This is a genomic window from Acinetobacter cumulans, from assembly GCF_003024525.3.
Lineage (GTDB): Bacteria > Pseudomonadota > Gammaproteobacteria > Pseudomonadales > Moraxellaceae > Acinetobacter > Acinetobacter cumulans.
This window is the reverse complement of record NZ_CP035934.2, coordinates 1,728,146-1,785,816: the sequence shown is the minus strand read 5'-3', so window position 1 is coordinate 1,785,816 and position 57,671 is coordinate 1,728,146. Positions and strand designations below refer to the sequence as shown.

The following is a 57,671-nucleotide window of genomic DNA, read 5'->3' as shown; positions in this document are numbered from 1 at the left end:
GACCAAACTGCTTGAAGCACAGAACAACATCAAAATTCAGCAAGAATGGAAATTAGATATATCTGTGCCACTGATTCATAAAGTCATTGCAAAGTTTGCCGAAACAGAAATTCGAAAATTTCATGCAATTGAGGTTGGCATTATCCAAAAACAATTAAGCATTTGAAGATGGACAGAATACGCTCAAAAACTCAATGAATAAAAAGATTTAAAAAAATAAGCAATAACAATGTGCATCACTCAACGGAAAGAGAATAAGGAAATAAAATGATGAAAAACATGAATAAAACATCGCTCTCGATTGCAATCTTATGTGCGGGTATGTCGACAGTACATGCGGCTGCGCTGGATCGTGCAGGACAATCTATCAGTGCCTTTTTACAAGACGGAAACTATGCTGAAGCATCCCTTGCTGTACTGGATGCAGATGTTTCAGGAAAAATTCGCCCGATGTATGCCATTCCAGGGACAGATACGGATACAGGACAATTTACCAATTCAAGCACCTACTATAATGCGGCACTGAAATTACAGCTCACCCCGCAGTTTTCTTTTGGTCTGATTTATGATCAGCCTTTTGGGGCGGATATTGGATATCCGCAACGTACGAATGGCACATTTAGCGGGCCAAATGGCGACACTTCAGCAGAAGTTAAAACTCAGAATTTATCCTTCTTACTTGGTTATCAGCCCAATCAAAACTGGAATTTTTACGCTGCACCTGTTTACCAAACCATTAAGGGAAATGTTGAATTACACGGCAACGCATTTAGTACACTGCAAGGTTATAAGCAAAGCACCAGTGAAGACCATGCGATCGGTTGGTTAGCTGGTGCAGCTTATCGTATTCCTGAAATACATTTTTTAGCTTCACTGACTTACCGCTCTGAAATAAACCATAAGGCACAATCAGTTGAAGAATTTCCAGCGACTGTTCCTCTGGCACTAATTGCTTTGGTCGGTCAACAGCAAAGTGAAACCACCACGCCTCAATCGGTCAATTTAGATATTCGTACGGCCATTAATCCAAATACAGTCATTTATGCCAACACGCGTTGGGTCAATTGGAAAAAATTTGATATTCAGCCCTATCAATTTGGTGCGGTGACTGCGCTTGCAATGGGTCATGACTTGAAGTTGGTGCAATACGATAAAGACCAAATTTCTGTCGATGTCGGCCTTGCACGAAAATTTAATGATCAATGGTCAGGCGTTGTGAATGCTGCATGGGACAGCGGCGCAGGCAATCCTGCATCCCTGCTTGGACCAATTGAAGGATACAAAGCTGTGGGATTAGGACTGCAATTCAATCCAGCACCGAATTACTTTTTACAAGGTGGTGTGAAATATTTCTGGCTTGGTGATGCTGTTGGCCATTCATCTTCTTTCGTTATTCCAGGAATGGAAGAAATTGCCAAAGTTGCTGATTACTCCGATAACACCGCAATTGGCTATATGCTGAAAATGGGCTATCGCTTCTAAAGCATTCAAAATAAAGGATGTGCTTGTAATTTCACTGCAACACATCCTCTTTTATTTCCATCGTATTCAAAACGAAATTTAAAATGCCTGCACGGTTGCAATCAAAAAGATAAGGACATCCAATGTCAAAAATACCTGAACATAATTTGAATATTGACGTGCATCATCATGTGATCCCGCCTGCTTTTACTGCAGCTATGCAAAAACATGGCATCGATAAAGTCGCGGGTGCACCTTTACCGCCTTGGAATGCTAAACGTTCATTGGAGGCAATGAACTTGATTGGCACACAAACAGCGATCACCTCTTTGTCTGCACCTGGGGTGTATTTTGGCAATCTTGATGAAGCATGTGATCTTGCCCGTGCTTGTAATGAGTTTTCTGCAGAGCTAAAAGTAAAATACCCAAGCCGTTTTGGTTCATTTGCAACCTTGCCAATGCCTTTTACCGAGCAATCCTGCAAAGAAGCGGAGTATGCCTTAGATGTACTGAAAGCCGATGGTATTGTGCTTTTGGGCAGTACTGAAGGTATTTTTTTGGGAGATGCACAACTTGAAGAGTTGATGCATGTGCTGAATGAACGCAGTGCGACGGTATTTATTCACCCCAATATTCATGATTCGAGTAATCAAGTCAATTTGAATATTCCCGGTTTTATTTTAGAATTTTTATGCGATACCACACGTGCTTCGGTCAATCTGGTTGCTTCTGGCGTATTAGAACGCTTTCCAAAAATTAATTGGATCTTGGCACACGCTGGAGGTTTCCTACCTTATGTGGCTTGGCGCGTCTCACTTTGCAATATGATGCCGGAAATGGCGGAAAAGACCCCACAAGGCTTTTTACACTATATCCACCGTTTTTATTTTGATACGGCGCTGTCACCATCACCTTATGCTATGGCAGCACTGAGTGAGTTGGTCGACCCAAGTCATATTCTTTTTGGCAGTGATTTTCCTTTTGCACCTAAGCAATTGTCGATCATTCAAAAACAAAATTTTGATGAGCTGAAAGTATTTGATGCAGATATGAAACATCAAATACTGCGTAATAATGCACTGAGTTTATTTCCGCAATTTAGAATTGGGCAAGAACAAAATATTCCTGAATTAAAACAGTTTTCATCGGCTAATTTTGCCACCCGCTTTAAACACAGCATGATGAAACCTGTGCTTAAAATGGGTGAAAATATACGAAAAAAATAAAAATATGGATTTATTTCAATCACACATTGCGTTAAATGTTGTGGTCTATGACTCAATGTGTGATTTGCTGTTGTCGCTTAAGCGAGAAGTTTATTTATTTCTATGAACAGGTTGTGCTAATCATCCATAACATGCATCATCATATTAGCGATGTATAATTTGTCGACTAAAATGTCTGCGATATTCAACAGGTGTTAAACCTGTCTTTTTTCTAAATAATCGTCTAAATGAGCTGGCATCGCTGTAGCCGACGTGTTGCATTATTTGCTCTATAGAATGTTGTGTTTCCTCAAGGTATTTACGTGCAGCTTCTATCCGTAAAGCCAATAAGTACTGATGTGGAGAAAGCCCAAGTGCCGTATTAAAGTGACGAATCAAGGTACGGTTGGTCACATTAAACTTCATTGCAACGTCATCAAAGTTGAGTTCTTGCTTTAAGTGATCAGACAAATAAATTTGTACTTTTTTAACCAACTGATCTTGATGCGCTTTGGCAATATTGAGTAAAGAATAAGAAGTTTGCAAAGCGTCTCGATGGTAAACAAAAGCCTTTGCTGTCTGTATCGCTGTTTCTATTCCATAAAAACGCTCAGTTAAATGTAAGGCTAAATCAAACCAAGCTAAGCCCCCGCCTGCACAATAAATTTCACCATCTCGGCTAATAAGTAAGTTCCTATTTAAATGGACTAAAGGATAACGATGGCTAAAAAACTCAGCATAGCCCCAATGGGTGGTCGCAGTTTTCCCATCCAGTAAGCCTGCTTCTGCTAGAAAAAAATTGCCTGTGCAGTTGGCAGCAATACTTTTTTGAGGTGTTGGAATGTTTTTTAAATACGTTATGAGCGCCGTATTGGCTTCTAGGGTTTGGATAATTTCTCGGCCAATGGTTGGTACAATAAATACATCCGCATCCATCACATCGGCATAACTATGTTTAACCGCAATGTGCATACCATTAATGCAATCCAAGGGTTGCCCATTGGGGCTAGAAATTTTCACCTGAAATAAAGAATGTACAGGGATATTTTGTATTCTTTGCCAACTGACACCGACTAAGCTCAGCATATCAACAATGCCTGTAATGGCTGATGCCAAGGCGCCATTAAATCCTAATACGGCTATTTTGATCATATCTTGTCGTTTTTTCATCCATAGATGTCAATATTGACAATCCTCAAATTAAAATTCAACTGCTAATCTTTGTATATACAATACGATTCAGGATGATGCACATGGGGCCTTTAATTCAGCTTAAAGATTTGGACTTTCTTTTATATCAGGTATTTAATGCCGAGCAATTAACAGAATTTCCGCGCTATCAAGATCATGATAGAAGCTCTTTTAACAGTATATTAGATACAGCACATGGCATCGCCTTAGACTTTTTTGCACCGCATAATGCAAAAGCAGACCATCATGAACCCACATTTGATGGTAAAAAAGTTACTACCATTGATGAAGTTAAAATTGCATGGAAACAATTTGCCGATGCGGGCTTATTATGCGCACAACATGATTATGCTGATGGTGGTATGCAGTTACCTACGCTTTTAAACATGGCCTGTAATGCTTTTTTTATGTCAGCGAACCCTTCGACTGTGGCCTATTGCTTTTTAACTTCGGCGGCGGCCAATGTAATTCATGCCTTTGCAACAGAAGAACAAAAAGCAATGTTTTTACCCTCCATGCTGAATGGTCGTTTTTCAGGCACTATGGCGCTCACTGAGCCAGATGTAGGTTCTTCTTTAGGTGATTTAAGCACCAAGGCAATTCCACAGGAAGATGGTACCTTTAAAATTAAAGGTCAAAAAATGTTTATCTCTGGTGGAGATCAAGACATTACTGAAAATATAGTGCACCTCGTACTTGCACGTATTCAAGATGCACCTAGTGGGACCAAAGGCATTTCTCTATTTATTGTGCCAAAAATTCGCACACATGCCGATGGCACATTAGCCGAAGCCAATGATGTTAATTTAGCAGGCTTACTGCATAAAATGGGCTACCGTGGCACAACTTCAACCGTATTAAGTTTTGGTGAAAATGATGATTGTGTTGGCTATTTAATTGGTGAGGCTGGCCATGGCCTTAAGTACATGTTCAAAATGATGAATGAAGCCCGAGTCGGTGTTGCACTTGGCGCATCCATGATTGGTTATCGTGGTTATTTAGAATCTTTAACCTATGCTAAAAATCGACCGCAAGGACGCTTACCTACAGATAAAACTAGCCACTCAAAACCAGTTAATATTATTGAACATGCGGATGTAAAGCGTATGCTATTGGCCCAAAAGAGCTATGTTGAAGGCTCGCTTGCGCTGTGTTTATTTGCTGCACGTTTAATTGATGAACACCAAGCCAATGGCAATGAAGACAGTGCCATTTTATTAGACCTGATTACACCAGTAGTCAAATCGTTTCCTTCTGCATACGGGCCAAAAGCCAATGATTTAGCCATTCAAGTGCTGGGTGGTGCAGGCTATACTCGTGAATACCCTGTAGAGCAGTGCTATCGAGATAATCGTCTCAATCCGATTCATGAAGGCACTTTTGGTATACAGTCTTTAGATTTATTGGGCCGAAAACTTTGGCAACATCATCGTCTTGGCCTAGAGTTATTGCTTCAACGTATTCAGCAAACTTTGGAGGCATCTACCTCTGAAGAAGTTGCACTTTTGGCCAAAATATTCAAAGTGCATTTAAATACGCTACAACAAACAATTGCTGTTTTGGGGCAATCTTTACACGAAGGCAAAGTGAATGAAACATTGGCAAACTCAGCACTATTTTTAGAAATAATGGGCCGAGTGATTGTGGCATGGCTTTGGTTAGAAATGAGTAATAAGGCACTTATGACTTATGGACAATCTGAAAATCATGAAGATATTAGCTTCCTTAAGGGTAAGTTACAGGCTGCACAATATTATATACAGTGGGAATTACCAGAAATTGAGCATTATGCAAAATTACTCATACAGTTTGATATGACTTGTTCAAATATGCAGATTGATTGGTTCTAATGTAGATATTTGCAGTGGATTTTTGCCACTTCGTATATGTAAATGCATTGAGTTAAATGAAAAATAAGGATCATGAGATCCTTATTTTTATTTGAGATACGGCGTTTAAATACCAATACACATATATTTAATTTCTAAGTAGTCTTCAATGCCGTACTTAGAACCTTCACGGCCAGTCCCCGATTCTTTAATACCACCAAAAGGCGCAACTTCCGTAGAAATGAGGCCTTCATTAATTCCAACCATTCCATACTCTAGCGCTTCTGAAATATTCCACGCTCGGCTTAAGTTATTGGTATAAATATAAGAAGCTAAACCATATTCGGTATCATTTGCCATCTGAATCGCTTCTGCATCTGTACTAAATTTAAATACTGGAGCCAGTGGCGCAAAAGTTTCATCTTTGGCAACCAACATCGCTTGAGTCACACCAGATAAAATTGTAGGTTCAAAGAAGGTATGACCTAAAGCATGGCGCTGACCGCCAGTCACTACCGTTGCACCTTTTGCGACAGCATCGGCAATGTGTTGTTCAATTTTTTCCACTGATTTTTCATTAATCAATGGCCCTTGCTCTGCACCTGCTTCAAATGCTGGAGCAACTTTTAATTGATTTACAGCAGTAGTTAATTTGGCAAGAAAGGCATCATGAATGCTGTCTTGAACCAAAATACGGTTGGTACATACACAGGTTTGGCCTGAATTACGGAATTTAGACGCCATTGCACCTTGCACCGCCTTATCAAGATCAGCATCATCAAATACGATAAATGGTGCATTCCCCCCGAGTTCCATGCTCACTTTTTTCATGGTGGTTGCACATTGTGCCATTAATAACTTACCAACCGCTGTTGAACCAGTAAATGAAACTTTTTTGATGGCTGGATGTGAACTCAGCACGGCACCAATATCTCGTGAGCTACCTGTAACCACGTTCACTACACCTTTTGGAATTCCAGCACGTTCTGCGAGTGCAACCAAGGCCAATGCAGATAGTGGTGTTTCAGAGGCAGGTTTAATGACAACAGTACATCCTGCAGCCAATGCAGGACCGACTTTACGTGTGATCATGGCATTGGGAAAGTTCCAAGGGGTAATGGTTGCAACAACACCAATCGGTTGTTTAATAACAACCAAACGACGGCCTTGTTTGTCGTGTGGAATCACATCGCCGTAGGTGCGTTTTGCTTCTTCGGCAAACCATTCTATAAAACTTGCGCCATACGCAATTTCGCCACGACTTTCGCTCAGTGGTTTACCTTGTTCTGTACTTAAAATGACAGCCAAATCTTCTTGATGCGCCATCATTAAATCAAACCACTTGCGCAGTAAAGTGGAGCGTTCTTTGGCAGTCGTTTGTTTCCATGAAACTAAAGCTGTTTCTGCAGCTTCTACCGCTTGTTCTACTTGTTCAGTACTGGCACTTGGCACGCGTGCAATTTCTTCACCAGTGGCTGGATTGATCACAGCAAAATTTTGACCATCAGATGCATTGCACCATTCGCCATTAATATAAATTTGTGTTTTAAGCAGTTCAGAATTTTTAAGCTGCATCCATGTTCTCCTTAATTGACGCTAGGTGTCGCATTCATTGGAGATGAGACCCTATTCAAATTTGTTGTTCTTCAGATGAAATGAAGAAAGCAGATGGTAGTCTACACCCCATCTGCTCAATTCAATGTTTAATAATTTTATTTACATCGCACCAAATTGCTGATGAGACATATTTTAAATACTTAAATTAACGAAGTTAAAAGTTCACAGTCCACGATAACTGCGCTGTACGTGGTGTGCCTAAAAATAAGTAATCATCGCCAAAGTATGCTCCAGCATCACGCCAGTATTTTTTATTTAAAACGTTCTCTACATTTAAGCGTACCGAATGTGCATAGTCATTGGTTTTAAACTGATATATCGCGCCTAAATCAAATAAGGTATAGCTTGGCACAGATACATTGCCCAGCTTATTGGCATTTTTTCGACCGCTGTATTGCATGCCCGCCAAAAGCTTTAAACCTTCAACTTGCGCTACGCGATATGTCAAATGGTTAGCAAAGCGTAATTTAGGTACGTTCTGAGCTTGATGGCCTTCATTTTCTAAGGTATTCGTGCCTTTTAAACGTGCGCGGGTAATGGCTACACTGGATGCCAACTCTAAATTAGGTGAAACATTGCCTTGCAAGCCCAGCTCAAGCCCAAGATTATGTTGTTCACCCTGCGTGACAAAATCCAAAGCAGTATTGGTATATTGATGGTCTTGGGTTAAGTCAAACAGTGCAGCAGTGAAAAGTAATGTTTGCCATTGTTGCTTTAGACCTAACTCATATTGCGTGGAATAAATTGGGGCTAATGTTTCAAAATTATTGTTGGCAAACCATGGCGCTTGGCCACCATCACTTAAACCTTTAGCATAAGATGCATAAATATGTGTGCCTTGCCAAGGTTGATACATCAATGCCAGCTGAGGCAAGAATCGATTGATGTCTGTATCACGTAATTGGGTTTGTGTTGCATCAAATGCTTGTTCATTTAAATGAAGCAGTTTTCCGCCAGCAAGTACTGACCATTCTGCATTTAAATCAATGAGATCAGAAATATTTAACGAAGTTTGTTTGCTATCTAAAGATTTATAATGATTGCCTAAGCTAACGGTTGTAGGTGTAACATCCCCCACATTTTGATGAATATTTCCCGTACCAATCCATTCATTAACTGCATCATATTGTGCATGTCTTTTGTAGGTATGTGTCAGCTCTACATTTAACTGATGTTGCCAATCGCCCGTCGCAAATTGACCATTTAAGCCAGTCTTAAATTGATTACTTAAATAGCTATCGTTCGGGCTATGGTAATCATAAAGATCATAGTAACCATTTTGGTCAAAGGTATTGCCAAAGCCTGTACTTTGGCATATTGCATCATAACATCCCCATGGAAAAGCCGAATAATCATCCACTACAGTACGACTTTGTGATGCATTGGCATAAGCATTCCATAAATCATTAATTTGATGACTAAATTTTAAATTACTGTTTAAACTGGTATTGGTTACGGGATTAGTCCAGCTTTGATAACCCAATAAACGATCCCAACTCACATCACTAGGGACAGTCGCATTGTCCAAAAGCTGATATCCCGGTACGGAGCGTTGACGCTGACGTTGTGATTCGATATCGAACTCAAGTTTTGAGCGGTCAGAAACCTTCCAATCAAGAGCCAATGAACCAAACAGGCGTTGACCAATAGCATGTTCTACATTGGGATGCATTTGTTCTTTGGCAAGGTTTAAACGGTAACCAAACTGCTGTTCTGTACCAAAAAAATCTCCCATATCTGCTGCAATGCGGTGACCACCATAGCTATCTGCATCTAAAGTCAGTGCACGTATATGCTCAGGGCGTTTAGTTACATAATTAACCACACCGCCCGGTGTAGACATACCACTTTGTATTGCACTAATCCCTTTGAGTATTTCGACTTGCTGTTTATTTTCAAGTGCAATATTTTGCTCGCCACGCAGTAAATTGCCATTCATTAAATAGCTAGAGCCAAGATTAAGGTAAAAACCACGCATGACAAAATTGGCATAGTAACCAATGGGCGCATAACCCTCACCTACAGCAGCGTCATTTTTTACCACATCTGCCAGTGTTTTAGCTTGTTGATTTGCAATAGTTTCGGCACTAATACGACTTATGGATGCTGGGATGTCAATCAGATTTTCTTGATGAAATCCTGTTAAATTTATGCTTTCTTTAAGCACTGGATTAGTTGGTGCACTAATATGAATCGTGTCTAACTGTTGTGGCTGCTCTTCATTTGCATGTGTTAGTGTAGTACTCAGTCCTAGACTTGAAAGTGCGCCTACGGCCAATAATGCTTTTTGTAATTGAGATAATGAAAAAGGATACGCTTTCACAACTTGACCCGACCTTAAACTGTAGTGGTTTAATAAAGTTTTAAGACTGAAATTTAGGGCGTGAGTATTGACAATTTTATGGCGCATAACAAGTGCATTTTCGGTCAATTGGTCGAGTTTTTTAAATCTTCACTCAATCAATTTTGACATATTGAACATTGGCCTTGGTTATGTGCATCAATATACGCTTTATGAGCAAGAATCTAGCGCCTTGCTAATCGTTTAAACCGCTTTTGAAGTAAAAGGCATGTCTATTGCCTAATAACAGTGCAACCGAAATGTCAGTCAAACTATGCTTAGGCAAACAAACAGTTTTAAAGTCTTACAACTGTTTCAATTGATGCTGCCAATTGAGTTGTTCGCGTAAGTTGACAACTTCACCAATGATCGTAAGTGTGGGTGCTTGAATTTCATGCTCAAGCACTTTAGCGCTAATATCGGCTAATGTTCCGACCACTACCTTTTGCTCAGGTGTGGTGCCTTTTGAAATGAGCGCCACTGGCATATCAGCACGTTGACCATGCGCAATAAGTTTTTGGCAAATGGTTTCTAGCCCCATTAAACCCATATACAGTACCAGTGTTTGATTTTCATACACCAATTCAGACCACGGCAACTCGGGAGAGCCTTCTTTTAAATGTCCTGTTAAGAAGCGAACACTCTGTGCATAATCACGATGCGTTAAGGGAATACCTGCATAAGCAGAACAACCTGAGGCTGCGGTAATACCAGGTACCACTTGAAAGTGAATATTTGCCTCGCAAAGCTCTTGTAACTCTTCTCCACCACGACCAAAAATAAAGGGGTCGCCCCCCTTCAGCCGGCAAACACGTTTGCCTTCTAAAGCATATTTTACCAATAAAGCATTAATTCCTTCTTGCGGTACACTATGGTTAGAGCGCGCTTTCCCGACATAGATTTTTTCTGCATCGCGTCGGCATAGTTCTAATATGGGTGCAGAAACCAGCCGATCATAAATAATCACATCCGCTTGTTGCATTAAACGTAAGGCTTTGAGTGTTAATAGCTCTGGGTCACCTGGCCCAGCACCTACTAAATAGACTTCCCCTTTCGGTTTTTGCCAATGTTTTAAAGCTTCAGTAATCAGTTGATCTGCTTGAGCAATATTGCCACTAAAAACCTGTTCTCGTAGAGGACTAGCATACAAGTTTTCCCAAAAGATACGGCGTTCATCTGCGGTGTTTATTTTATCTTTTACAGCACTACGCCATTTTCCAGAAAATTCTGCTAAACGCCCAAGCTCATGCGGTATTGTTGATTCAAGTTGAGTGCGTATTTGTCGGGTGAGTACTGGGGAAGTCCCATTACTGGCCACTGCAATCATTAAAGGTGAGCGATCAATAATTGCAGGTAACATAAAGCGACAATGTGGAACGTCATCCACGCTGTTAACCAACACATTTTGGCATTCACTTAAGGCATATATTTCTGCATTTAATGCATGCAAGTTCGTGGCAGCAATCACCAACCGATATTCTGTAAGCGCAATATCGGCTTGAAATTCACGGGCAATATATTGACCTTTAGACGCGACTACTAATGCCAATAAATCATCATGTATCGTTGGTGCAATTACTGTAATAATTGCCCCTGCTTTCACCAAAAGTTGTGCCTTACGGTATGCAATGGCCCCGCCACCGACAATTAAACAAGGTTGATGTTGCAGTTTGAGTGAAATTGGTAAAAAGTCCATGTGTATCTGTCCAATTTTGAAATATTGATGTGTCTTAAGTTATTTTTCCGTGATCCATATACATCACCTGTGCATCCAAATAGCTGAGTTCTTCTAAATGGTGTGTGACATAAATTATTGGCAAGTTCGTTTGCGCTTTAATATTTTTTAAAAACGGTAAAATTTGGTCTTTTAATTTACGGTCTAAACCTGTTAAAGGCTCATCAAGCAAAAGTAAATCTGGTGAAGATAGTAGCGCTCGTCCGATTGAAATTCGCTGTGCTTCTCCGCCAGAGAGCTGATTGACACGACGCTTAAGGAGTGGCTTTATTTCGAGGAGTTCAACCACTTCATCAAAACTAAATTTGCATTCGGCAGTATTTTGAAAACGTAGTGAATATTGTAAATTTTGCATTACGTTAAGGTGCGGAAAGAGACACGCTTTTTGAAAAATTAACGCAATACGGCGTTGGTGCATGGGCACATGTAATTGGGTCTGTGCATCATCTAACAGATGTTCATTCAATTGAATAAAGCCCTCTTTGGGCTGTAATAATCCCACTATATTTTTTAAGAAAGTTGATTTTCCACTTCCCGACGGCCCCGAAATGCCCAGCAGTTGTGTTTGCATGTCTATTTGAGCGTGTAGATCAAAATTTGCATATTGAAAATGGAAGTCACATCGAAGCATGCTAGGCTCCTAACTTTCGTTGAAAGCGTTGTAAAATATAATAATTTGCAATTAAGGCAGACATGGCAATACAAACAGAAAGCACCACTAAACGCATGGCAGCTTGCTCACCATTGGGCTGTTGAATAAGTGAATAAATGGCAATTGGTATGGTGCGTGTTTCATCTGGAATATTGCCCACAAAGGTAATTGTTGCACCAAATTCACCTAAGCTACGGCTAAATCCTAAAATGCTACCCATCAAAATACCTGGTAAGGCCAAAGCCAAGCTAATGCTTTGAAAGACTTGTCTTGGATTTGCCCCTAAAGAACCTGCGACTTGCTCTAATTCTTGGTTGATCATTTGAAAAGACAAACGAATAGGTTGCACAATTAAAGGAAATGCAACAATCATGGAGGCCAAAACAGCACCCTTCCAGTTAAAGACCAACTGAATCCCCCAGTGCTGAAGCAGTTGCCCAACCCAGCCATTTGCACCAAATACAATCAGCAACATATAACCCAGCACCACAGGGGGTAAAACCATTGGTAACTGCAGTAAAGCTTCGACTAAAAATTTGCAATAAAAGTCATGCCGAGCAAGTACCCAAGCCAAGGCTATGGCAAAAGGCAGACAAAAAAGCGTTGCACACATAGCCACTTTGGCCGATAAATATAAGGCGCTCCACTCTTCAGGACTTAGCATTACATCACCCTAGCCTTTAGCGCTTAAAACCGTATTGTTTAAAAATGTGTTTTGCGGTTTCTTGTGTTTTTAAATAGTGATAAAACGCTACAGCATCTTTGTTTTGCATACCTTGTAGGGTTAAAGCGACAGGATACTCAATCGGATGGTGGCTATTCGCTGGAAACACACTGAGTATTTTCACTTTCTTGCTAATCATGGCATCTGTTCGATAGACAATACCCACGGTACATTCCCCACGCTCTACAAATGCCAATGCAGAACGTACATCATCTGTACCCACAATTCGGCCAGCCAAACTATTGAGCCAATTTAATTTAATTAAACTCTGTTTGGTATATTTGCCAACTGGCACAGATTCCATTTGACCTGTACATAGATGTCCCTGAAATGATTGTGCAAAGGCAAACTCTGGTACAGTTTTTATTTTGAGCGTACTTGTGCGGGGGCCAATTAAAACCAAATCATTAGATAAGAGCGTGTGAATGGAGTTTGCCTGTATTTTCTGTTTTTTGAGTAAATAACTCATCCAGTCTTGGTCTGCAGAAAAATAAATATCGCTGGGTGCACCTGCTTCAATTTGCTTGGCTAATGCAGAAGATGCCCCAAACACAGGAACAATTTTCACATCACTGTGCTTGGCTTGATACTGTGTTGCAATATCTGTAATTGCATTACTTAAACTTGCAGCAGCATATATTTTTACAGTTTCAGCGTGTGTGATATTCGACAGTACACACAACCCTATGATGAGAGTAGAAGGTAAACGCATTGGTAATTCCTATAGGATGAGTGAGCCCTTATACATAGCCATGATGTATTTAGAAATTAAATAAAAATGCCATTTAGACATTGCCCAATCTGTATGCTCTGGTTGGCAGGTACACGTACCAAACAATTGGCATACATTAGATTGCTTAACATATGTGATTGTTGCTTTGTTAAATTGCTTAAACGAAGGATGCCTTGTTCAAATTGAACAGACATACGTAAAAAACGTTCACGTGCATCAGGTTTTAGCGCATGGGTCATTTGCCCACTAAACCAGTTCGGTTGTTGTTGTTGATTTTGTAGCGCATTGAGTAAAGTGGATGCATAAATTTGCATGCCTACATAAACTGCAGCAGGGTTTCCAGGTAGACCGAGCAAGTAGCAATGATGCAAATTGCGCTCTGTATATTGCGCAAAAAACATGGGTTTGCCAGGTTTTTGCTTAATTTTCCAAAAGATTTGTTCAAAACCAACCTTTAGGGCCACAGGACGGACAAAGTCATAATCACCTACTGATACACCACCAGTCGTAATGATCAGGTCATATTGGTTTTTAAGTTGGTCGAATAAAGCTGAAACCGCGCCTTCATCGTCTGCTACATGAAATATGCTGACCTTTTGATTACGTGCTTTAAACCATGCTTGAATGAGCGGTGCATTGGCATCAAAGATTTTACCCGTAGCTAAATCGCTGGCCTCCATTGCAATTTCATCACCTGTAATCACCATTGCAACTTTCGGATAACGATAAACCTGTACATGCCTAACTCCCGCCATGCTTAAGGCTGCGATAGCACCGACGCTCAGCTGTTGACCGTGCTCTGCCAATCGCTGACCTTGTGCAATTTCTTCACCTATATCTCGAATATCGGTATGTGTGGCTAAATCATGGCTTAGCACAATTTTATCTGCATAGGCTTGTACAATTTCTTGCCGTGCAACAGTCGTTGTGTGCTGTGGAATTGCTGCACCCGTAAATATTCTTACAGCTTGACCTTCACGCAGGGAAATATTTGCCAATTGACCTGCGCGTAGTTCACCGACTAGTTCAAATTCTGTGTGTGCATGTACATCGCCTGTCGCACAAATTGCATAGCCATCGACAGCACTTTGTGAAAACATGGGTAAATTAAGACTTGAATATACAGCTTCCGCGAGAAAATGGTTTAAGGCATCAGAAAGAGCGACCGTTTCTGTACCTAGGCTTTGTACATTCTTAAAAATAAGTGCCAAGGCTTGATCAATTGAAATTAATCCAGCTTCCGCACCACAGGCTAAATGTCCGACCGATTGATTCATTGATATCCTCCTGCATGAGGGATATTTTTTTGCACATCAAATAAGTGAACCAAGGCGGGTAAAATGGCAATTAAAGATTCTTTAGCACCTTGACGGCTCCCTGGTAAGGTAATGACAAGGCTTTGATCAATATAGCCTGCAATACCTCGACTTAAAGCCGCATAAGGCGTCCGCTTTTGTCCAAAACTTCGCGAAGCCTCCATTAAGCCGGGAATTTCACGCTGTAACAGAGGCTGAAGTGTTTCTACAGTTAAATCTTTCGGACCTAAGCCTGTACCACCCACAGTTAAAATTAGCGGATATTGCGCTTTATGCTGTTCAACCAAAGCCAAAAGTTGTTCAGGACTATCTGATATAACTTGATAGCTGATGTTGCTAAAATTTGCTTCTTCTAAAATTTCTAAAACATTCTGCCCCGCCGTATCTGGCTTTTTACCTGCAGCAACAGTATCTGAAAGCACAATAATAGATGCGGACAAAGCTTCTTTAAGCACACGACTAAAGTGAGATTTTCCACCTTTTTTCTTCTGCAGCTTTACCTGATCCAAACATAAGTCTTCTGGTTCACAGTGCGGTTTGAGCATGTCATATAAAGTCAAACCTGCAAGGCTTACCGCAGTCAAGGCTTCCATTTCAACCCCAGTTGGGCCAATGGTTTCGACCACTGCACTAATTTCGACATGCGCTTCAAATAGTTGATATTCGACATCTGCACGGTAAATGGGCAATGGATGACACAACGGAATTAGTTCATCAGTACGTTTTGCCCCTAAAATACCTGCAATCCGTGCAGTTTTTAGCGCATCGCCTTTTTCGGTATTGCCATTTCTTAATAATTCAATGCAATGTGCCGGTGCATGAAGTATCCCTGTGGCAATTGCAGTGCGATAGCTTTCAGCTTTCATCCCGACATTTTTCATTGCATTTCCTCAATCTAGTTTTTTAAATATATTTAAAATTTTTATAAATTTATAAAGGCCATTGATAGAAAACAGGCACTTTGGCTGGTTCATCAATATCTTGGCTTAAATGGTGTTCATCATGCTGATGTGAGCAGTGTGTATGTGTCGCTGCGATTAAAGATCCTGTATGCGCGTTGGGGTCATGGTCTTTACGAATACAGCAACCTTCTACATATTGGCTACTGCCATCCATATAGAATTCTTCTTTCCACACGGGCACTTCATGCTTTACACGTTCTACTGCTTCTTCACAGGCTTGAAAAGCTTCACGACGATGCGCTGCATAGGCCATGGCAATAATTGCTGTATCGCCTATATTTAAAGCCCCAACTCGATGAACCACTCTGACATAAGACACGCCGTATTTTGTTTGAATGTCATGCTCAATTTGGCGAATCATTTTTTCGGCAACAGGTGCATAAGCGGTATATTTCAATGCTTTTACCGCTTTGCCCTCATGGTGATTACGTACAGTTCCAATAAATACTCCCACACCACCACATTCTGGAAAAGCATGGATTGTATCAAATAGCGCTTGGCTAAATAATTCACTTTGAATACGCGAAAAATCTTTGAGCATGAGTTTTAACCTCCTGCGACAGGTGACAACAACACAACAGTGCTATTTTTCGTTAAATGGTGTTGTCTAGAGATAATGTCTTCGCCGATTGCACAGGCACAGCGCTCTAGCATTGCTTCAACTTGCGGACAGGTCTGCACAATCATATTTAAGACCTCAGCAACTGTTGCATTCAAATCACACTCAAAAGTTAGCCCTTGAGGAAGTTGTTTTTCGATTGCACCAAAAGCTTCTATACAGATGTTTATGCTATGCATCGGCTTAGCCTCCAATCATGTGCATGCTAATTTTACGAAGACCGCTTGGCTGATTTTGTGCCATTAAGCTATGAAAGCCTTGTTCTTTTTGCCAAATATAAGAGGCCAATTTACTATTTAAAAGTGTGTCATTTTGCTGAGGGTAAAAACTTAATGACTCGATATCCTGCTTTAAATTCAACCCTTGCACTGAAAATAAACAATTATAAAATTCGCCTTGCGCATTTAGTCTCAAACGGTCACAGCGACCACAAAAGGAGTTTGTAATGGTGGAAATAATCCCCAAAGCTTGACCATTCACTAAGTATTGACGCGCAGGCTGTGCGCCTTGTCCTTCTAAAATCTGTACGTTAAATTGGCGGCTTAAGATTTCTAATATGTATTGTTCGGACACGACCTCTTGTTGAGTCCATTTTTTATCGCCATCTAAGGGCATAAACTCAATAAAACGTAATTCAACGTGTTGTTGCAAGGCCCATTGCACTAAAGGAATAATTTGATTGCTATTAAAACTCTGCATCAGCACAGTATTAATTTTGAGCTTCAATCCTACTTTTTTTGCTTCAGCAATGCCTTCTAGCACTGGAGTAATTTTTCTTTGCGTGAGCTGTGTAAATTGTGTTGCGTCTAAGCTATCTAAACTAATATTTAAGTCATCTAAGCCTGCTTGTTTTAAGGCCTGTGCATATTGCTTTAAATAATGACCATTAGTGGTCATAGAGATTCGTTTTAAACCCAAAGTTCTTAGTGCTTGTAGTTGTTGTACAAAATGAACAACTCCCTGACGCATGAGTGGTTCACCACCAGTAATACGAATTTGCTCAATACCGCGTTGTACCATAAATTTGCAAAATGCGTATAAAGCTTCAAAGCTGAGTAAATTATGTTTCTGCATCCATTCAGGGTGCTCAGGCATGCAATACACACATTTAAAATTACACCGATCTGTCACCGATATACGCAATTTACGCTTGTACCGCCCAAATTGATCTTGGAACGGAGTCGCTTGTAATTTTGTGATGCTATGCATACGTCTAATCCATTGCATTCAAATGCGCTGTAGATGAACAGCTCATTTGAGATGCCCTATTTTCTTGCAAGTTATTTAGCAAAAAGTGTTCCAACTTTGAGCGTTGTTTCTAAATTTTAAAAAATAAATTTTTATTGTTTAAAAACAGGGATATATTTTTGTAATTTTTGAAATGAGTACACTTCAAAACACTTTTGAAACAATGTCCCTTTTATTTTTAGCTACACACTATTCACATTAGTCATTACATGAGGGTGAGTACTTAAATATCGTAATTACAATCAAGCAGATTGCACAGAAAATGTGCGTAATTTAATCACGTGTATTTAATGTTTATAAAAAATTGAGCTGCTGATGTTGTTGTAACTCATCAAATGAATTAATGCTGTGAAAAAATAGTGCATGATTTTTAAAACGTGCCAATTGCATGTGCATTTCTGCAAAACAATGCTTTAAACTGCGCTGATTTTGTTCTAAATGCATGCATATTTTAGGCAAACTGCTACGTTTTAATAAGCAAAATGGAAATAATGCCTTGCCGTTAATTTCAACAACCGCAACTTCGCATAAAGGATGGCGTTGCATGGCCTGATGTAAGCGTGAAATGACTTTTTTAGGAATATAAGTCACATCACAGGGTACAAATAATACATAGTCAGCTTGTACGTATTGCCATGCACTTTTCATTCCCATCAAAGGCCCATGAAATCCAGCTTCATCATCTTTAAAAAACTGAATGGATGGAATTAAGCGCTCATAAATCGAATGATCGCGATGACTATTGACCCAAACTTGACCAACACGACTTTTTAAATGTTGATGAATTTTGATTAATTGAATTTCATCGTCAAATTTATGTAAGAGTTTATTAATCCCGTTCATGCGTCGGGCTTGACCTCCAGCCAAAATAACTAAGTCCGTTTGCGGGTATGTAACCTGTTTAAATATTTTCTTTTTCATTCTGCATACTCCATCTGACAGGCTTTAATGAGCCCTCGAATTTCTGCTAAACATGAACCACAGTTACCGCCTGCTTTTAAACAAGCTGTGACTTTTTTTTCATGACTAATGTTTTTTTCTTTGATGGTTTCGATAATGGTATTTTTGCCGACTTTGAAACAGCTGCACACCAAAGGCCCAGCACTGTTATTCATACTCATTGGCTGTCCTGCAAGTAAGGCCTTACGGTGCATGGCGCTTAAACGCTCACGTTTAAATAATCCCGCAACCCAATCACGATCAGGCAGCAATCCTTTAGGCGCAATATATAAACTTGCAATCAGATGACCGTCTTGCAGAACCACAGAATGGCTTAAATGTGCCGTTTGATCCTCTAAATTCAGCCATTCAAATGATTCGTCAGTAAATGGCAGCAAGTTTTTCAACTGCTGTGCCGTAGTACTGAATTTTTGACGGTCTGCAAGTTCATAGCGCGTTGCTTTTGCTGTGGTGACTTTAGTCCACCAAATTGTGTTTTGAATGGTAGATTGCACAATGTGTTCAAAGCCCTGACGCACGTACAGCACGCCTTGCCACTGTGTATAGAATGGCTGCACAAAAACAGGTGTATGTTTAAACTCAGGTTCGCCTGAAAGCGCATCAACCACTGGGTTAACCACTTTACCAATTCTCGCATCGGACGCTACCTGATCATTCCAATGAATAGGCGCAAAAACTTGCCCACGGCGTATATTGCTGCTGACTTGCGCACGTAAGATGCACAGCCCCCAATTGGATTTAACTTCAACCAATTCGCCATCTTTAACACCAAACTTCAAGGCATCTTGCGGATGAATTTCACAATATGGCTCTGCACGATGCGTACTTAGGTTTGCCGATAAACCTGTACGGCTCATGGTATGCCATTGGTCGCGAATACGGCCAGTGTTTAAAATTAAAGGATATTCGCCGCAAACTTGATATACAGGGTTAATTGCCGCTGTCGCCACAAATTTAGCTTTGGCATCCGCATGGCTGAATTGGCCTTGGGCAAACAAACGGCTAACAGCATCATCGGCTTGATCAGCTTGCCATACAGGCCACTGAGTCGGTACAAATTGGTTATAGTCTTCTAAGCTTAATTCAGTTAAACCGTGCAAGTTAAAATAACGGAATTGTTCTGCTGCATCTCTTTGCGACAAAGGCGCATTTTTATAAGCAGATAATTTCGCATGTTCTATAAAGATTTCATGAGCATTGTTAAAGTTAAACCCTGAAAAGCCCATTTTTTTCGCCACTTGCGCGACTGCCCACCAGTCTGCTTTTGCTTCCGCTGGCGCATCTAAAAAAGCCGATTGGCGTGAGATACGGCGTTCAGAATTGGTTACTGTGCCGTCTTTTTCACCCCAGCCCAATGCTGGCAGCAACACATCTGCATATTGTGTGGTATCTGTGTCTTTACAAATATCAGAGACAACTACAAATTCACATTGCTCAAGCGCGCGTTTGACTTGATCTGCATCTGGCAAACTCACGACAGGATTTGTCGCCATAATCCAAATGGCTTTGATTTTCCCGCTTTCGACAGCTTGAAATAAATCTACTGCTTTTAACCCAGCCTTGTTGGCAATAAATGGACTTTGCCAAAACTCTTGCACAAGTGTCTGATGCGCTGTGTTATCGACATCTAAGTGCGCAGCCAGCATATTGGCTAAGCCACCAACCTCGCGGCCGCCCATTGCATTGGGCTGACCTGTCATAGAAAATGGCGCTGCGCCTAATTTTCCGATTTTTCCAGTCAGCAAATGGCAATTAATAATACTGTTGGCTTTATCTACACCGCGCGAAGACTGATTCACCCCCATTGAAAATAGCGTCATAACTTTGTCAGTTTGAGCAAATTTTTCAAAAAACAGCTGTAATTTTTCTAAAGAAATACCTGTACGTTCTGCAACAGCTTCAATAGATGCTTCTGATTCACTTTGTTGCAAAGCCTGAGCTAAACCTTGTGTATGATTCGCTATAAACTCAAGATCACTATAATTATTTTTAACTAAGTACTGAAGTAAGCCGTTAAACAATGCAATGTCTTGACCAGGTAAAATTGGCAAGTGCAAATCTGCAGCTTCACATGTACTGGTAAAACGCGGATCAATCACGACAACAAATAAATCGCGTTCTTCTTTAGCTTTCATAATGCGTTGATACAGTACAGGATGGCACCAAGCAGTATTTGAACCCACCAAAACAACCATGTCAGTGTGTTCAAAGTCTTCATAGCTTGCAGGCACAAGATCTTCACCAAAAGCACGTTTATGTGCAGCAACTGCAGATGACATGCAAAGACGAGAATTGGTATCAATATTTGCTGTACCTAAATAGCCTTTTACAAACTTATTGACCGAATAATAATCTTCAGTCAGCAGCTGGCCAGACACATAAAATGCGATACTTTCGCGACCGTATTGATCAATGCATTGTTGGAATTTATTTGCAATTGCATCAATAGACTCATCCCATGTACTCACTTTACGCTCAGTTTTACGCCCCAGCATTGGGTAAAGCACACGAGTTTCTAAGCCGAGCGTATCTGCTAAGTTGCTACCCTTAATACACAGCTTGCCGTAATTTGACGGATGATTCGCATCACCTTTAGTAATTACTGTTTTACCTTGTGCTGTTTCATTTACTTCAGCAGTTATACCGCAGCCTACGCCGCAGTAAGGGCAAGTTGTTTGCGTTGTTTTAATTTTGTTTTCTGTGGAGCTTGGTAGTTCCACCATCGGGATACTATTCACTTCTGCTGGCTCCTTATTCACAAGTCTAACGAGGTGTTGCAATAATTTTTAATAATAGACTTCTTAATCATATCTATTTCAAATAAACACTTAATTCACAAAGGAAATTCCCTCTCCTTTTTAAGGATGAGGAACATAGTTCCGCAAGTGGGAGAGGATTTATATGAAAATCTCCCTCATCCTCTTAAGGAACATACAAAAATAGAGACGCATCACCCTGCTTTCTTTAATGCAAAATTCTTACCAAACAATAGTTTGTTTCGGATTGAACTAATTGGTGTTTCATCGGCAATCAATTCTGCATACCACGCACCGTCTTCTGTGTCACCAAAAAGAACTGCGCCAATGACTTTATCTTTTTGAATAATAATGCGTTTATAAATTTGACGCTTTTCATCATTCAAAATGATGTCTTCAAAATCATCCTGCGGTTCAAAGTTGCCAGCTGAAAATACGTCACATCCGCTTACTTTTAATTGTGTAGGCACTGTTGGCGCTTTAAAAGTTAAACTGCCATGTTCAGCCAAATGTGATGCACAAATGAAAGCCTGTCCCCAAAGCGGTTCAACCAGACCAAATGTTTGACTGCGGTGTTCAATACATTCCCCAACGGCATATATACTTGGGTCAAAGGTTTGCATGGTGTCATTCACCATTACACCGCGTCCGCAGCGAAGCCCTGCACTTTGTGCCAGTGCAATATTTGGGCGAATACCGACAGCAAATACTACGAGATCTGCATCTAATACCGTGCCATCCTGCAAACGTAATTGTGTCACATGACCATCTTGCCCTATTAACTCTTGGGTATTCGCTGCGGTCAAAATACGAATGCCTTTTTGCTCAATCGCTGATTTCAGCATCAGGCTGGCTTTTTCATCCAGCTGACGGTCCATAATACGATCCATCAAATGCAGTACCGTAACGTTCATGCCACGCTGTTTCAGACCATAAGCTGCTTCTAGCCCTAATAAACCGCCGCCAATCACCACTGCATTTTTCTTGGTTTTGCAGTAGTCCAGCATTTTGTTGACATCATAAATATCACGGAAGCTTAAAACGCCTTTTAAGTCAGTACCCGGTATTGGCGGAATAAACGGTTTAGAGCCTGTCGCTAAAATCAGACGGTCATAATCGATGACCAAGCCTTTTTCTGTGTAAACCTGCTTACGCGGACGGTCTATGCGTACCGCAGCATCACCTGCAACAAAACGGATGTTTTTACCTTCATACCATGCATGAGGATGCAGCATAATATCTTCAATCGTCTTATCGCCAGATAGCACTGGCGAAAGCATAATACGGTTGTAGTTCCCCCATGGTTCTTCACCAATGACCGTAATTTCATAACGATCAGGTGCCATGTCCAGCAAATCTTCTAAGCAGCGCATACCGGCTAAACCATTACCAACCAATACCAATTTCATCAGCTGGGACGATGGCGCATTGTTGGTAATATAAGTTTTTTGAGCAGTTGGGCTGATCAGTACACGGCCATTTTCAATTTTGCTTGGAAAAACCAGTAATTTTTGGTCTTTGTCTTCTAAGCAGCGGCCTGTAGCAAGGCTAAAATGCTGTTTATAAATAGGTGATGCAACAACACGTTCACCTTGCAAGTCACCAATGATACCGCGTGACATGACATAAGCTTGGCTAAACGGGTCTTGATTGCTCAGCGCATAAACCCGCTTTTCAGCACCTACTCGGAAAATCGCAATTTGCTGATCGCCAATTAAAGCACCTACACCTGTATTTGGCGTAATGTCATCCAAGGCACAAACATCAAACCATTCTAAATCATTCATTTCTTTTAAAATTGTCATATTCTTTATCCTTCCTGAACTTTTATTCCAAACCTTTAGAAATAGCTGTGAATGAAATAAAAGTTCCAATACCTAAATTTGTTATGCTTCTACTACTGGGATACGGTTTACATCACGCTCAGATTCTGTTTTTGGGCGAATCTGACCGCGTACAGAAGCAAACTGAATATGCGGGTCTTGCTGTGCTTCAGCCTTAGCATTAATGAAGGTTTTAAAGCGTTTACGTACCTCTGGGTCTTCCACTGCTGTACGCCATTCATCTTGGTAAGTACCAACCACATGGTTCATACGGCGCTCAAGTTCAGAAGCTAAGCCAAGTGAGTCATTCACAACGACATCTTTCAGATAGTCCAAGCCGCCTTCCATATTGTCACGCCATACCGAAGTACGCTGTAAACGGTCTGCAGTCTGAATGTAGAACATAAAGAAACGGTCGATATACTTAATCAAAGTTTGAGTATCTAAGTCTGAAGCCAACAATTCTGCATGACGCGGTTTCATACCGCCGTTACCGCAGACATATAAATTCCAGCCTTTTTCTGTCGCAATGACTCCGACATCTTTACTTTGCGCTTCAGCACATTCACGTGTGCAGCCTGATACTGCCATTTTCAATTTATGCGGTGAACGCAGGCCTTTGTAGCGGTTTTCTAGGAAGATCGCCAAACCTACTGAGTCGTCTACGCCATAGCGGCACCAAGTACTGCCGACACAAGATTTCACTGTACGCAATGATTTACCGTATGCATGACCAGACTCAAAACCAGCAGCAATCAATTTTTCCCAAATTTCAGGCAGCTGATGCACTTGTGCACCAAACATATCAACACGCTGACCGCCTGTCAGTTTGGTATATAGACCATATTCTTTCGCAATTTGACCAACAGCAATTAAACCATCAGGAGTAACTTCACCGCCCGCCATACGCGGCACGACTGAATAAGAGCCGTCTTTTTGTATGTTGCCTAGGTAGTAGTCATTACTGTCTTGCAAGCCTGCATGGCTTGGTTTAAGTACAAAGTCATTCCAGCAAGACGCTAAAATATTGGCAGCTGTCGGTTTGCAGATATCACAGCCCAAACCATGACCATGCTGCTGAATTAAATCATCAAAGGTTTTAATTTCATTCACACGTACCAAGTGATACAGCTCTTGGCGAGAGTAAGCAAAATGTTCACAAATATGGTTATTTACAGTCACACCTTGACGCTGCAGCTCAGACTTAAGCACTTGCGTCACCAATGGTGCACAGCCGCCACATGCAGTTGCAGCTTTCGTACATTTTTTAAGTGCGCCTAAAGAAGTCGAACCATCCGCAATTGCAGAACAGATATCCGCTTTAGATACGTTGTTGCATGAGCAAATCGTTGCGCTGTCTGGCAGCAGATCTACACCGCTGCCGCCCGCTTTACCTGAAGCTTCTGCAAAGCCCGGCATAATCAGGCTTTCTGGGCTTTCTGGTACATCCAGATCATTCAGCATCATTTGCAAAAGATCGTTATATTCTTTTGCACAGCCCACTAGAACCGCACCTAGCAGTTTAGTTTTTTCAGCATTCACCACAATCTTTTTATAGACTTGCGCCGCTTCGTCTGCATAAAAATAGCTTAAAGCATTTGGTGTCATTGCATGCGCATCACCAACTGATGCAACATCCACACCCATCAGTTTCAACTTGGTGCTCATGTCTGCACCAGCAAATGCGTTACAGCTTTCATCCATAACGTGCTTTGCAGCTATACGCGCCATGTCATAGCCCGGTGCAACTAAGCCATAAATTTTATTCTGCCAAAGCGCACATTCACCAATGGCATAAATGTCTGGGTTTGAGGTTTGGCAATGATCATTAATCACAATACCGCCACGCTCGCCTATGGCTAAACCGCTTTGACGCGCTAATTCATCACGTGGACGAATACCAGCAGAAAATAAAATGATGTCGGTTTCAAGTTCAGAACCATCACCAAACTTCATCACGTGTTTAGCTTCCGCGCCATCTTCAATACAAGATGTTGCTTTTTGGATATGTACTTTTACACCTAAATTTTCAATTTTAGTACGCAGTACTTTGCCGCCTAAATCATCAATTTGCACTGCCATTAAACGTGGTGCAAATTCCACAACATGCGTTTCTAAGTTTAAATCACGCAGCGCTTTCGCTGCTTCTAACCCCAACAAACCACCACCAATCACCACACCTGATTTTGCATTCAAGCTTGCAGCACGGATAGCATCTAGGTCGTCAATGGTACGGTACACAAAACAGTTTTCGCGTTCATTGCCTGGAATTGGCGGTACAAAAGCGTATGAACCTGTAGCCAGTACTAATTTGTCATAAGAAAGAATATCACCATGATTCGTCGTTACCGTTTTATTGCGCTGATCAATTTCAACTGCTTTGGTGCTTAGGCGTAAATCAATACCGTATGCATCAGCAAAGTCACTACGGCAAAGGGTTAAGTCTTTTACAGATTTTCCGCTGAAATATTCAGTTAAGTGCACACGGTCGTAAGCTAGACGCGGCTCTTCAGCTAAAATGGTTAATTCAACATCATCACCTGCGTGTTCCAGTACAGATTCAATAAACTTGTGGCCTACCATGCCATGACCAATCATGATGATTTTCATATTCTTTCTCCGCAATATTTTCTTTTGCGCAGCCTAAGCCTCTTTGCGCTTAGGCTGCCATTTGTATTAGTTTTGAGCTTCAGCTAGATTTCGTTCATTCACAGCTTGTTCAAACAGACGCTGTTCTTTTTCTTTATGCTCTACAGAGAAGCGGATCATCAGCACACAGCTTGCAGCAATAACCACTAGACCGCCCAACACCATAAGCGTGGTTTGAATATCCAACATGCCTTTAAGCAAGAATCCTGCAGCTACCGCACCAACGTTACCGCCTGCGCCGATAATGCCTGCCACGCCGCCTAAAGCATCACGGTCAATGAATGGCACCAAGGCATAGGTTGCGCCGCACGCCATATGGGTGAAGAGTGCGAATACTGTCATGGCAAGAATGGCGAATATTGGTGTGCTCATTTGCGAGAACAGAATTAAAAATAGGCCTTCAAGTAGAATCATGGCAAACAGAACTTTGGTACGTCCGTCTAAGCCTTTTTTAGTTGCTACCTTGTCTGAAACAATGCCACCGAGCGCACGGGCAAACAGTGCCAAAAGTCCGAAAATACCTGCAGCCATGCCTGCTTCTTTTAAACCAAATTGGAAGTTGTCGACGTAATACAGCGCAATAATGTTGTGAATAAAGATTTCGATGCCAAAGCAAGCGGCATAGGCGCCAAATAAAATCCATACGCGATAGTTACGTGCAGCGTGCATGAGAATGGCCACACCGCCTTTTTTATCTGAACCAACCGCTACACCTTGTTCACGTAGTTCTTTAAAGTCACCTTGTGGGCAGTCTTGGGTAAATTTCCAGTACATTGCACCCACGATCAGCATCATCACACCAGGTACAATCAGTGCAATACGCCAGCCCATCGCTTGCTCTACACCAAACATAACGAGTGCACCAAGCAGTAATGGCATTAAAGCTTGTGTTGCACCACCGCCTGCATTACCCCAGCCTGCGGTTGCCGCATTGGCTGTACCCACCACATTAGGCGCAAACATAATGCTTGTATGGTATTGCGTGATGACAAAGCTTGCGCCGATCGCACCGATCAGCAAGCGGAAAAATAGAAAGGATTCATAACTATTTGCAGAGGCCACGCCAAAGACAGGGATACTGCCGATGATTAATAATGCTGTATAAGTTTTACGTGGACCGTATTTATCACATAAAGGCCCAACGATCAGACGGACTAAAATCGTGATTGCAACTGCGGCAATATTGATATTGGCAATTTGATCTTTAGTCAGGTGAAATTCGCCAGCAATGACAGGCATCAAAGGTGCACAAGCAAACCAAGCAAAGAAACAAACAAAGAATGCGAGCCAACTCATGTGGAAGGCCCGCATTGCTGCTGAAGAGAAATTAAAAAGACTTATTTTTGTTGCTTTTTTAGCATTTAAATTTGAAGACATAGCTTCCAACTCCTGAACTGAACGTATACAAGTTGCTGATATGTAGTGACATAGCAGAAACGATCAGAACGGACATCGTTGGCCGTCTTACAAATTTTATTTAAGTCGTCTTTGACTTACTTGAGTATAAGCACTCATCATGCCAAGTTTGGCTTTGTAATTTTAAGTTACTGTTAAATATTAATTTATTTTTAACTATGTGTAAGTGTTTTGATAAAACTTAATTACAATATGTAATTTTGCATTTTCCCCAAAATTAACATTTGCTCAAATAGCTTAATCTTGATGCATCATTGCATTATAAAGGTGCAGGCATGTATAAGCTGTGGCATAAAAGCTTTGAAAATTCATATAATTTTCAGTTTGTTCTGACTTTTATCACTTGGCATTTAAATTGCTTGTCTTATTAAATTTCATTTCAGGACGGCCCTGAGTTTTTGCATGCCAAAACTAAAAATAGCACTCATCGATGATGATGTAGAACGTGCATCTTTTATTAAGTCCTCTTTAATCGAACATAGTTTCGAAGTTGTGGCTTGCCTGATGATTGATCATTTGAATACTACAGATCTACAGACCTTACATGCCGATGTCATTCTTTTAGATATGGATCACCCACAGCGTGACATTATTGAAAGTTGCGTAAGTCAGTTTGATTTACCCACTGTGCTTTTTACCAAAAATTCGCATAAGGACACCATTAAAAATGCCATTGAAGCTGGCGTAACTGCTTATATTGTAGATGGCATTGATCCAGTAAAATTAGACAGTATTTTAGAAATTTCAATTGAGCAATTTAAAAAGCATAAAAAACTACTCAAAGATTTAAATGAAACAAAATGCAAATTGGCTGACCGTAAAGACATTGAAAAAGCCAAAGTGATGCTGATGCAAATCCATCACATTGAAGAAGATAAAGCATTTGCTTTGCTCAGAAAAAATGCCATGAGCCAACGTATGACCATGGGTGAAATGGCACGTCGATTAATCGATGCACAGGCCTTACTTCAAACTCAATTTAAGGACTAAAGATCGATCATGAATGATTTAGAAAAAACAGATATTCAGCTCGGCTATATACCTTTACTGGATTGCACTGCAATACTTTGGGCACAGCATCAGGGCTATTTTAGCGAGCAAGGTCTCGAAGTAACTTTGGTTAAAGAAGCATCATGGGCCAGTCTACGTGATCGTATGGCATTTGGCTTATTGGATGTGACACATTGTTTGTCGGCCATGCTTCCTGCAGCTGCAACAGGAGATGATCATTTAGGTATTCCGCTACAAACTTCACTGGTGTTAAGTACAACACGTGCTTTTATTAGTTTAAGTCAGCAGTTGTGTTATGAGTTGAATATCGCATCTACAGACACACCTGCAGATTCTGCCAACAAAATTAGCCAAGCCATTCAGGACGGTAAAAAAATACAATTGGCACATGTATTTAAGCAGTCTATTCATCATTATTGCTTACGTGAATGGCTAGCTCTGGCCAATACTGAATTGGCCCAAAACTATCGCTTAGCGACTTTACCACCGCCGTATATGGTTGAAGCCATTGCCGCACAGTTAGTTGATGGTTTTTGCGTTGGCGAACCGTGGAATATTCAGGCACAGATTCAGGGCTATAGCCAAATTATTGCGGAAAGTCGCCAGATTATTCCCGAAGTTGCCGATAAGGTTCTTGCCACAACACAAGAATGGGCGTTGCAACATCCCAACACACTTATAGCTGTGAAGAAAGCAATACAGAAAGCACAGCACGATTTAACGCATTTAGATCGACTGGACGAGGTATGGAAAATGCTCGAAGCCAGTGAAATTATTCGTTTTAGTTGCTCTGATCATTTGCATGTTGAAAGTTTTTATAAGATTCAAAATATTATTCGTAGCTTTGGTGTGCAAAAAGCACCTCAAGTTGATAATTTTAAATGGATTGTGCAACAAATGTGCAAATGGGAACAATTAGAATTAAGTCTGTCAGACATAGAGCAGATTGCTCAGCAGTGCGTGGGTCTAACTAATGCGTAGAACTGTCAAATTCTCAATTCGCCTATGGTTTTTGTCATTATAGAATGCAAATTTCCAAAATTGCTTTCTCATTTTTAGAATTAAATTCGAATAAACCATTCAAAAAACTCAACATGGCACAAAAATCGCTTATGCATCATTAGCCCTGTACAGAGCGTATAGATGATCCTAAGCGATATGCCAAGTGCATGAATTTTGAGACTGATTTTTATGTCGATTACTTTTTCAAGGTTTTCTGAATATTTTATAGCTGTTGCGAAGTCTGGAAGCTTACGAAAAGCAGCAGAACAACTTTTTATCTCCGTTTCAGCAGTACATCGACAAATTGTATTGGCTGAAGAAGAACTAGGCGTCGCATTATTTGAAAGACTGCCACAGGGTTTAAAGCTTACGCTTGCAGGTGAACTACTCTATGCAGACCTACTTAAATGGCAAAAGGAATTTCAATTAACACGGATACGCTTTGATGAAATTCAAGGTTTGAATCGGGGTAATATTCATATTGGTTTTATTTCTGCGCTCAACGACAGTTTTGTCTTGGACAGTATCCAAGATTTAACTCAAATGTATCCATGGATTAACATGAACATTTGTATTCACAATAGTGAGGTTATTTCTAAAAAAATTATTGATGCTGAGCTCGATTTTGGCATTATTTTAAACCCACAAAGTCACCATCAATTAGAAATTCTCTCTTTTATTGAAATTCCACTGGGCTATACCCTTTCACCCTCGCACCCATTGGCCACAGCAGAAAAAATTTATTTATCTGATACGCTGAGCGAACGTCATATTATGCCCAGCGAGCCTTTAGTGATTAGTGAATATGTGCATACTTTGTATAAACATCATAAATTTACACCCATACAAAAAATTGAATGTAATGATATTCGTATGATGAGTGCTTTAATTAAGCAGAATTTAGGCATTGGCTTAATGTCTTATATGGATGCCTTACCTTTAATTAAAACAGGCGAATTAATCTTTAAACCCCTGCATGAAAAAGGGATTCACCGTTTAACGATTGCACTATGTGTAGCATCAAAGCGTCAAACCACTAAAATATCTAAAATTATGATTAATCAAATGATCGAACAAATCGAAATCATTAAAAATCAGCTTAAGATTCTGTAAAATAACGTTTTATTCAACTGGTGAACGAATTAAATCCACTTTATAAAAATTTAAAAAAATCATAAAACCAGTATCAAGTACTAGTTTTATGATGCATTTCGGTCAGACCATCAATCTAAAGGATTACCGACAATATTACTAATAATCCCTTTCATAATGTGCTCACCTTGCTCTTGTTTTAAGTCTTCATACCATTGACGGGTAATGGCTTCGTCTTTCATGTGGGTCACATCACAACGCTTACGTGCACGTAGTACCAATTCATTGGCACGTTCATTTCGTTTATTTTGATAGCGTCTTAAGGCATCTTGTAACCCCAAAGTATTAATTTGCAAGGCACGCGCTAAGTAAATCGCATCTTCCATGGCTTGGCAGCCACCTTGGCCAATGTCTGGCGTCGTACTGTGTGCTGCATCCCCCACAATGACCACACGGCCTTTATAAAAATCTGCAAAAGGTTCAATATCGTGAATTTCAACGCGGTTGGTTTTTTGCTCATCCACTGCCTCAATCAGCTTTTGTACGGGCTCACACCAACCTTTAAAATATTCTTTAAACAAGGTTTTATATTGGCTACGGTTATTTTCTAAACCCACTGGCAGTGGCACATCAAAAAAGAAATAGAAACGATTTTCTGCAACGGGCATCAGTGAAACACGTTTACCTTCACCGACAAAAGTTGTCCACTGATCTGCAGCTGCAAATTCTTCTGAAATATTGACCAAACCATTCCAATTAACATAACCGGCATAGCGACGATCAACCTGTGCACCTAATACATAAGCACGAGTAATGGAGTGTGTCCCGTCTGCCCCGACCAATAAATCGCAACTGGTTGTGCTTCCATCTGCAAACTGAATTTTGACGGTGTCGTTGTGCTCGGTAAAAGCCGTCATTTTTTTGGCCAAATGAATATCTTCGCGACCAAATTCATCCATCAGCATATTTTGTAAATCTGCGCGAGACACAGGATATGGACGCTGACCGACTTCTTCAATCAGTGGATACAAGCTGAACTGCGTCATGGTATCGCCACTGAGGCCATCAATATAAGCCAAATAGTCCATTTTACCGCCAAGCTTTTCTACTTGTTCCGTTAAGCCAAGGTAATTTAAACACTTTACACCATTTGACCATAGGGAAATTGCGGCACCAATTGGTAAGATCTGTTCAGCTTGTTCATAAATACTGACTTGATGCCCAAATTTTTTCAGTGCAATGCCTGTGGTTAACCCCGCCATACCTGCACCAATAATTGCAATTTCCATCTATAACTCCCGTATTTATTTCATCATCTGAGTCATAAAAAGCGAAAAGCGTGCCATTTTGCTCAAGTCGGATTGAAAAAAACAAAAGTTGGCACAGGCTGTGCTTCTAAACACCTTGTAAGGCTTGTTTTTATCGAATGTTCAAAATTCATCAAGATGATGCAAGTGTGATGTTTAAAACGATCAAACCTGAATGGATTTTTATAAATGGCAACATTATTCGCCCCTATTTTTGATATTCCTGCACAATTACAAACACTAACGAACTTAGCAGATGCCCGTATTGGTGCAAAAATCGTGGAATGTTCCGATGATTTTTTTGCAGAAGCTAAGCGTATGCTTCAATTTGAAGCACCCATATTTGTAGAAGATAAATTTGACGACAATGGCAAATGGATGGATGGTTGGGAAACACGCCGTAAGCGCCACAGTGGTTATGATTGGGCGATTGTGCAATTAGGCGTTGCCGGTCGTATTCAAGCCTTTGATATCGACACAACCTTTTTTACTGGTAATTATCCAGCTTCAGCTTCGGTCGAAGCCTGCTATGCACCAGATGGCGACCTCAGTCAGGCAGAATGGGTGAGCCTTTTAGATAACTCTGTTTTAGGGCCGAGTCAGCATCATATTTTACATGCTAAGTCACAGCAGCTATTTAGCCATGTACGTTTAAATATATTTCCAGATGGTGGCGTGGCACGTTTTAAAGCCTATGGCACAGTTGAAGTGCAGCTACAAGATGTAGAACAAACGATAGATTTGCTGGCGCTTGAAAATGGCGGTCGCGTCATCGCATATAGCGATGCGCATTTTGGGCACCCACGTAACTTAATCAATCCTGGTCGTGGCATTAATATGGGTGATGGTTGGGAAACAAAACGCCGCCGTGCACCAGGGTTTGACTGGTGCATATTAGCTTTAGGCCAAAGTGGTGCAATTCATAAAATTGAAATTGATACTGCACATTTTAAAGGAAATTATCCTGCGCAAGTTTCAATTCAAGCAGTGTATATCGAAGATGCAACAGATCCGCAGTTGATTCCGCAAAGTATGTTCTGGCCTTTCCTGCTGGAAGCGCAAGACATGCAGATGGATCATATCCACACTTTCCTTGCAGAAATTTTAGAGCATGAAAAAATCTCACATATCCGGGTGAATATGATTCCAGATGGTGGCATTAGTCGTATACGTCTTTGGGGCAAAATTGCGGGATAAAAAGTGATGAACATGACTTTCGATCTTCAAAAAATTCACATCGAACCACTCACAAAAGCCAACTTTGCCGCTTTTGGTGAAGTCATCCAATGTGCAGAGCAAGATTTCTTCCATATCAATAATGCACATACAGAGCGCTATCATGCAATTGCTGTGACCCAAACAGACCAAGCTCAATCGGGCATTAGTATTTTTCGTAATATCAAATCTACGGTATTACCTTGTACAATCTGCATGTTAGAGCGCCATCCCTTAGGGTCTCAGGCTTTTATTCCTATGCATGGACAGATTTTTTTAATTGTTGTGGCCCCTGCTTTAGATGCCAACCAACCAGATCTAAGTCAGTTGCGTGCGTTTATCAGTAATGGTGAGCAAGGGGTCAATTATCATGCAGGTACATGGCATCATCCTCTTCTGACGCTTGAAGCACCCAGTCAGTTTGTGGTGATTGACCGTATTGGTACAGGGCAGAATTGTGATGTGATTCAATTTACTACTCCAATTCAGCTCTGTACTACTTAAAGCATGCTGTTTTAAAATTTATTCGTCATCTAAAACAAGCACTTTAGTGCTTGTTTTTTTATCTCAATTATCAGTTTTTAAAATATCTGTCGTTCTACAGCTTCAACGTTACATATTCTAAAGTACCTACCCAATTTTAGACCTCATAAAAAGCCCACAAAATGTGGGCTGTATTAAAGTGTTCGTTATGAATCTAGCGCATGTACTTTAATGTGGTGTTTTCACCAATGTTTTAGACACATTCACAGTCGCTTTGGGTTTAAACAGACTGAGGTGGTTAAACACAATGTTCAGTAAAATTGCCATTACGCAAGTAGAGCTGATCCCTGAATGAAATAATGTTTGCACCCATTTTGGAAAATTTGCATAGAAAGAATGATCAATAATTGGAATCATCCCTGCTGCAATTGCGGTCGCGACAATAATCAAATTCTTTTGTTCATTGTAGTCAATTTTAGCTAAGGTACGAATACCGCTGGCCGCCACTGTGCCAAACAGCACTAGACCTGCACCGCCTAATACAGGGACAGGAATGGCTGCAATAAGGCGCCCCATAATAGGTAATATCCCAAGTACAACAAGAATTAGGCCTCCTGCTGCTACAACGAAACGGCTTTTTACTCCAGTAATAGCTACCAAGCCAACATTTTGTGCAAATGCGCTTTGCATAAATGACCCAAAGATTGGTGCGGCAGCACTCGACAACATATCTGCACGTAAACCATTGGTAATACGCTCTGCATCCACTTTTGTATCTACAATTTCCCCAACAGCAATAATGTCTGCAGTGGTTTCCGTCATAATCACCAAAGTGACAATCAGCATGGCAATAATCGCACTGAGTTCAAAGCTTGGCATGCCGAAAGCAAAGAAACTTGGGAACTGAATCCAACTGCCGCTTGCAACTTTAGAAAAGTCACCAAAACCAAAGGCATAAGCCAAAACTGTCCCTAAGATAATCGCCAGTAAAATAGATAAGCGACGAATAGTCGCATTACGCGTTAAATTCAGCGCAATTACGATCGCTAAAGTTAAAAACGCTAAGCTAATGTTTTCTGCACTTCCCCAGTCAGGCGCTTTGTTGTTGCCGCCCATCATCCAACGTACGGCAACGGGTAATAAAGACAGGCCAATGACGGTAATTACACAACCAGTCACAATAGGCGGGAAAAAACGGATAATTTTAGAAAAATACGGCGCTAAAAAGAAACCGATGAGTGAAGCGACAATCACTGCGCCATAAACTGCAGAAAGTCCACCACCTGTTGTGACAATCGCAATCATGGTGGCAACGCCCGCAAATGATACGCCTTGTACCAAAGGAAGCTGTGCGCCAATGTATTTCACGCCTATGGTTTGCAGTATGGTCGCCAAGCCGCCGACAAACAGCGCAGCTGCAATCAATAAGCCGATTTGTGCCGCTTCTAAGCCCGCCGCAGTACCAATAATCAATGGTGGCGCAATAATACCTCCATACATGGTCAGCACATGCTGTAAACCGTATGCCAGGCTTTTGCCTGCACCTAAATATTCATGTTCTGGTGAAATGCTTTTTTCGTGTTCTGTCATTGTTATATTCCCCTATATTTTTCAACATTTATTTTCAATTGAAGCGCTTAACTGCCACGGTAAGTTGAATACGCAAATGGGCTGATCAGCAAAGGAATATGAAAATGCTGTGAGGCATCTTGTACATCAAAATGAATGACCACTTTTGGAAAAAAGGTCTGCAGTCCTAAAGCTTGAAAATAGGTTGCTGTAGAAAACTCTAAGCTGTAAGTGCCGGCGCTGAATTCAGTCAGGCCAAAGTCGGTAACTCGTCCATCTGCATTGGTGAATGCAGCGCCTAAGAGCTGCCCATCAGCATTAAAAAGTTCAATTTTTACATTGGCTGCCGGCTTGCCCAAACAGGTATCTAAAATGTGGGAACTGATCATGCGTTAAGCTCCTGCGTTAATCTTAATAAGGCAATTTCAGTCAGCTGCTGATGCACAATGCGTTTCTCTGTATCTGGATCATTCAGCAGCCGATAACGCAGTGCCTGTAGCACATCTTCACTGTTTAGGCCCGAAGCTTTAATTAAAAAAATGTAGCCGTATTTTTTTTCGTAGGCGGTGTTGCCTGCCAAAAGTGCTTCCTGTGTTGCGTCATCACTGGTAATGCTAGCCTGCTCACGCTTAGAAAAATCCTGTTCTTGATCGCTTAAAGTGGACTGTGCCTGTTTTTCACCTATACGCGGATGATTGTCTAAAGCGCTCTTAATTTCAGACCACTGCCAAGTTTTTGTCTGTTGTTTTGCCTGTATCAACAGGTCTTCAACAGATGCATAAGGTCGCTGCGCTGTTAGTTCACTGACCCAGCTTTTAATTTGCACACAGTGCTTTAAAAAAGATTTTGCATCCGATTCAGATGCTTGATTAAATTCAGCAAGTTGCACTGTTAAATCGCCTAAAAATTGAATATTTGTTCAAATTTTTATTTTGCAATATCAATGCCAAATCAGTTAAAAAATGAAATTTTGCTTTTTTAAAGCAAAAAAATAGGAGCTAAACTCCTATTTTTTTTAAATACTTATGATTAATTTTGGCGATGCGTTTTCTGCCAATGCAAAGCAATATCCCCACGTTTGCAAATCCACACTTTTTCGTGAGACTGTACATAATCTAAGAACCGTTGCAGTGCCTTAAAGCGCCCAGGCCGCCCTAAAAGACGGCAATGCATTCCAATCGACATCATTTTTGGCGCAGTTTCACCTTCGGCATACAACACATCAAAACTGTCTTTTAAATATTGATAGAAATGCTCACCCGTATTGAAACCGCCCGCTGAGCTGAACTTCATATCATTGCATTCTAATGTATACGGTATGATCAAATGGGGGTGGCTTTGCCCTGCACTGTCCGTTAAGGTGCTCCAAAATGGCAAGTCATCGCCATAGTGGTCGCAATCATATTGAATTTGCGGAAACTCAGCCAGTAGCTGACGGGTATTTGGGCTGTCACGTCCGGTGTACCAGCCAATGGGCGCTTGACCAAACAGCGCTTCCAGCACACTTATCGCCTGATCCATGTGCTGACGCTCAATCTCAATCGGCAGGTTTTGATAGTGTAGCCAGCGCTGCCCATGCGACACCACATCATAATTGGCTTCCTTAATCGCTTGTACCACATGAGGATTACGCGCTAGCGCCATGCCAACACCAAAGATGGTCATGGGTAGCTGACGCTTTTGAAATTCTTCGTGAATACGCCAAAATCCAACTCTTGAACCATACTCATACATTGAATCCATCGACATGTGCTTCGCTGGAAAGCTTGCTGCACCAACAATTTCAGATAAAAACTGTTCTGAACCAGCATCTCCATGTTCGACGTGATTTTCGCCACCTTCTTCATAATTTAAAACAAACTGCACAGCAATGCGGGCTTGATCTGGCCACTGTGCAAGGGGTGGTTTTCCATGATAGCCAATTAAATCTCTGGAATAGTCCTGCTGCTGAATTTCATCAATGAGCGCTTGTCCGCGCAAATAAGGTACTGACACTGGTATTTCCTAATTATCTATATCAAACAGTAAAAAATATTTAACTGAGTGCTAGCAATTAGTGCGCCAAGAATTCAATTTGCGTGATATGAATGCATCTTCTTAATCAGCAGGCTCGAAATAAGTGCTTTCTATGCATCAGAAAATTTCATGCTTCAAAATAAATCAAAGCATCTGAATTACTAATGCATTTCAGCATCAAAGGTAGTGCTATAAAACTGTATTCAGCCTTTAGAAAAAACTGATCTGTTCTAAATTTTCTTCGACTATTTCCAGCCATGCCCGAACAGCTGGGGTCATCGGAACAGTTCTGTTCCATGCCATGCTTAAAGTCCAGTTAATATGTGGCTCTTGTAAAATACTATAATTAAACTTTTCAGCACTGAGCTGTTCGCAATACTTTTCTGGCAGTAATGCAATTCCGACATCGGAATCCACCAGTTTGCTGATAAAGTCCCATTGACTGCTTTTACACACGACTTTGGGTTCAAAGCCCACATCATTGGCCGCCTGCAAAATAATTTGATTCAGCCTAAACGTATCATTAAACAGTAAAAAAGATTCTTCTTTCAGTTCAATTAATGACACGGTTTTCCGTTTGCCCCAGCCGGACTGCTTACGCGAGAGCAGACACATCGGGGAATCTACAATTGGAATACCGCTTAATGCAGGTTTGAGATGGCCTAAAATAATCCCAACATCTACTTTTCTAGCCAAAATAGCCGTTTCAATACTGGTTGCGCCGACTTCAAAAAAACTCAGTTCGATATTGGGATACAGCTTATGAAATTTTGCAATTAATCTGCTAAACATAGATGAGCCTATCGGTGGCAAACCGATGCTTAATGAACCTTGTTTGAGTTGCTGGATGCTGGCGACAGATGCATACATTTGTCGCTGTTGCTCTAGCATCGACAACGCATGTTTATAGATTTGTTCACCAATGGCCGTTAAAGCGACATCACGTTTACGCCCAGCCTGCCCCTTGTGAAATAAAGATCCGCCGATTTCTTCTTCTAAGGCATCAATGATTTTACTGACCGTCGGCTGACTGACAAACGATTCATCGGCAGCTTTTGAGAAACTTTGCAGCTGCACAATATTCACAAAAACATTCAGGCTTTTCATGTCCATAATTAATTATTCAAAATATGCATAATTATTTTTCAATTATTCATAATTTGCCTATCTGGTCAATTTTAAAATAGCCCACAGTTGTTTAGTACAGTCTGATCTCTATGTTTAATTTAGCTAAAATTCAGCAAGCTTCTATTATTGCGCTGCAGCTGGGGCTGCTGACTGCGATTTGGTGGCTTGGCGCATGTATTCAGCACTGGCTGAATTTACCCGTCTCAGGCGGCGTGATTGGATTACTGCTGGTTTTGGTGGCATTACTGTCGGGTGTAATGAAGCTAGATTGGATTAAAGCAGGTTCTAGCTTTATTTTGGGCGAACTGGTGCTGCTGTTTATTCCCTGCGTTGTCGGCATTATGAAATATAAAGACTTATTTATCAGTCAAGGCTGGCAACTCGTTTTGAGTGTTGTCATTGGTACCATCATTGTGATGACCATTACTGCGCTCACTGTTGCATGGGGCTTTAAGATGGAAGCTGCTTGGACGAACAAGCGCAGCGCTTTAAAAACACAGCCTCAGCAAGGGAAATAAGGTTGATCACATGAATACTGTTTCAATTATTTGCCTTTTTGCCACCATTGCAGGCTATTTATTGGGTAAAAAGTTTTATAAAAAATACCCGCTGATTATTTTTGCACCCGGCATTTTTGTCCCTGCGGTCATTATCATTGTATTGGTGATGAGTGGTGTGAGTTATGAAACTTATATGCTGGATGCGAAATGGCTGATTTGGATGCTCGGGCCAGCAACGGTGGCCTTTGCGCTGCCCATTTATGAATACCGAAAGCTGATTCAAAAGCATGCCTTTGCGATTTGTTTAGGCATTATTGTGGGTATGCTGGCGGGCATTGTGAGTTCTTTTTATTTGGCCAAATTATTCCAATTTGATGCTGCCACATCTTATAGTTTAATGGCGCGCTCAATTTCAACGCCATTTGCGATGGAGCTGACCTCAAATATCGGCGGATCTGTTGAATTGGTCATCGTATTCACCATGATTACCGGCACTGCCGGTGTGATGCTGAGTGATATGATTTTGGCAGCGCTAAAACTGAAATCACACTTTGCGCAAGGCGCATCTTTAGGAAATTCTGCGCATGGCTTTGGCACCAGTCACGCCTTTTCCCGTCATGCTGAAGAAGGTGTAGCAGCTTGTTTAACCATGGTGCTCGCTGGGGTATTTATGGTGCTGGCAGGGCCATTTTTAATCCGCTGGACAGTAACTTTGCTCTAAGCAAAGATAATCAATTTTCACTTAAAAACTGTAGCATTTTATTTATATGTTGCAGTTTTTTTAGTGATTATTTTTTTCAATATGTCTGTCCTTAAGTTAATCCACATCTTCTAAGCGCTTATTAGCCCAGCCCTCTGCAATTCAGCGTATACTGTTTGATTAAATTTCATATTTTTTGCGCATAGCGCAGCCTTGAGCAAGCAATGTCTAAAAATCTAGCTACCCTCATCGGTTTTAGTGCCATTTTGCAATGGTCTTCGATTGTCGGTCTGTTAAAAACAGTTAGTTTCAGTATTGGCCCAGACCTTGCCGTCACGTTTATGTACACGTTCAGTACTGTCATTTTGCTTTTGCTATTTCGTATTCCAAAACTGAAAGACATTCCACGTGGTTATTTAATTTCTGCAACGTTGCTCTTTCTGATATATGAGCTGTGTTTTTCTTATGCGATTGCCTTAGCGCAAACAGCGCAACAAGCCATAGAAGTCAGTCTGGTCAATTATTTGTGGCCAAGTTTAACCATTGCCGCATTAATTGCCTTTAAAGAATTGAAATTCAATATTTTTGTAATGCTTGGCTTAGCAATTAGTCTCGGCGGTATTGTCGTTATGCAGGCGGGTGCTGGTGATTTTTCATGGGCTGCGGTTATTCAAAACGTGCAGACTAATCCTGCGAGTTATATTTTAGCGTTTATCGGTGCCAGCTTATGGTCTATTTATTGTGTTATTACCAAGAAATACAGCCAAGGTCATAATCCAATTGCGTTATTTTTCTTGGCTATTTCTATTGTGCTATGGCTAAAAATGTTCTTATTTCATGATTTTAAAGGAATTCCAGAGATTCATTTATCTACGGGTATTTGCATGTTACTGGTTTCAATTGTCACGGCATTGGGCTATGCCGCGTGGAATATCGGCATTATTAAAGGCAATATCACTTTATTGGTAACCCTTTCCTATTTTAGTCCGCTGTTTTCTTCCCTGCTGTCTATGCTGATTTTAGATACCGTGCTGTCCAACGAGTTTTGGCATGGTGCCATATTGGTCACAGCTGGGTCATTTGTCTGCTGGATTTCAACAAATTGGGCGGATTTGAAACGAAAACTCAACTTTAAATCTAAAGCATTTAAAATTTAAGACATAAAAAAACAGCCATGATTTCATGGCTATTTTTTTATGATTGTGCATAGCAAGTTATGCATCACAATTCAAAATTTTACTTAATAAGTCACGCGTTTGTATTCTCGATATTCTGGTGTCCAAAAATTTACTTCAATTTTTTCACGAATCGTTTCTTCACTAATCCGTGGCGCAACATCATCATCCATAGCGGCTAGTGCAACACGCAACGCGATTATTTTAGAAATTTCTTGCAACTGATCTAAGCTTGGCAGTAAGTCTGCGGTTGGGTCTTGTAACTTTGGTGAGCATTCAGCCAAAGCATTACTGGTTGCCATGAGCATATTATCTGTAACCCGCTTAGCACGTGAGGCAATCACGCCAAGACCAATACCAGGGAAAATATAGGAGTTATTACACTGAGAAATATTAAATATTTGATCATGATAATTCACTGGTGCAAATGGACTGCCTGTAGCAATCAATGCACGCCCTTCAGACCATTGAATCACATCGGATGGAACTGCTTCTACCTGAGAAGTTGGGTTTGAAAGCGGAAATACAATTGGATTTTCACAATTGGCTGCCATCGTTTCAATAATTTCTTTGGTAAACAAACCAGCTTGCCCAGACACCCCAATGAGCACAGTAGGTTTTGCATGCCGCACAACATCAAGCAAAGAAATCACATCGTCAGCTTGCGCCCAATGAGCAATGTGTTCAGGTTGCTGCGCCAATTTACGCTGGAAATTCAATAAATTTGGCTGATTTTCTGTAATAAGACCAAAACGGTCTACCATAAATACGCGCTGACGAGCTTCAGCATCACTCAAGCCCTCTGCACGCATTTGTGCAACAATTTGTTCTGCAATACCACAACCTGCCGAACCTGCACCTAAAAATGCGATGGTTTGATCTTTCAATTTTTTATTTGATGCATGTGATGCTGCAATTAAGCTTCCGACAGATACTGCTGCAGTGCCTTGAATATCATCATTAAAACAACAGATTTTATTTCGATATTTTTCCAATAAAGGCATCGCATTTTTTTGTGCAAAGTCTTCAAACTGAATTAATGCTTCAGGCCAACGCTGTTGAATCGCATGAATGACCTTATCTACAAATTCGTAATATTCATCACCACTAATGCGCGGATGACGTAGGCCCATATACAATGGATCATTCAGCAATTGTTCATTATTGGTGCCCACATCGAGCGTAATTGGTAAGGTATAAGCTGGGCTAATGCCACCACAAGCTGTATATAAAGACAACTTTCCAATAGGAATACCCATCCCACCAATGCCTTGATCGCCTAAGCCTAAAATGCGTTCACCATCTGTAATTACAATGACTTTTACATTTTTTCGATTTACGTTATGCAAAATTTGATCAACATGTTCACTGTCTGGATATGAAATAAAAACCCCGCGATGACGGCGGTAAATATCCGAGAAATGTTGGCAGGCATCGCCTACTGTTGGTGTATAAATGATCGGCATCATTTCTGTTAAATGATTTTCAATCAGATGATAAAACAGCGTTTCATTGGTATCTTGAATGTTACGCAAGTAAATGTGTTTATTGATTGGGTCGCTAAAAGAACTGTATTGTTGATATGAGCGTTGGCTTTGTTCTTCAATATTTTCAATTACATGTGGCATAAGGCCATGTAAGTTAAATGCTTCACGTTCTTGCTCTGAAAAAGCTGAACCTTTATTAAGAAGAGGTAACTCAAGCAAAGTATTTCCAGCGTATGGAATATATAAAGGACGTTTGTTTCGATCTACACTAGACATTAAAAAAGCTCTTTTGAATCAACTTTAACAACTGGGTCAAAGTATCGCGGTTTTATCGTTTATTTGTATAGGATAGCTTAAAATAAGCGAACTTAGTCATTCATTAAATAAATACCTATTTGTCATTAATTTAACCGTCGAATAACGGTAATATTTTATTCTTCTATACCATTTATATTGGCCAAAGGTCTTTCATATCCTTAAAATAATGGGTTTTATGCTTTTTTATGCATACGATTTATAGTTATGAAAAAAATAACAATATATACCTTATTGTTATGTTTTGAATATAAACAATACAGCAACATTTTTGTCATAAATGTAGAACTATCTGTTTTAGCTATTATTATTTCTTAATAACAAGTTGTTAACTCACTCAAATACCACTCCAAGCTCAATAGTATAAGTTAGTGTTTAAGCTCAATATTTTAAAATATGAATGCCTACATTCCGCTACAATGTGTATAAATTTTGCAGAAGCCTTACACATATATATGTGTAATATTCATATTTAATCCCACTTTATTTTAGAAAATTAGGACTGTACTAATTGCCCTAGCATATATTTACACTCTTCGATTGAAGGCTTTAAATTCTCTAGCTTGGGCAAATAGCCATCTTCAAGGAATGTATGAGGTTTTAATGATGATAAAAAAAATAGCCACTCTTCTTGGTTTATCTGCAATTTCAGCAATGACTTTGGCAGCCGATCCGCTCCATGGTACTAAATGGAAAACCATTGACGATCAAACCAAAAAGCCACTCTCTATTGTAGAGTTCCGCGAAGCACCAAATGGCGCACTTACAGCTAAAATTGTAGATGTGTTCACCCCAGGTGAGGCTGAAAGTTGTGCGAAATGTGTAGGGAAATTTCACAACAAACCCTTGAAAGGGGTTCAAATCGTTTCTGATTTAAAAAATACCGGTAAGAATAGCTATGATGGCGGTAAAATTACTGACCCTAAAAATGGTAAAACATATAGCTTTAATGCCAAACTTTCAAATGATGGCCAAACATTAAATGGCCGTGGTTATATTGGTGTTTCTGCGCTAGGGCGTAGCCAAACTTGGGTTCGTGCGAATTAATCCTTCAGCACATAAAAAAATGGCTCTGATGAGCCATTTTTTTATTTTTAAGCCTTATATTTGCTTAAGTACTACTCGCCTGAATTAGGCATTAGTTAATAAACATCACGTTTATAGCGTTGTTGTTGTTTTAACTGTGCTAAACCTTCTACACCTAGTACCTCAATTAATGCTTGTTCTACACCTTGCGCCATCCCATGTAAACTGCCACAAATATATAGCGTTGCACCCTGCTCGACCCAATTTTTGAGTTGTGTCGACTTTGCAATAATTACATCTTGTACATAAGATTGCGCTTGCCCGTCCCGAGAATAAACCCGATCAAGTTGTGGTAAATAACCTGCATCTTCTAAAGTACTCAATTCTGCATTGCAAATTGCATCATACTGTTGTTGTCGTTCACCCAAAATCAACCAATTTTGCTGATAACCCCACACTTGACGCTGTTGTAAATGTGCCATTAAACCTGCTAAGCCAGAACCATTCCCAATAAAAATGCATGGTGTATCTTGCATCTTCAAATGGAAACTTGGGTTGTGACGTATAGATGCTCTAAGCGTTTCATCAACTTGTAAATCTTGCGTTAATAAACCTGATCCCAGACCTAAACCTTGATTTCCTATCTCTTGGCGGACAATTAAATCTAATGTCCCATGTGTTGGAATATTGGCAATTGAGTATTCGCGAATGGGTAAATCTATAAGATGATTAATCCATGACTCGATACTTTGTTTTGTACTTTGCTCTGTCGTTTGCAAAACATAGTTAGGAGCATTTTTAAGATTTTTAAATCGTAAAGCTTCAAGATGTGTAGCATTTAAATGCGACTGTTCATTTACAAAGGATTTTAAGGCTTGATTGCTATTTGCACATTGAATTTCAATAATATCACCTGCATGCCATTCAACCTGCTGAGCGACTTGGAAGCTTAAAAAATATAATCCAGTGCCTTGACTGCCTGCATTGAGTAAAGATCGGGATTTAAGATGTATATCAATCCAGACTTTTTCCGTTGCCGTATGTTTTAGCTCGGTTTGTGTAAATTGACTTAACTGCGTATGCCATGCTGTTAAATCTGCATTTGCCAATTGATCCACACAAACTAAATTAAAAGCAGGCTGAGCTTGTTGCTGATTCAACCACGTTTGCACGCGTTGGCCAAAAGCACAAAAATTACGATAACGACGGTCACCAAAAGCCAGAATTGCAAAAGTTTGATGTGATAAATCTAAAGTCTGTTGGCTCAATTGATGCTGAAAGCGTTGAGCACTATCAGGAGCATCACCTTCGCCATACGTACTGACAAACCATAAAGTTTGCTGTGCTTGTTTCAGTTGATCAGCTGTTAAATCTTGAATATTAATACAAACACAATGTTCACCCGCTTGTTGTAGCTGTTCAGCAGTATGTTTTGCATAATTCTCAGCATGACCAGACTGGCTAGCATAGATGATTAAATAAGTATGATCATGAATCTGATCGGCTTTCGGCTGTGTAAGTCGGCTATAAATCAACACACAAATATAGACCAAACATAACAATAACAAGCAAGTCAAAATTGTTAGAAGCAGTGCTACTGCAGAAGTCATCACACTGTCCTTAAATTGCAGTCCATATTAATAAGATAAACAACGCCAAGCTACTCGTAGTTAATAGCAAGTGTGTGAGCAAACGCGTTTTAATACTTAAAAATAAAATAAAGCCGGCAATGGACAATAATAAAATAACAACCGAAGCAACATCGATAAACCAATGCCATGCTGTGCCTGCATTTTTACCGCGGTGTAAATCATTAATGAGAGATACAGTTGATGCAGGCTTTGAAGTGACTTCTACTTCGCCAGTGTCTAAGATTGCCCAAACATCCGTTTCGCCAGCAGGACTTTCGAGACGGATCATCACTTCACCATCCATCACTTCGCTACTTTTATAACGTCCGACGACAGTACTGTGTGCACGAACATAGTCCAATAGTGCGGTACTTGGGTTTTCTTGATCAAGCAATTGTTGGCTTACAGTATTAGGTAACTGTAATTTGACTGGTGCTTTTTCTGGTGCGGGTTTAAACCAATCTGGATTATTTAAAAATAAGCCAGTGAGAGCAAAAAAGAAAAGTGCAATAAATGCAAATGCAGAAAGCCAGCCATGCACATAGCGTGCATGGCGGTAAAAATCACGTTGTTGGTACACTGTTTAAAACCTTAAACTCAATCCGCGTTAATGCGCTTTTTGGAAACTCATTTTGACTGCGCCAATTTCGGTTTGAGCAGGCAAAGATTGTGTAGATGCTTTAGATTTTACATTCAAATCGAGTGTTTGATAACTATGGTCACCATGCTCACGTGAGGTTTCAATATGAACAATATAACTACCAGCAGCTACAGATTTTCCGTGGTCATCTTTACCATCCCAAGCCAGTTTGTAGTTACCTGGTTGACGTGAAGGTTTAGCAACCGCATCCAAATTTGTCATTTGACGACCATAACGGCGCCACCAAACGTAGTTTGAATTAATCCACTTCTCATCTTTGCCCCATACTGCAAGGGTACGGACTAATTTTTTATTTTCATCCGTCACCCACACAGATACGTAAGGCATACGATATTTTTCAACATTAATTTTTGGAATTGTTAAGTCAATTAAGGCTTGATAACCTGCTGGCCATTTTGCTGATGCGCCTGCAGCAACTGTCAGCATTTCAGGGCGAGTATCGGTTTGTAGTAAGTGATTCCAGCCTGCACTTTGATAAAACTGACCATTGCTCATGGTGAGTTTAGCTTCATAGCCAACAAGGCTTTCCACCAAAGCCATACCATCTTCAGGTGACATCGCAGTCAATGCGGTTGCCAACGCATCAGCGTCTGCAGCACATGTACCAACAACCACACATTGTTCAACATGTTGCAGTGCTAAACCAGTATTTGGGTCTAATAAATGGCTTTGACCAGCGACATCACGATAGCCCTTACCACTGAAGGCAACAGCATGATCACGTAGTTTTAAAACTTCTGATGGAACGGCTAAATCATGATGATTAAACGCATCTTGTACACCAATGCTCCAACCATCTTTTTGTGGCGCATTACCCCACACACGCATGTCACCACCAATATCAATCAAAAGACCTTCAATATTGGGCACTTTGCTACGTGCTGCCAGCATTGCACGGTCAATGATATAACCTTTTGCATAGGCATCTGGTGCAAATTTTACAGCGCGTTGAATAGCAACAGTCTGTTGTTCTTTATCTAATGTTACGCTGTCTGGTTTCATTAATTCGCTAGTAATGGCTACGCGAGTTGATTCATCAACTTTATGAATGCCTTGAGCTTTTTCCCACATTGCAATCAGTTCACCTAGTCGTGCATCAAATGCACCACAGCTTTTGGCACGCCATGCTTCACAAGCTGCAATCACTTCAAATAATTCAGGTGAAACTTGCGCCGATTTTTTTGCATTTAATGCAGATATTTCGCTGTCAGAACGCCATACAGAAAGTTTTTTATCTAACTGTGCAATTTCTGCTTCAATGGCATCTAAAGCTAATTTTGCATCTTGTTTATTCGTTCCTGTGACAACAACATCAAGTGATGTGCCCAGTACATAGTCACGATGAAAACGATGTGTTTGTGATACATCTGGCTGGTTCAGTTGGGGGCTTTGCACCAGATCTGTTGCGTTGGTCTGCAGTGGAGAAATCAGGGCCAGTGCCATAACCAGTGGAGTTAGATTAAACACTTTTTTATGCAGTTTTTTGTTCTCAGCGAATGGCATGCTGAATCTCCAAAATATTTTTATAGCATCTTATTGATATTGATAACGGTTATCAAGTAGATTAGCGCACATTGAAGATAAATAATTTTTAAACTGGAGAATTCGATGAATAATTGGTTAAAAATCGCTTTAGTTGCGTCTTTACCTGTACTTGCGAATGCACATACAGCAAGCCCGTTTTTACTTCCTGACACATTTGATACAACATCATCGAATGTAACTTTTCAAAGTGCAATTACCATCGAAAAATTCTTTGCGCCATCTATGAATTTTAAAACGACTTACGTTGTGACGAATCCAGATGGCAAAACAGTTGCGATTAATCCAGCAACAAGCTTAAAACGCTTCAGTATTGCGGAATTTGATTTACCATCTGAAGGTACATACCGTATTCGTACACAAGACGCGACTGGCAATAGCACAAAATATGCATTGATTGATGGTCGTTGGTTACGTGTCCGTCCAGTGCGTAATCCACAAAATGCACCTGCTCGCCCTGCGCCAGAAAAAGCGCCTGAACAAGCAAAAGCACCTGCAACTACACCAGCTCAACCACCTCGTATGATTGCCGCAGATCAAGTGCCAGAAAATGCACAAATTTTAGAAGCAACGAACACATTTATTGCTGAAAGCTTTGTGACTAAAGGGAAACCGACTGCAATTCCAGCTGTGACCAACAAAGGCTTTGAAGTTAAACTTATTACTCATCCAAATGAATTATTTTCAGGTGAATCCTTAAAAGCACAAGTGCTCTATAATGGTAAAGCTGTACCAGATTTAGAAGTTGATGTGTACAAAGGTGCAAGCACTTATGAGCCTAATGCAAAACGTGAATTGCCTCATGTGCTCACCAATAAAAAAGGCGAATTTGAAATTAAATTTGATAAAGCAGGTATTTATTTAATTTCAGCATCTTATCCTGAAGCAAATACAGATAACACCAAAAAACCAAATACTGAAAATTTCACTTATGGTTTAACTGTTGACGTTGCTGAATAATTTGTACATAGCACCTTAATTGCAAAATATAAAAAGCACATCTTTCGAGATGTGCTTTTTCTTTGCTTTTATAAAATAAGATTATTTACTTAGCGCTTTTAATTTCAAAATGTATGGCCTTTCTTAGCTCAAATAGCTTTTGACTAAGGACTTATCCACCATAACTATATGGAGCCAAATAAATAGACTTAGGCCCATATCACCATAATGGCAGCAATCACGACCAATAAAAGCCCCCAGTGATCTGTACGAGCAAGCTTTTCTTTAAAGAAAAAGGCGGAAATAAGTAAGCTAAATAGCACTTCAATTTGCCCAAGTGTTTTAACAATCGCCACTGACTGCATACTCATGGCCGTAAACCAACCTAGCGATGCCAAAAAGCTACACACACTAACTTTAAATGTCAGTCCAATTCGCTCATACATGGCCACTAGCGTTTTTCGACTAAACAAAACCAAATACAGCAACATAATTAAACACTGAAAACCGATCACACATAGCAAAACCCAAGAAGCGCGATGTAAAAATGGTAAGGCTGTCAGTTCTAAACTGGCTTCGCGGACTAACAATGATGTAATGGCAAAACATAAACCACTGCCAACACCAATCAGCAAAGTAGGTACAGATAAGCTTTTTAGCCCCTGACCTTTACTGAGTAAAAATACGGCAATACCGCCTATGAGTACGCCAATCCATGCAAAAAAACTCAGATATTCCTGTAAAAATATCACGCTAATCAGTGCTGCTAATATAGCTTCGCTTTTAGCCAGACCAACACCAATCGCATAATTTTTTTGCTTAAATAGCATGACCATTAAAATGGTGGCTAAAATTTGGCTGCAACCTGCAAAAAAGATATAGAGCCAAAATTTAGAGGTAAATTCCGCATGTACAGTGATGGGATGGGCTTGGTACAACCAAAAGATATACGCGCCAGCAAAAGGAAAACCAAATAAGAAACGTGCCAGTGTCACGCCATAAACATCTACAGTACTGCTGAGTTGTTTTTGAAATGCGTTACGCCAAGACTGCATAAATGCAGCCATTAAAGTAAAAAGGATCCAGCTGGAGAACATGAATATTCCAATGGCGGGAGTGTTTAAAGAGAGTCTTTAATCTACGCCTATTTACACCAATTTTCGAGTTGCAACGGCTATTTAACCTATTGAAGTTTTTTATTGATTGCTCAAAATATCGTTATTATTCATGCTTCATTTGAATAACTTAAAACTTAAACCTAAGGTTTCTATCGCCAGCTCATTATCGAAATGTATTATTTGGGGAAACGAATAACACTGTTATCTACATAGACTTCAATTTCAGTAATATTTCGCGTGTAGCACCCACCCATCATGTATTTTGAAATTTGGCCATAAGTATAAAGTTCAACGGGTTTGTTGTCAGGCAGTACCAGACATGCCCCCTTATTGATGACAACTTTATGAATCAATATAGGTTTTTCTGAGATAGATTGTACTTCTATCATAGAATTTGGGCTAAACGAATACTGTTTTTGAAGGTCATAGGCATGAACAATAATGGGGTCCTGTTTGGTTTTTGCTTTTGTTTTAGCAAAACTTGATGTACTGATACAGACAAAACAGCACATCATGATGAGTTGCGAAATAGTATTGAAGTAATTCATATTTTTATTCTTAATTTTAGTTATCTGAATATACATTGAATTGGAAAATCAATTCTTTATGCTTTTAACAGTAGGTTTAGATCTTACAATAAAATTTAAACTTTAAAAAAACTGCAAACTTCACCAAGCCCAATTCAATAATTTTCATGGTGAAATATTAATAAACCACAATGCCATACCAAGGGGTATAGCATTGTGGGCTTAGATTAAATGCATAATTTTGGCACTACTTAAGTACTTAGTAGCACTTTACCAAACTGCTCACGCAAATCTTTTTTCAGCATTTTTCCAGTACCACTTAGTGGAATGCTCTCTACAAAAATTACTTTATCTGGAATTTGCCATTTTGCTACCTTATCGGCATAAAAATCAAAAATCTCTGATTCATTTAAATCTACATCAGGCTTTTTAATTGCAATTAAAATAGGTCGTTCATCCCATTTTTCATGCTCTGCCGCAATCACAGCAGCCATCGCAATTTTAGGATGCCCCATGGCGAGATTTTCTAAATCAACAGATGAAATCCATTCACCACCAGATTTAATTAAATCTTTAGAGCGGTCACTAATTTTAAGGTAGCCATCTTCATTTAAGGTTGCAATATCACCCGTATCAAACCAACCATCACTTGTTAAAGCACTGTTTTCTTTAGCAAAGTAGTTTTTGATAATCCAATGACCTTTGATTTGTAAATTACCTGTGGTTTCACCATCACGGCTGACTTCATGGGTCCCATTTTCTTCATCGGTAATTCTTAAATCGACACCAAATGGTGGACGACCTTGAGAAAGACGAACCTGCAATTTTTCTTCGTCAGATAAGCCCATATGCTTGGCTTTAAATTGGTTGGCAGAACCTAAAGGACTGGTTTCCGTCATTCCCCAAGCATGGATGGTTTCACAGTTAAACTGATCTTTAAATGCTTTTAGCATCGCAGGTGGGCAAGCCGATCCCCCCACCACATTACGGCTTAAGCTTGTAAGCTGGCTACCTGATTGTTGCGCTGCATTAATGAGACCTTGCCAAATGGTTGGTACGCCTAAGGCAACACTCACTTTATAGCGATCAATTAAACCCACTAAGCTTGCACCGTCTAAGCCTGGCCCTGGCAGTACCAAGGTACAGCCTGCCATCGCGGCTGCATAAGGCGTTCCCCAAGCATTGACATGAAACATTGGCACAACTGGCATCATGACATCACGTGCAGAGATATTTAAGGAATCTGGCATGCTAATCGCGTAGCTATGTAATACAGTTGAGCGGTGGCTATACAGTACGCCTTTTGGATTACCTGTAGTGCCTGATGTGTAGCACAATGAGCTGGCGCTAAGTTCATCAATCACGGGCCATGTAAATTGTGCAGAATGACCTGCAATTAACTCATCGTAAAATAAAACATCTGGAATGGCTTCACGTACAGCATCATCAGGTGCATCTAAGCAAATATAATGTTCTACACTTTTTAGTAAGGGCTTAACGGCTTTAATCAGTGGTAAAAATGTTTTATCAAATAAAAGCACTTTATCAGCTGCATCATTAATAATAAATACCAATTGCTCTGGGAAAAGTCGTGGATTAATGGTGTGACAGACCAACCCACTCCCCGAAATGGCATACCACGATTCTAAATGTCGATGGTTATTCCATGCGATCGTAGCGACACGATCACCTAAAACAAAACCAAAGGATTGTAATACTTGGGCAAAGCGTTTGGAGTTATCGTGTATTTGTCCCCACGTCGTTTCAGTAATACTTAAATCGGTATTTTTTGAAATGACTAAACTGTCCGCATGATAACGTCCAGCATGTTCAATCATGCTACTAATCAGTAGTGGCTGAAACATCATATTTCCAAGCATGCCGTGCTCCTTATGCTATGTTGTTATTTCCATTTGCCCATCATTGGGTTTTATATTTCAGTGTTTTTTATAAAAGTTCGTCAGTCAAAATACGTCGCTATGCATTTTGCTCAGTTTTATATTTAACTTAGTTTATTCATTTTGACTAGCTTTTTTGCAAAAGTGTGCAAGTGCTTATTTGCGTAACTATTTTTAAATTAGAATAGAGCGTTTGAAAATGATCTTTTACACCAATTTAATGTCTGAAAATCTCATTGAGTAAAAAATTTAGCTAAAAATAGGCAACTAAAAAAAAGCTCAACACAATTGAGCTTTTGTAGCAGAATGAGAGCAAGTTAAAAATGATTATGCTGGCTTAATGGTTTTGTTTAGCCCATATTAATTTTGTCTGCATTCACAGCAATCGCAACACCAAGGCAAAATAAACCTGCATAAATCGCAAACCAAATAATCATATTTTTAAAAGCTTTGTCTGAAAGACTGCTATCCGCATACTGTGGTGCTTTATCTTGGGGCTTTTGATTCATAGACTCACCTGTAAACTCAATGAAGTGATAACTCATTATGAAAGCCAACAATCCCTTGGGCTAGATACAGAAATACATTAAAAAAATATAACAGTTAAGTTTAATTGGCATTAAATCCCTTTAAATATATTAAAAATAAGTTATTTTAGTTAAATTATAGATACAGATATTTAGGCTGTAGCATGTTTAAGTCTGAAAAATTAGCCCATAGCATTGAGCAATTTATTGAAAATGGTCAGTGGAAAACCCACGAGAAACTGCCTTCTTTACGTGAGCAAGCCCAACTTTCGGGTTATAGCCTTATTACTGTTTTAAATGCTTATCAAATACTTGAAGCTAAAGGCTTAATTTATGCCAAAGATAAGTCGGGATACTATGTTTCTCAGCCTAAATCTGTCATACACCCACCGCTTACTCAGATGCAACACAGCAAACAAATTCAGATCAACTCTACGGTTTTTCGTTATTTAAAAAGTATACAGCACAGCGATATATTGCCTTTTGGTTCAGCCTTTCCAAACCCTGAGCTTTTGTATAACCCTAAATTTATGCAACTTTTAGCACAGCATGCAAAACGTAAGCATAGCTATTTAAACAGTGACAATATGCCACCAGGCAATCATGCATTACGTCAAATCATTGCAAATCGCTATATTTTACAAGGTGTGCAATGCGAAACAGATGACATTGTCATTACATCAGGAGCTTTGAACGCCCTTAATTTGGCCTTAGAGGCTCTCACACAGCCTGGGGATTTTATTTTATTACAAGACACCGTGTTTTATGGTGCATGGCAAGCAGCTGAACGCTTAGGTCTAGAAGTGGTCACCATTCCTACAGATGCCGAACATGGTTTTGATCTTGTTGCCTTTGAGCAAGCGCTAAAACAGTACCCGATTAAAGTCTGCTGGCTCATGTTGAATGTACAAAACCCAGTGGGCTATACAGTGCCAAATTCGATTAAGCAAAAAATTGCAGATCTTTTACATCACTATCAAGTGTATTTGATTGAAGATGATGTCTATGCAGAATTAAGCTACGGCAAACATAAACCTTTACCCATGACTTATTTTGATCGCCATCAGCGTGTATTACATTGCTCTACTTTTTCCAAAACACTCGGTATGGGCACACGTGTAGGCTGGGTCCATGCTCGTCAATTTTCAGACGCAATTCAACATTTGCAACTTATGAGTACAGTTTCAGTGAGTCCCTTGGTGCAAAATGCCTTAGTCGACTTTTTGTCACACCATCATTATGAAAAACATTTACGTCATTTGCGTAGTCGTTTAGCTCAGTACAAACAAGTATTTTATGATTATTTAGCGCTACATTTACCTGTAGATTGCCAAATTCATTTTTTTGCCAGCGGTTATTTCCTCTGGATTGAACTAGCCCAACACTGTGACAGCTTTAAAATTTATGAAAATCTTTTAAAACAAAATATTGGCATAGCACCTAGTGTTTTGTTTCGGCTAGAAAAAAGCACACAAAATTATATCCGTCTGAACTGTTCCTTTGAATGGAACGATACGATGCAATATGCTATGCAACAATTATGTCTATCCATACATCAACATAGTGAATTGCGTTCCTAAATTTTGACTTAAAAACTAAAAAGCCTGCATCAATACAGGCTTTTTATATATTTAGATTTTTTATTGTAAAACTATAGGCTTAAGCTAAGCGATTAAATCGACTAGAAGTTATACATTGCGACAGCATTTACTCGATTGTCTGTGCCTGTTTGACTACCATTTGGTGCGGGAGCAAAGGCTTCTCTTTCACCATAAACATATTCTAGTCCTAAACTGATCGGTTTAATTGGGCTATAAAAAAGATTGGCCCAAGCTTGCCATAAGTCTTTATTGGCTTTGGTTTTATCCGTTAATGCATTGATATACGCATCATTTTGATCAGCCTTCATATAACCATAACCGAGTGTGCCTCGTAGTTGTGGACTAAATTGCTGTGTAATACCTAAAGTGATCGAGTCAAATTCATTCCTTGCAATGATGTCTTTATTGGCATTCGTAACAAAACCTTGGTTACTCCAAGACACAAAACTACTATCGCCCTTCACATGGTAATAGTCTGTCTTAATCATCGTTTTGTCGGTCACATCCCATTTTGCACCTAAACCAACACCCCATGCCATTTCAGCATCGGTATCGGTTTTTTTCTCTGTGCCCATTGCACGTGCACTGAGTTGTACGCGCTCATTCAATTGATGGTTTAAGCGTGCAGTTAAAGCAGGTAAACGCATATTTGAACTTTCATCCTTTGCATCTTCAGCCGCCAATACAACATTGGTGATTGGACTGAATTTGTGGCTATAACGGACTTGTGGAGTTCGTTTGACTGCACCACCAACATACCCTAAAGCATCTATTGTTTCAGGCATATAATCAGGTACGGCAAAGTTTGACCATGTTTGACCAATTAGCCAATTGCCATAATTCATATAGGCATGACGAATACGAAGTGCATCATTGGTACCTAAAAAGTCGACCTCAAGTTTAGCGTTAATATCTTTGCCAGATGTAGCCGTATTAAAGTCTAAGCCTAAACGTGTGGCAGCAAGCGAAGCTTTTAAGCGATCTGAACTTTCATTATTACCCGTTAATGGCACTGTATTTATTTGATTGTATAAACGCGCTGCGCTACTGCCTTCCGATTGGTATGACGCATCGGCTCGCACATTGCCATAAACGGTCAATTCTGCACCTGCTTTGGTTTTGAGGCGCATTCCTTCCACTTTTAATGCGGGTGTATTTTCAGTATTTATTTTAGTCGTGCTGGCTTGTATCTGTTGCAAGCTTTGTTGATTGCTCTGTTGTTGCTGCGCATATTGCTGCATTAATAGCTTTAAAGCTTTTACTTCGTCACGTAGCTGTTGGATTTCGGCATCGGTAGTTGAGGCTGCAAAGCTCATTATTGGGAAACTACACGCACATGCTATGACAAGTCGGTTTAATTTGAAACTTAACATTTTTTGATTCATCCTGAGTTTGGGTATAACCCCATTTTCCATTTCATTGACACATTAAACCCATGATTTTTACCTTTCAAATCAATGTATAAACTTAATGTGTCATGTCAGTGTGTATTTAAATTAATGTGCGGTACTTTTGACTGGCGTGGCTTTTTCTGATGAAGTATGCGTACTCGTTACACCATCTACAGATGCCTTTAAGTTCACACAAAATATGGCAATTGCAGCAATTGAACCTGGTATTGCAATCGCAAGAAAATTCATTTGATGTGGTAATTCTAAGGTGAGTAATGCCCCAGTCAGTACAGGCCCGACAATTGCACCAATACGACCAATACCTGATGCCCAACCCATACCCGTCGAACGGACTGCAGCTGGATAGAACTGTGCCACAAAGGTATAAAGTAAGATTTGCGAGCCAATAGTCGCTGCTCCTGCAACCGCAATGAGCAAATACAATACAAATTGAGGACTATTAAAACCAAGTAACACCAGCGCAATCGCACCAACGGTAAACATAATGCTTAATACAGGTTTTAAGTGGAATTTATCTGCCAATGTGCCGCCACCAATTGCGCCTACCATGCCACCGATGTTGAGTGCAAATAAGAACAGCATGCTTGCACCAAGTGAATAGCCTGCTTGAATCATGAGTTTAGGCAACCAACTACCAAGTGCGTACACCATGAGTAAGCACATGAAAAATGCAATCCAAAACATGATGGTACTAAAGGTGCGACCTTGCTGGAATAAGGCTTTAAATGGTGCTTCATTGCTATTGCTTTCATTTAATACAAACTGCGTTTGTGCTGTGACAGCTTGTTCGGGTGCAATTTTTTGCACAATTTCTGCAACTGCTGTTGTTTGGCCTTTTTGGGTCAAAAACATCAGCGATTCGGGTAGAAACTTCCAAATCAAGGGTAAAGCTAAAAATGGAATACATGCGATATAAAACATGATTTTCCAGCCATAATCGGCAATCAGCCAAGCCCCGAGTAATGCAGAAGCCATACCACCAATGGCATAACCACTAAACATGAGTGCAACTAAGGTACTGCGGATACGTTTAGGTGCATATTCAGTCATGAGTGCAACCACATTCGGCATTACACCACCAATGCCAAGGCCAGCTAAAAAGCGTAGTAGGCCAAACTCAATGGGATTAGAAGCAAATGCACCCAAAAAGGTAAAGCCACTAAACAGCCCAACGCAAATCATAATGGTTTTTTTGCGTCCTAATTTATCTGACAAAGTCCCAAATGACATGGCGCCAAACATCATGCCAAAGAGTGCTGTACTGGCCAATAACCCTGCTTGTACTGCACTGAGCGACCATTCTTGCATCAAAAGTGGTAAAGCGACGCCATAAATGACCAGATCATAACCGTCAAAAATAATAATCAGTAAGCACCAAATTAATACGCCCCAATGAAATGGGCTAAACTTGGCTTCATCTACAATCGAATTGATATTGAGTTGTTGTGTATTCACGCTAAGCCTCCTGCTTGTGAATTTTTTATTCACAAAAACAATGAAGCAAAGGTGTTTTTATGTCCAAAACTGATGAGCTCTATATTTATACCTTTAAAGTAAAGCCTAAATTTCTTTCTTTGAAACAAATAATTAAGTCACTAAAAGCCATAAAAAATAGCAAAAAAATATTTTTAATTCGAAGTGCTTTACTAAACTGATTCATAAAAAAAGCAAATCTAAAATCAATATTAGATTTGCCTTAAAATATATATTTCACGTAATTAAAAAGGTATTTACGGTTTATTTTTAATTATTTTAATATAAGCATTCTATACATTTTCTCAATGATTAAATGGTTGCTCTGTCGTAGCTAATCGCTTCTAAGTCATATACTTGATAAATACAATCAAATAAGGAGCGAATATCATCGCTTTCATCCATACTTCGAATAGCAAGAAAAATAGGACTCACCGCCGAATCATCAAGGATAGGTAAATAATGTAAATGCGGAAATTTAATGGTTTGTGCACTTTCAGGCACTACACAGCAACCTTCTCCTGCTGCCACCAACCCTAGCGCCAACTGAATTTCACGGACTTCCTTTAAATTTTTGGGGTCTAAACTATGTTCAGCAAACAAATGTCTGACTTGTGTGGAAAAGTTGGGTTTTGGATGGCTTGGATATAAAAACATATGTTCATCGACAATATCTGCCAAATACACGCCTTGTGCTTGCTCGGCTAAAGGATGGCTGGCATGTACGGCCAACATTAAAGGTTCTTCTCTTAATAAGACCCGACGCACAGCTGAATCTGAAATTCTTAACCGTCCAAATCCAACATCAATACGCCCCTCTTTTAAAGCCGAAATTTGGTCTTTGGTGCTCATTTCAATGAGCTCAATTTTCAAATTTGGATGTTGCTTGCGAAACAAATACACAATTTTGGGCAATAAACCATAAAGCAAAGAGCCTACAAAACCCATTGTCACTGTTTTTTCGACCAGTCCAATACGCTGTGCCATGGTTTTTATTTCTTCAGCATTAGACAAAAGTTTAACAGCATGCTGATAGAAAAATTGCCCTGCTTCCGTGGTCTTTAATGGGCGGCTTCCAC

General features: G+C 40.1%; 49 protein-coding genes (2 of these 49 running past the window's edge). 15 read left to right on the top strand and 34 right to left on the bottom strand.

Translation table 11 applies throughout. The annotated features are described in order from the left end of the window. The 3 genes from C9E88_RS08495 to C9E88_RS08485 all read left to right on the top strand — a co-directional run. Nucleotides 1-166, top strand: partial view of an SRPBCC family protein gene (locus C9E88_RS08495; protein WP_106984328.1) — the end only. The gene continues 320 nt to the left of window position 1, outside the view; the window shows 166 of its 486 coding nt (coding positions 321-486); its start codon lies off the left edge, out of view; the stop codon is at nt 164-166. A gap of 113 nt (nt 167-279) precedes the next feature. Then, complete coding sequence (locus C9E88_RS08490; RefSeq protein ID WP_425267156.1) at nt 280-1,482, top strand: OmpP1/FadL family transporter; 1,203 nt, start codon at nt 280-282, stop codon at nt 1,480-1,482. A 122-nt stretch (nt 1,483-1,604) separates the two neighbouring features. Beyond that, entirely contained in the window at nt 1,605-2,687 is a 1,083-nt protein-coding gene (locus C9E88_RS08485; protein ID WP_106984330.1) for an amidohydrolase family protein, read from the top strand. Nucleotides 2,688-2,831: 144 nt separating this feature from the next. Here the strand turns inward: C9E88_RS08485 and C9E88_RS08480 are convergent, their stop codons facing one another. Next, entirely contained in the window at nt 2,832-3,818 is a 987-nt protein-coding gene (locus C9E88_RS08480; protein ID WP_106984430.1) for a GlxA family transcriptional regulator, read from the bottom strand. A 101-nt stretch (nt 3,819-3,919) separates the two neighbouring features. Here C9E88_RS08480 and C9E88_RS08475 point away from each other — a divergent pair, with 101 nt between their 5' ends. Beyond that, the gene (locus tag C9E88_RS08475) at nt 3,920-5,707 is read left to right on the top strand and encodes an acyl-CoA dehydrogenase (RefSeq protein WP_106984331.1); all 1,788 of its coding nucleotides are present in this window, start codon (nt 3,920-3,922) and stop codon (nt 5,705-5,707) included. A gap of 105 nt (nt 5,708-5,812) precedes the next feature. On the opposite strand, the gene C9E88_RS08470 is transcribed toward C9E88_RS08475, so the two are convergent. From C9E88_RS08470 to C9E88_RS08395, 16 genes are all read right to left on the bottom strand, one after another. Continuing rightward, complete coding sequence (locus tag C9E88_RS08470; RefSeq protein WP_106984332.1) at nt 5,813-7,261, bottom strand: NAD-dependent succinate-semialdehyde dehydrogenase; 1,449 nt, start codon at nt 7,259-7,261, stop codon at nt 5,813-5,815. 196 nt (nt 7,262-7,457) lie between these two features. Further along, entirely contained in the window at nt 7,458-9,626 is a 2,169-nt protein-coding gene (locus tag C9E88_RS08465; protein WP_106984333.1) for a TonB-dependent receptor, read from the bottom strand. A 322-nt stretch (nt 9,627-9,948) separates the two neighbouring features. Next, nucleotides 9,949-11,340 (bottom strand): siroheme synthase CysG, encoded by a 1,392-nt coding sequence (gene cysG / locus C9E88_RS08460; RefSeq protein WP_106984334.1) that lies wholly within the window; start codon nt 11,338-11,340, stop codon nt 9,949-9,951. A gap of 34 nt (nt 11,341-11,374) precedes the next feature. Beyond that, nucleotides 11,375-12,010 (bottom strand): ATP-binding cassette domain-containing protein, encoded by a 636-nt coding sequence (locus C9E88_RS08455; protein WP_106984335.1) that lies wholly within the window; start codon nt 12,008-12,010, stop codon nt 11,375-11,377. A gap of 1 nt (nt 12,011) precedes the next feature. Then, the gene (modB, locus tag C9E88_RS08450; protein ID WP_106984336.1) at nt 12,012-12,695 is read right to left on the bottom strand and encodes a molybdate ABC transporter permease subunit; all 684 of its coding nucleotides are present in this window, start codon (nt 12,693-12,695) and stop codon (nt 12,012-12,014) included. Between the two features lie 16 nt (nt 12,696-12,711). Beyond that, complete coding sequence (gene modA / locus C9E88_RS08445) at nt 12,712-13,467, bottom strand: molybdate ABC transporter substrate-binding protein (RefSeq protein ID WP_106984337.1); 756 nt, start codon at nt 13,465-13,467, stop codon at nt 12,712-12,714. Between the two features lie 56 nt (nt 13,468-13,523). Beyond that, nucleotides 13,524-14,765 carry a molybdopterin molybdotransferase MoeA gene (locus tag C9E88_RS08440; protein ID WP_106984338.1) on the bottom strand — a complete coding sequence of 414 codons (1,242 nt, stop codon included), beginning with the start codon at nt 14,763-14,765 and terminating at the stop codon, nt 13,524-13,526. Then, nucleotides 14,762-15,685: a bifunctional molybdenum cofactor biosynthesis protein MoaC/MoaB gene (gene moaCB / locus C9E88_RS08435; RefSeq protein WP_106984339.1), complete on the bottom strand. Its 924-nt coding sequence runs from the start codon at nt 15,683-15,685 to the stop codon at nt 14,762-14,764. The genes C9E88_RS08440 and moaCB overlap by 4 nt, the downstream gene beginning before the upstream one ends. Before the next feature lie 49 nt (nt 15,686-15,734). Further along, on the bottom strand, nt 15,735-16,307 hold the full coding sequence (locus C9E88_RS08430; RefSeq protein ID WP_106984340.1) for a molybdenum cofactor biosynthesis protein MoaE: 573 nt from the start codon (nt 16,305-16,307) through the stop codon (nt 15,735-15,737). 5 nt (nt 16,308-16,312) lie between these two features. Further along, entirely contained in the window at nt 16,313-16,564 is a 252-nt protein-coding gene (locus C9E88_RS08425; protein ID WP_106984341.1) for a MoaD/ThiS family protein, read from the bottom strand. 4 nt (nt 16,565-16,568) lie between these two features. Beyond that, nucleotides 16,569-17,594, bottom strand: coding sequence for a GTP 3',8-cyclase MoaA (gene moaA / locus C9E88_RS08420; protein ID WP_106984342.1), 1,026 nt, complete (start codon nt 17,592-17,594; stop codon nt 16,569-16,571). Nucleotides 17,595-17,927: 333 nt separating this feature from the next. Continuing rightward, nucleotides 17,928-18,554, bottom strand: coding sequence for a molybdenum cofactor guanylyltransferase (gene mobA / locus C9E88_RS08415; protein ID WP_106984343.1), 627 nt, complete (start codon nt 18,552-18,554; stop codon nt 17,928-17,930). Further along, on the bottom strand, nt 18,551-21,331 hold the full coding sequence (locus C9E88_RS08410) for a nitrate reductase (RefSeq protein ID WP_106984431.1): 2,781 nt from the start codon (nt 21,329-21,331) through the stop codon (nt 18,551-18,553). The genes mobA and C9E88_RS08410 overlap by 4 nt, the downstream gene beginning before the upstream one ends. 212 nt (nt 21,332-21,543) lie before the next feature. After that, entirely contained in the window at nt 21,544-23,154 is a 1,611-nt protein-coding gene (nirD, locus tag C9E88_RS08405) for a nitrite reductase small subunit NirD (RefSeq protein ID WP_106984344.1), read from the bottom strand. A gap of 81 nt (nt 23,155-23,235) precedes the next feature. After that, nucleotides 23,236-25,782 carry a nitrite reductase large subunit NirB gene (nirB, locus tag C9E88_RS08400; protein WP_106984345.1) on the bottom strand — a complete coding sequence of 849 codons (2,547 nt, stop codon included), beginning with the start codon at nt 25,780-25,782 and terminating at the stop codon, nt 23,236-23,238. Nucleotides 25,783-25,848: 66 nt separating this feature from the next. Beyond that, nucleotides 25,849-27,198: an MFS transporter gene (locus C9E88_RS08395; protein ID WP_106984346.1), complete on the bottom strand. Its 1,350-nt coding sequence runs from the start codon at nt 27,196-27,198 to the stop codon at nt 25,849-25,851. 441 nt (nt 27,199-27,639) lie between these two features. Between C9E88_RS08395 and C9E88_RS08390 the strand changes: the two genes are divergently transcribed. From C9E88_RS08390 to C9E88_RS08380, 3 genes are all read left to right on the top strand, one after another. Further along, the gene (locus C9E88_RS08390; RefSeq protein ID WP_106984347.1) at nt 27,640-28,227 is read left to right on the top strand and encodes an ANTAR domain-containing response regulator; all 588 of its coding nucleotides are present in this window, start codon (nt 27,640-27,642) and stop codon (nt 28,225-28,227) included. 9 nt (nt 28,228-28,236) lie between these two features. After that, nucleotides 28,237-29,229, top strand: coding sequence for an ABC transporter substrate-binding protein (locus C9E88_RS08385; RefSeq protein WP_106984348.1), 993 nt, complete (start codon nt 28,237-28,239; stop codon nt 29,227-29,229). Nucleotides 29,230-29,439: 210 nt separating this feature from the next. Beyond that, nucleotides 29,440-30,363: a LysR family transcriptional regulator gene (locus C9E88_RS08380; protein ID WP_106984349.1), complete on the top strand. Its 924-nt coding sequence runs from the start codon at nt 29,440-29,442 to the stop codon at nt 30,361-30,363. A gap of 110 nt (nt 30,364-30,473) precedes the next feature. On the opposite strand, the gene hpxO is transcribed toward C9E88_RS08380, so the two are convergent. Next, on the bottom strand, nt 30,474-31,631 hold the full coding sequence (hpxO, locus tag C9E88_RS08375; RefSeq protein ID WP_106984350.1) for an FAD-dependent urate hydroxylase HpxO: 1,158 nt from the start codon (nt 31,629-31,631) through the stop codon (nt 30,474-30,476). Nucleotides 31,632-31,838: 207 nt separating this feature from the next. Between hpxO and alc the strand changes: the two genes are divergently transcribed. Both alc and C9E88_RS08365 read left to right on the top strand, forming a co-directional pair. Continuing rightward, nucleotides 31,839-32,846, top strand: coding sequence for an allantoicase (gene alc, locus C9E88_RS08370; RefSeq protein WP_106984351.1), 1,008 nt, complete (start codon nt 31,839-31,841; stop codon nt 32,844-32,846). Nucleotides 32,847-32,858: 12 nt separating this feature from the next. Continuing rightward, nucleotides 32,859-33,368: an ureidoglycolate lyase gene (locus C9E88_RS08365; protein ID WP_106984352.1), complete on the top strand. Its 510-nt coding sequence runs from the start codon at nt 32,859-32,861 to the stop codon at nt 33,366-33,368. Between the two features lie 207 nt (nt 33,369-33,575). On the opposite strand, the gene C9E88_RS08360 is transcribed toward C9E88_RS08365, so the two are convergent. The 5 genes from C9E88_RS08360 to C9E88_RS08340 form a co-directional block, all read right to left on the bottom strand. Continuing rightward, on the bottom strand, nt 33,576-34,937 hold the full coding sequence (locus C9E88_RS08360) for a nucleobase:cation symporter-2 family protein (protein ID WP_106984353.1): 1,362 nt from the start codon (nt 34,935-34,937) through the stop codon (nt 33,576-33,578). A gap of 47 nt (nt 34,938-34,984) precedes the next feature. After that, nucleotides 34,985-35,305 (bottom strand): hydroxyisourate hydrolase, encoded by a 321-nt coding sequence (gene uraH, locus C9E88_RS08355; protein WP_106984354.1) that lies wholly within the window; start codon nt 35,303-35,305, stop codon nt 34,985-34,987. Further along, nucleotides 35,302-35,805 carry a 2-oxo-4-hydroxy-4-carboxy-5-ureidoimidazoline decarboxylase gene (uraD, locus tag C9E88_RS08350; RefSeq protein ID WP_106984355.1) on the bottom strand — a complete coding sequence of 168 codons (504 nt, stop codon included), beginning with the start codon at nt 35,803-35,805 and terminating at the stop codon, nt 35,302-35,304. The genes uraH and uraD overlap by 4 nt, the downstream gene beginning before the upstream one ends. 140 nt (nt 35,806-35,945) lie before the next feature. Continuing rightward, entirely contained in the window at nt 35,946-36,911 is a 966-nt protein-coding gene (gene puuE / locus C9E88_RS08345; protein WP_106984356.1) for an allantoinase PuuE, read from the bottom strand. 231 nt (nt 36,912-37,142) lie between these two features. Further along, entirely contained in the window at nt 37,143-38,045 is a 903-nt protein-coding gene (locus C9E88_RS08340; RefSeq protein ID WP_106984357.1) for a LysR family transcriptional regulator, read from the bottom strand. Nucleotides 38,046-38,149: 104 nt separating this feature from the next. Here C9E88_RS08340 and C9E88_RS08335 point away from each other — a divergent pair, with 104 nt between their 5' ends. From C9E88_RS08335 to yddG, 3 genes are all read left to right on the top strand, one after another. Then, nucleotides 38,150-38,578 carry a CidA/LrgA family protein gene (locus C9E88_RS08335; RefSeq protein WP_106984358.1) on the top strand — a complete coding sequence of 143 codons (429 nt, stop codon included), beginning with the start codon at nt 38,150-38,152 and terminating at the stop codon, nt 38,576-38,578. Between the two features lie 10 nt (nt 38,579-38,588). After that, nucleotides 38,589-39,281: an LrgB family protein gene (locus C9E88_RS08330; protein ID WP_106984359.1), complete on the top strand. Its 693-nt coding sequence runs from the start codon at nt 38,589-38,591 to the stop codon at nt 39,279-39,281. Nucleotides 39,282-39,484: 203 nt separating this feature from the next. Continuing rightward, nucleotides 39,485-40,417 carry an aromatic amino acid DMT transporter YddG gene (yddG, locus tag C9E88_RS08325; protein WP_106984360.1) on the top strand — a complete coding sequence of 311 codons (933 nt, stop codon included), beginning with the start codon at nt 39,485-39,487 and terminating at the stop codon, nt 40,415-40,417. Between the two features lie 83 nt (nt 40,418-40,500). Here the strand turns inward: yddG and C9E88_RS08320 are convergent, their stop codons facing one another. After that, nucleotides 40,501-42,198, bottom strand: coding sequence for an NAD-dependent malic enzyme (locus tag C9E88_RS08320; RefSeq protein ID WP_106984361.1), 1,698 nt, complete (start codon nt 42,196-42,198; stop codon nt 40,501-40,503). Between the two features lie 648 nt (nt 42,199-42,846). On the opposite strand from C9E88_RS08320, the gene C9E88_RS08315 reads away from it, so the two are divergent. Further along, nucleotides 42,847-43,284 carry a DUF2147 domain-containing protein gene (locus C9E88_RS08315; protein ID WP_106984432.1) on the top strand — a complete coding sequence of 146 codons (438 nt, stop codon included), beginning with the start codon at nt 42,847-42,849 and terminating at the stop codon, nt 43,282-43,284. A gap of 95 nt (nt 43,285-43,379) precedes the next feature. Here C9E88_RS08315 and C9E88_RS08310 read toward each other — a convergent pair whose 3' ends face one another. Genes C9E88_RS08310 through C9E88_RS08300 form a run of 3 tightly spaced genes read right to left on the bottom strand, consistent with a single transcriptional unit; the run spans nt 43,380 to nt 47,058 of the window. Further along, nucleotides 43,380-44,873: an NADPH cytochrome P450 oxidoreductase family protein gene (locus C9E88_RS08310; RefSeq protein ID WP_106984362.1), complete on the bottom strand. Its 1,494-nt coding sequence runs from the start codon at nt 44,871-44,873 to the stop codon at nt 43,380-43,382. Between the two features lie 10 nt (nt 44,874-44,883). Next, entirely contained in the window at nt 44,884-45,474 is a 591-nt protein-coding gene (locus tag C9E88_RS08305; protein WP_106984363.1) for a PepSY-associated TM helix domain-containing protein, read from the bottom strand. 27 nt (nt 45,475-45,501) lie between these two features. Continuing rightward, nucleotides 45,502-47,058, bottom strand: coding sequence for a DUF2271 domain-containing protein (locus tag C9E88_RS08300; RefSeq protein ID WP_106984364.1), 1,557 nt, complete (start codon nt 47,056-47,058; stop codon nt 45,502-45,504). Between the two features lie 105 nt (nt 47,059-47,163). Here C9E88_RS08300 and C9E88_RS08295 point away from each other — a divergent pair, with 105 nt between their 5' ends. After that, the gene (locus tag C9E88_RS08295) at nt 47,164-48,057 is read left to right on the top strand and encodes a DUF4198 domain-containing protein (RefSeq protein WP_106984365.1); all 894 of its coding nucleotides are present in this window, start codon (nt 47,164-47,166) and stop codon (nt 48,055-48,057) included. 188 nt (nt 48,058-48,245) lie between these two features. Here C9E88_RS08295 and C9E88_RS08290 read toward each other — a convergent pair whose 3' ends face one another. The 4 genes from C9E88_RS08290 to C9E88_RS17540 all read right to left on the bottom strand — a co-directional run bounded on the left by C9E88_RS08290 (nt 48,246) and on the right by C9E88_RS17540 (nt 52,124). Next, nucleotides 48,246-49,133 carry a DMT family transporter gene (locus C9E88_RS08290; RefSeq protein ID WP_106984366.1) on the bottom strand — a complete coding sequence of 296 codons (888 nt, stop codon included), beginning with the start codon at nt 49,131-49,133 and terminating at the stop codon, nt 48,246-48,248. A 197-nt stretch (nt 49,134-49,330) separates the two neighbouring features. Further along, the gene (locus tag C9E88_RS08285) at nt 49,331-49,702 is read right to left on the bottom strand and encodes a hypothetical protein (protein ID WP_137287928.1); all 372 of its coding nucleotides are present in this window, start codon (nt 49,700-49,702) and stop codon (nt 49,331-49,333) included. Nucleotides 49,703-49,932: 230 nt separating this feature from the next. Continuing rightward, on the bottom strand, nt 49,933-51,561 hold the full coding sequence (locus tag C9E88_RS08280) for a long-chain-fatty-acid--CoA ligase (protein ID WP_106984368.1): 1,629 nt from the start codon (nt 51,559-51,561) through the stop codon (nt 49,933-49,935). A gap of 368 nt (nt 51,562-51,929) precedes the next feature. Further along, the gene (locus tag C9E88_RS17540; protein ID WP_106984369.1) at nt 51,930-52,124 is read right to left on the bottom strand and encodes a hypothetical protein; all 195 of its coding nucleotides are present in this window, start codon (nt 52,122-52,124) and stop codon (nt 51,930-51,932) included. Nucleotides 52,125-52,270: 146 nt separating this feature from the next. Between C9E88_RS17540 and C9E88_RS08275 the strand changes: the two genes are divergently transcribed. Further along, complete coding sequence (locus C9E88_RS08275) at nt 52,271-53,686, top strand: aminotransferase-like domain-containing protein (RefSeq protein WP_106984370.1); 1,416 nt, start codon at nt 52,271-52,273, stop codon at nt 53,684-53,686. A 101-nt stretch (nt 53,687-53,787) separates the two neighbouring features. Here the strand turns inward: C9E88_RS08275 and C9E88_RS08270 are convergent, their stop codons facing one another. The 3 genes from C9E88_RS08270 to C9E88_RS08260 all read right to left on the bottom strand — a co-directional run. Next, nucleotides 53,788-55,080, bottom strand: coding sequence for a DcaP family trimeric outer membrane transporter (locus tag C9E88_RS08270; RefSeq protein WP_171501784.1), 1,293 nt, complete (start codon nt 55,078-55,080; stop codon nt 53,788-53,790). Between the two features lie 123 nt (nt 55,081-55,203). Further along, entirely contained in the window at nt 55,204-56,574 is a 1,371-nt protein-coding gene (locus tag C9E88_RS08265; protein ID WP_106984372.1) for an MFS transporter, read from the bottom strand. A gap of 330 nt (nt 56,575-56,904) precedes the next feature. Continuing rightward, on the bottom strand, nt 56,905-57,671 hold the 3' portion of the coding sequence (locus tag C9E88_RS08260) for a LysR family transcriptional regulator (RefSeq protein WP_106984373.1). The gene runs 148 nt beyond the window's last position; 767 of the gene's 915 nt are visible here — the last part of the coding sequence; its start codon lies off the right edge, out of view; the stop codon is at nt 56,905-56,907.

Excerpts from the sequence above, each read along its gene's own strand:
- C9E88_RS08490 (WP_425267156.1), top strand. The coding sequence starts at position 280 with ATGAATAAAACATCGCTCTCGATTGCAATCTTATGTGCGGGTATGTCG.
- C9E88_RS08485 (WP_106984330.1), top strand. The coding sequence starts at position 1,605 with ATGTCAAAAATACCTGAACATAATTTGAATATTGACGTGCATCATCAT.
- C9E88_RS08480 (WP_106984430.1), bottom strand. The coding sequence starts at position 3,818 with ATGATCAAAATAGCCGTATTAGGATTTAATGGCGCCTTGGCATCAGCC.
- C9E88_RS08475 (WP_106984331.1), top strand. The coding sequence starts at position 3,920 with ATGGGGCCTTTAATTCAGCTTAAAGATTTGGACTTTCTTTTATATCAG.
- C9E88_RS08470 (WP_106984332.1), bottom strand. The coding sequence starts at position 7,261 with ATGCAGCTTAAAAATTCTGAACTGCTTAAAACACAAATTTATATTAAT.
- cysG (WP_106984334.1), bottom strand. The coding sequence starts at position 11,340 with ATGGACTTTTTACCAATTTCACTCAAACTGCAACATCAACCTTGTTTA.
- C9E88_RS08455 (WP_106984335.1), bottom strand. The coding sequence starts at position 12,010 with ATGCTTCGATGTGACTTCCATTTTCAATATGCAAATTTTGATCTACAC.
- modB (WP_106984336.1), bottom strand. The coding sequence starts at position 12,695 with ATGCTAAGTCCTGAAGAGTGGAGCGCCTTATATTTATCGGCCAAAGTG.
- modA (WP_106984337.1), bottom strand. The coding sequence starts at position 13,467 with ATGCGTTTACCTTCTACTCTCATCATAGGGTTGTGTGTACTGTCGAAT.
- C9E88_RS08440 (WP_106984338.1), bottom strand. The coding sequence starts at position 14,765 with ATGAATCAATCGGTCGGACATTTAGCCTGTGGTGCGGAAGCTGGATTA.
- moaCB (WP_106984339.1), bottom strand. The coding sequence starts at position 15,685 with ATGAAAAATGTCGGGATGAAAGCTGAAAGCTATCGCACTGCAATTGCC.
- C9E88_RS08430 (WP_106984340.1), bottom strand. The coding sequence starts at position 16,307 with ATGCTCAAAGATTTTTCGCGTATTCAAAGTGAATTATTTAGCCAAGCG.
- C9E88_RS08425 (WP_106984341.1), bottom strand. The coding sequence starts at position 16,564 with ATGCATAGCATAAACATCTGTATAGAAGCTTTTGGTGCAATCGAAAAA.
- moaA (WP_106984342.1), bottom strand. The coding sequence starts at position 17,594 with ATGCATAGCATCACAAAATTACAAGCGACTCCGTTCCAAGATCAATTT.
- mobA (WP_106984343.1), bottom strand. The coding sequence starts at position 18,554 with ATGAAAAAGAAAATATTTAAACAGGTTACATACCCGCAAACGGACTTA.
- nirD (WP_106984344.1), bottom strand. The coding sequence starts at position 23,154 with ATGACAATTTTAAAAGAAATGAATGATTTAGAATGGTTTGATGTTTGT.
- nirB (WP_106984345.1), bottom strand. The coding sequence starts at position 25,782 with ATGAAAATCATCATGATTGGTCATGGCATGGTAGGCCACAAGTTTATT.
- C9E88_RS08395 (WP_106984346.1), bottom strand. The coding sequence starts at position 27,198 with ATGTCTTCAAATTTAAATGCTAAAAAAGCAACAAAAATAAGTCTTTTT.
- C9E88_RS08390 (WP_106984347.1), top strand. The coding sequence starts at position 27,640 with ATGCCAAAACTAAAAATAGCACTCATCGATGATGATGTAGAACGTGCA.
- C9E88_RS08385 (WP_106984348.1), top strand. The coding sequence starts at position 28,237 with ATGAATGATTTAGAAAAAACAGATATTCAGCTCGGCTATATACCTTTA.
- C9E88_RS08380 (WP_106984349.1), top strand. The coding sequence starts at position 29,440 with ATGTCGATTACTTTTTCAAGGTTTTCTGAATATTTTATAGCTGTTGCG.
- hpxO (WP_106984350.1), bottom strand. The coding sequence starts at position 31,631 with ATGGAAATTGCAATTATTGGTGCAGGTATGGCGGGGTTAACCACAGGC.
- alc (WP_106984351.1), top strand. The coding sequence starts at position 31,839 with ATGGCAACATTATTCGCCCCTATTTTTGATATTCCTGCACAATTACAA.
- C9E88_RS08365 (WP_106984352.1), top strand. The coding sequence starts at position 32,859 with ATGACTTTCGATCTTCAAAAAATTCACATCGAACCACTCACAAAAGCC.
- C9E88_RS08360 (WP_106984353.1), bottom strand. The coding sequence starts at position 34,937 with ATGACAGAACACGAAAAAAGCATTTCACCAGAACATGAATATTTAGGT.
- uraH (WP_106984354.1), bottom strand. The coding sequence starts at position 35,305 with ATGATCAGTTCCCACATTTTAGATACCTGTTTGGGCAAGCCGGCAGCC.
- C9E88_RS08340 (WP_106984357.1), bottom strand. The coding sequence starts at position 38,045 with ATGGACATGAAAAGCCTGAATGTTTTTGTGAATATTGTGCAGCTGCAA.
- C9E88_RS08335 (WP_106984358.1), top strand. The coding sequence starts at position 38,150 with ATGTTTAATTTAGCTAAAATTCAGCAAGCTTCTATTATTGCGCTGCAG.
- C9E88_RS08330 (WP_106984359.1), top strand. The coding sequence starts at position 38,589 with ATGAATACTGTTTCAATTATTTGCCTTTTTGCCACCATTGCAGGCTAT.
- yddG (WP_106984360.1), top strand. The coding sequence starts at position 39,485 with ATGTCTAAAAATCTAGCTACCCTCATCGGTTTTAGTGCCATTTTGCAA.
- C9E88_RS08320 (WP_106984361.1), bottom strand. The coding sequence starts at position 42,198 with ATGTCTAGTGTAGATCGAAACAAACGTCCTTTATATATTCCATACGCT.
- C9E88_RS08310 (WP_106984362.1), bottom strand. The coding sequence starts at position 44,873 with ATGACTTCTGCAGTAGCACTGCTTCTAACAATTTTGACTTGCTTGTTA.
- C9E88_RS08300 (WP_106984364.1), bottom strand. The coding sequence starts at position 47,058 with ATGCCATTCGCTGAGAACAAAAAACTGCATAAAAAAGTGTTTAATCTA.
- C9E88_RS08295 (WP_106984365.1), top strand. The coding sequence starts at position 47,164 with ATGAATAATTGGTTAAAAATCGCTTTAGTTGCGTCTTTACCTGTACTT.
- C9E88_RS08290 (WP_106984366.1), bottom strand. The coding sequence starts at position 49,133 with ATGTTCTCCAGCTGGATCCTTTTTACTTTAATGGCTGCATTTATGCAG.
- C9E88_RS08285 (WP_137287928.1), bottom strand. The coding sequence starts at position 49,702 with ATGAATTACTTCAATACTATTTCGCAACTCATCATGATGTGCTGTTTT.
- C9E88_RS08280 (WP_106984368.1), bottom strand. The coding sequence starts at position 51,561 with ATGCTTGGAAATATGATGTTTCAGCCACTACTGATTAGTAGCATGATT.
- C9E88_RS17540 (WP_106984369.1), bottom strand. The coding sequence starts at position 52,124 with ATGAGTTATCACTTCATTGAGTTTACAGGTGAGTCTATGAATCAAAAG.
- C9E88_RS08275 (WP_106984370.1), top strand. The coding sequence starts at position 52,271 with ATGTTTAAGTCTGAAAAATTAGCCCATAGCATTGAGCAATTTATTGAA.
- C9E88_RS08270 (WP_171501784.1), bottom strand. The coding sequence starts at position 55,080 with ATGTTAAGTTTCAAATTAAACCGACTTGTCATAGCATGTGCGTGTAGT.